Source organism: Brachybacterium sp. AOP24-D1-21 (assembly GCF_052378665.1).
Classification (GTDB): Bacteria; Actinomycetota; Actinomycetes; order Actinomycetales; family Dermabacteraceae; genus Brachybacterium.
In genome coordinates this window covers 2767799-2823126 of record NZ_JBQSXX010000001.1, presented here as the reverse complement: position 1 = coordinate 2823126, position 55328 = coordinate 2767799, and the positions used below count along the sequence as shown (strand labels likewise).

The 55328-nt window shown below is 69.5% G+C and carries 53 protein-coding genes (2 of these 53 running past the window's edge); 23 read left to right on the top strand and 30 right to left on the bottom strand.

Annotation, left to right across the window (positions count from 1 at the left end):
* On the bottom strand, positions 1–445 hold the start of the coding sequence (locus tag ACT3UF_RS12665; RefSeq protein WP_444605755.1) for an adenylosuccinate synthase. It extends 854 nt beyond the left edge of the window; only the first 445 of its 1299 coding nucleotides appear in the window; its start codon is at positions 443–445; the stop codon falls past the left edge of the window.
* 137 nt (positions 446–582) lie between these two features.
* A complete protein-coding gene (locus ACT3UF_RS12660; RefSeq protein WP_299300168.1) occupies positions 583–1008 on the bottom strand; it encodes a DUF3151 domain-containing protein in 426 nt (141 codons plus the stop codon).
* A gap of 54 nt (positions 1009–1062) precedes the next feature.
* On the opposite strand from ACT3UF_RS12660, the gene ACT3UF_RS12655 reads away from it, so the two are divergent.
* Both ACT3UF_RS12655 and dtd read left to right on the top strand, forming a co-directional pair.
* Entirely contained in the window at positions 1063–2994 is a 1932-nt protein-coding gene (locus ACT3UF_RS12655; protein WP_441445810.1) for a phosphotransferase, read from the top strand.
* 97 nt (positions 2995–3091) lie between these two features.
* Positions 3092–3517, top strand: coding sequence for a D-aminoacyl-tRNA deacylase (dtd, locus tag ACT3UF_RS12650; protein WP_441445809.1), 426 nt, complete (start codon positions 3092–3094; stop codon positions 3515–3517).
* 16 nt (positions 3518–3533) lie between these two features.
* Here the strand turns inward: dtd and ACT3UF_RS12645 are convergent, their stop codons facing one another.
* The gene (locus tag ACT3UF_RS12645) at positions 3534–4217 is read right to left on the bottom strand and encodes an HAD hydrolase-like protein (RefSeq protein WP_441445808.1); all 684 of its coding nucleotides are present in this window, start codon (positions 4215–4217) and stop codon (positions 3534–3536) included.
* Between the two features lie 93 nt (positions 4218–4310).
* On the opposite strand from ACT3UF_RS12645, the gene ACT3UF_RS12640 reads away from it, so the two are divergent.
* Positions 4311–5057, top strand: coding sequence for a phosphoglyceromutase (locus tag ACT3UF_RS12640; RefSeq protein WP_441445807.1), 747 nt, complete (start codon positions 4311–4313; stop codon positions 5055–5057).
* Between the two features lie 185 nt (positions 5058–5242).
* Here the strand turns inward: ACT3UF_RS12640 and ACT3UF_RS12635 are convergent, their stop codons facing one another.
* On the bottom strand, positions 5243–6856 hold the full coding sequence (locus tag ACT3UF_RS12635; protein WP_441445788.1) for a helicase HerA-like domain-containing protein: 1614 nt from the start codon (positions 6854–6856) through the stop codon (positions 5243–5245).
* 108 nt (positions 6857–6964) lie between these two features.
* Between ACT3UF_RS12635 and ACT3UF_RS12630 the strand changes: the two genes are divergently transcribed.
* Positions 6965–7969 (top strand): acyltransferase domain-containing protein, encoded by a 1005-nt coding sequence (locus ACT3UF_RS12630; RefSeq protein ID WP_441445787.1) that lies wholly within the window; start codon positions 6965–6967, stop codon positions 7967–7969.
* Positions 7970–8053: 84 nt separating this feature from the next.
* Here ACT3UF_RS12630 and ACT3UF_RS12625 read toward each other — a convergent pair whose 3' ends face one another.
* Complete coding sequence (locus ACT3UF_RS12625) at positions 8054–8662, bottom strand: TetR/AcrR family transcriptional regulator (protein WP_441445786.1); 609 nt, start codon at positions 8660–8662, stop codon at positions 8054–8056.
* A gap of 174 nt (positions 8663–8836) precedes the next feature.
* Here ACT3UF_RS12625 and ACT3UF_RS12620 point away from each other — a divergent pair, with 174 nt between their 5' ends.
* Both ACT3UF_RS12620 and ACT3UF_RS12615 read left to right on the top strand, forming a co-directional pair.
* Positions 8837–10630 carry an MDR family MFS transporter gene (locus tag ACT3UF_RS12620; protein ID WP_441445785.1) on the top strand — a complete coding sequence of 598 codons (1794 nt, stop codon included), beginning with the start codon at positions 8837–8839 and terminating at the stop codon, positions 10628–10630.
* 51 nt (positions 10631–10681) lie between these two features.
* Positions 10682–11776, top strand: coding sequence for a GNAT family N-acetyltransferase (locus ACT3UF_RS12615; RefSeq protein WP_441445784.1), 1095 nt, complete (start codon positions 10682–10684; stop codon positions 11774–11776).
* A gap of 84 nt (positions 11777–11860) precedes the next feature.
* Here ACT3UF_RS12615 and ACT3UF_RS12610 read toward each other — a convergent pair whose 3' ends face one another.
* The 3 genes from ACT3UF_RS12610 to guaA all read right to left on the bottom strand — a co-directional run bounded on the left by ACT3UF_RS12610 (position 11861) and on the right by guaA (position 15725).
* Complete coding sequence (locus ACT3UF_RS12610; RefSeq protein WP_441445783.1) at positions 11861–12058, bottom strand: hypothetical protein; 198 nt, start codon at positions 12056–12058, stop codon at positions 11861–11863.
* A 59-nt stretch (positions 12059–12117) separates the two neighbouring features.
* Positions 12118–13686, bottom strand: a complete 1569-nt coding sequence (locus ACT3UF_RS12605; protein ID WP_442332310.1) for an MFS transporter — start codon at positions 13684–13686, stop codon at positions 12118–12120.
* A 449-nt stretch (positions 13687–14135) separates the two neighbouring features.
* The gene (gene guaA / locus ACT3UF_RS12600) at positions 14136–15725 is read right to left on the bottom strand and encodes a glutamine-hydrolyzing GMP synthase (RefSeq protein WP_441443346.1); all 1590 of its coding nucleotides are present in this window, start codon (positions 15723–15725) and stop codon (positions 14136–14138) included.
* A gap of 392 nt (positions 15726–16117) precedes the next feature.
* Here guaA and ACT3UF_RS12595 point away from each other — a divergent pair, with 392 nt between their 5' ends.
* Both ACT3UF_RS12595 and ACT3UF_RS12590 read left to right on the top strand, forming a co-directional pair.
* Positions 16118–17272 (top strand): hypothetical protein, encoded by a 1155-nt coding sequence (locus ACT3UF_RS12595; protein ID WP_441443347.1) that lies wholly within the window; start codon positions 16118–16120, stop codon positions 17270–17272.
* Positions 17259–17762 (top strand): hypothetical protein, encoded by a 504-nt coding sequence (locus tag ACT3UF_RS12590; RefSeq protein WP_441443348.1) that lies wholly within the window; start codon positions 17259–17261, stop codon positions 17760–17762. The genes ACT3UF_RS12595 and ACT3UF_RS12590 overlap by 14 nt, the downstream gene beginning before the upstream one ends.
* Positions 17763–17790: 28 nt before the next feature.
* Here the strand turns inward: ACT3UF_RS12590 and ACT3UF_RS12585 are convergent, their stop codons facing one another.
* Together ACT3UF_RS12585 and ACT3UF_RS12580 are read right to left on the bottom strand one after the other, a co-directional pair.
* Complete coding sequence (locus tag ACT3UF_RS12585; RefSeq protein ID WP_441443349.1) at positions 17791–18192, bottom strand: DUF3817 domain-containing protein; 402 nt, start codon at positions 18190–18192, stop codon at positions 17791–17793.
* A 3-nt stretch (positions 18193–18195) separates the two neighbouring features.
* Positions 18196–19095, bottom strand: a complete 900-nt coding sequence (locus ACT3UF_RS12580; RefSeq protein ID WP_441443350.1) for an SURF1 family protein — start codon at positions 19093–19095, stop codon at positions 18196–18198.
* A gap of 201 nt (positions 19096–19296) precedes the next feature.
* On the opposite strand from ACT3UF_RS12580, the gene pta reads away from it, so the two are divergent.
* A complete protein-coding gene (gene pta, locus ACT3UF_RS12575; protein WP_441443351.1) occupies positions 19297–21393 on the top strand; it encodes a phosphate acetyltransferase in 2097 nt (698 codons plus the stop codon).
* A 35-nt stretch (positions 21394–21428) separates the two neighbouring features.
* A complete protein-coding gene (locus tag ACT3UF_RS12570; protein ID WP_441443352.1) occupies positions 21429–22652 on the top strand; it encodes an acetate/propionate family kinase in 1224 nt (407 codons plus the stop codon).
* A 38-nt stretch (positions 22653–22690) separates the two neighbouring features.
* Here the strand turns inward: ACT3UF_RS12570 and ACT3UF_RS12565 are convergent, their stop codons facing one another.
* On the bottom strand, positions 22691–23155 hold the full coding sequence (locus tag ACT3UF_RS12565) for a hypothetical protein (protein ID WP_444608367.1): 465 nt from the start codon (positions 23153–23155) through the stop codon (positions 22691–22693).
* 314 nt (positions 23156–23469) lie between these two features.
* On the opposite strand from ACT3UF_RS12565, the gene istA reads away from it, so the two are divergent.
* Both istA and istB read left to right on the top strand, forming a co-directional pair.
* The gene (gene istA / locus ACT3UF_RS12560; protein WP_444607959.1) at positions 23470–25047 is read left to right on the top strand and encodes an IS21 family transposase; all 1578 of its coding nucleotides are present in this window, start codon (positions 23470–23472) and stop codon (positions 25045–25047) included.
* Complete coding sequence (gene istB, locus ACT3UF_RS12555) at positions 25044–25826, top strand: IS21-like element helper ATPase IstB (protein ID WP_193119620.1); 783 nt, start codon at positions 25044–25046, stop codon at positions 25824–25826. Before istA ends, istB begins: the two co-directional genes overlap by 4 nt.
* A 59-nt stretch (positions 25827–25885) precedes the next feature.
* Here the strand turns inward: istB and ACT3UF_RS12550 are convergent, their stop codons facing one another.
* Positions 25886–26110 carry a hypothetical protein gene (locus tag ACT3UF_RS12550; RefSeq protein WP_444608366.1) on the bottom strand — a complete coding sequence of 75 codons (225 nt, stop codon included), beginning with the start codon at positions 26108–26110 and terminating at the stop codon, positions 25886–25888.
* 114 nt (positions 26111–26224) lie between these two features.
* Here ACT3UF_RS12550 and ACT3UF_RS12545 point away from each other — a divergent pair, with 114 nt between their 5' ends.
* Positions 26225–26677, top strand: coding sequence for a hypothetical protein (locus ACT3UF_RS12545; RefSeq protein ID WP_441443354.1), 453 nt, complete (start codon positions 26225–26227; stop codon positions 26675–26677).
* 17 nt (positions 26678–26694) lie between these two features.
* Here the strand turns inward: ACT3UF_RS12545 and ACT3UF_RS12540 are convergent, their stop codons facing one another.
* From ACT3UF_RS12540 to ACT3UF_RS12530, 3 genes are read right to left on the bottom strand one after another with little or no spacing between them, the layout of a single operon-like run.
* The gene (locus tag ACT3UF_RS12540) at positions 26695–27225 is read right to left on the bottom strand and encodes a hypothetical protein (RefSeq protein WP_441443355.1); all 531 of its coding nucleotides are present in this window, start codon (positions 27223–27225) and stop codon (positions 26695–26697) included.
* A complete protein-coding gene (locus tag ACT3UF_RS12535) occupies positions 27222–28076 on the bottom strand; it encodes a hypothetical protein (protein WP_441443356.1) in 855 nt (284 codons plus the stop codon). Before ACT3UF_RS12535 ends, ACT3UF_RS12540 begins: the two co-directional genes overlap by 4 nt.
* Positions 28077–28101: 25 nt before the next feature.
* Positions 28102–29211 carry a GuaB3 family IMP dehydrogenase-related protein gene (locus ACT3UF_RS12530; RefSeq protein ID WP_441443357.1) on the bottom strand — a complete coding sequence of 370 codons (1110 nt, stop codon included), beginning with the start codon at positions 29209–29211 and terminating at the stop codon, positions 28102–28104.
* Between the two features lie 79 nt (positions 29212–29290).
* Here ACT3UF_RS12530 and ACT3UF_RS12525 point away from each other — a divergent pair, with 79 nt between their 5' ends.
* A complete protein-coding gene (locus tag ACT3UF_RS12525) occupies positions 29291–29902 on the top strand; it encodes a hypothetical protein (RefSeq protein ID WP_441443358.1) in 612 nt (203 codons plus the stop codon).
* A 47-nt stretch (positions 29903–29949) separates the two neighbouring features.
* Here ACT3UF_RS12525 and ACT3UF_RS12520 read toward each other — a convergent pair whose 3' ends face one another.
* Entirely contained in the window at positions 29950–30666 is a 717-nt protein-coding gene (locus ACT3UF_RS12520; RefSeq protein ID WP_441443359.1) for an exonuclease domain-containing protein, read from the bottom strand.
* Between the two features lie 248 nt (positions 30667–30914).
* On the opposite strand from ACT3UF_RS12520, the gene ACT3UF_RS12515 reads away from it, so the two are divergent.
* Positions 30915–31349: a VOC family protein gene (locus ACT3UF_RS12515; protein ID WP_441443360.1), complete on the top strand. Its 435-nt coding sequence runs from the start codon at positions 30915–30917 to the stop codon at positions 31347–31349.
* A gap of 103 nt (positions 31350–31452) precedes the next feature.
* Here the strand turns inward: ACT3UF_RS12515 and ACT3UF_RS12510 are convergent, their stop codons facing one another.
* Positions 31453–31860 (bottom strand): hypothetical protein, encoded by a 408-nt coding sequence (locus ACT3UF_RS12510; RefSeq protein ID WP_444591929.1) that lies wholly within the window; start codon positions 31858–31860, stop codon positions 31453–31455.
* Between the two features lie 83 nt (positions 31861–31943).
* The gene (gene guaB / locus ACT3UF_RS12505; RefSeq protein ID WP_441443362.1) at positions 31944–33443 is read right to left on the bottom strand and encodes an IMP dehydrogenase; all 1500 of its coding nucleotides are present in this window, start codon (positions 33441–33443) and stop codon (positions 31944–31946) included.
* A 310-nt stretch (positions 33444–33753) separates the two neighbouring features.
* Here guaB and ACT3UF_RS12500 point away from each other — a divergent pair, with 310 nt between their 5' ends.
* On the top strand, positions 33754–35412 hold the full coding sequence (locus tag ACT3UF_RS12500) for an inorganic phosphate transporter (protein ID WP_441443496.1): 1659 nt from the start codon (positions 33754–33756) through the stop codon (positions 35410–35412).
* 7 nt (positions 35413–35419) lie between these two features.
* Here ACT3UF_RS12500 and ACT3UF_RS12495 read toward each other — a convergent pair whose 3' ends face one another.
* From ACT3UF_RS12495 to ACT3UF_RS12470, 6 genes are all read right to left on the bottom strand, one after another.
* The gene (locus ACT3UF_RS12495) at positions 35420–36196 is read right to left on the bottom strand and encodes a hypothetical protein (protein WP_441443363.1); all 777 of its coding nucleotides are present in this window, start codon (positions 36194–36196) and stop codon (positions 35420–35422) included.
* On the bottom strand, positions 36193–37317 hold the full coding sequence (locus tag ACT3UF_RS12490; protein WP_444502776.1) for a pseudouridine synthase: 1125 nt from the start codon (positions 37315–37317) through the stop codon (positions 36193–36195). The genes ACT3UF_RS12495 and ACT3UF_RS12490 overlap by 4 nt, the downstream gene beginning before the upstream one ends.
* Entirely contained in the window at positions 37314–38015 is a 702-nt protein-coding gene (locus ACT3UF_RS12485) for a hypothetical protein (RefSeq protein WP_441443365.1), read from the bottom strand. Before ACT3UF_RS12485 ends, ACT3UF_RS12490 begins: the two co-directional genes overlap by 4 nt.
* 313 nt (positions 38016–38328) lie before the next feature.
* Complete coding sequence (groL, locus tag ACT3UF_RS12480; RefSeq protein WP_441443366.1) at positions 38329–39915, bottom strand: chaperonin GroEL; 1587 nt, start codon at positions 39913–39915, stop codon at positions 38329–38331.
* Between the two features lie 14 nt (positions 39916–39929).
* A complete protein-coding gene (gene groES / locus ACT3UF_RS12475; protein ID WP_441443367.1) occupies positions 39930–40226 on the bottom strand; it encodes a co-chaperone GroES in 297 nt (98 codons plus the stop codon).
* A 219-nt stretch (positions 40227–40445) separates the two neighbouring features.
* Positions 40446–41903, bottom strand: a complete 1458-nt coding sequence (locus tag ACT3UF_RS12470; RefSeq protein ID WP_441443368.1) for a hypothetical protein — start codon at positions 41901–41903, stop codon at positions 40446–40448.
* A 218-nt stretch (positions 41904–42121) separates the two neighbouring features.
* Here ACT3UF_RS12470 and ACT3UF_RS12465 point away from each other — a divergent pair, with 218 nt between their 5' ends.
* On the top strand, positions 42122–42295 hold the full coding sequence (locus tag ACT3UF_RS12465; RefSeq protein WP_444501755.1) for a hypothetical protein: 174 nt from the start codon (positions 42122–42124) through the stop codon (positions 42293–42295).
* Positions 42296–42463: 168 nt separating this feature from the next.
* On the opposite strand, the gene ACT3UF_RS12460 is transcribed toward ACT3UF_RS12465, so the two are convergent.
* The 5 genes from ACT3UF_RS12460 to ACT3UF_RS12440 form a co-directional block, all read right to left on the bottom strand.
* Entirely contained in the window at positions 42464–43318 is an 855-nt protein-coding gene (locus ACT3UF_RS12460) for a metallophosphoesterase family protein (RefSeq protein WP_441443370.1), read from the bottom strand.
* Positions 43319–43422: 104 nt separating this feature from the next.
* Complete coding sequence (locus ACT3UF_RS12455) at positions 43423–43860, bottom strand: molybdenum cofactor biosynthesis protein MoaE (RefSeq protein WP_441443497.1); 438 nt, start codon at positions 43858–43860, stop codon at positions 43423–43425.
* Between the two features lie 200 nt (positions 43861–44060).
* Complete coding sequence (locus ACT3UF_RS12450) at positions 44061–44612, bottom strand: MogA/MoaB family molybdenum cofactor biosynthesis protein (RefSeq protein ID WP_441443371.1); 552 nt, start codon at positions 44610–44612, stop codon at positions 44061–44063.
* Positions 44612–45190 (bottom strand): cyclic pyranopterin monophosphate synthase MoaC, encoded by a 579-nt coding sequence (moaC, locus tag ACT3UF_RS12445; RefSeq protein WP_441443372.1) that lies wholly within the window; start codon positions 45188–45190, stop codon positions 44612–44614. Before moaC ends, ACT3UF_RS12450 begins: the two co-directional genes overlap by 1 nt.
* Positions 45187–46470 carry a molybdopterin molybdotransferase MoeA gene (locus tag ACT3UF_RS12440; protein WP_441443373.1) on the bottom strand — a complete coding sequence of 428 codons (1284 nt, stop codon included), beginning with the start codon at positions 46468–46470 and terminating at the stop codon, positions 45187–45189. Before ACT3UF_RS12440 ends, moaC begins: the two co-directional genes overlap by 4 nt.
* A gap of 229 nt (positions 46471–46699) precedes the next feature.
* Here ACT3UF_RS12440 and moaA point away from each other — a divergent pair, with 229 nt between their 5' ends.
* Positions 46700–47800, top strand: coding sequence for a GTP 3',8-cyclase MoaA (gene moaA / locus ACT3UF_RS12435; protein WP_441443374.1), 1101 nt, complete (start codon positions 46700–46702; stop codon positions 47798–47800).
* Positions 47801–47811: 11 nt separating this feature from the next.
* The gene (locus tag ACT3UF_RS12430; RefSeq protein ID WP_441443375.1) at positions 47812–48123 is read left to right on the top strand and encodes a MoaD/ThiS family protein; all 312 of its coding nucleotides are present in this window, start codon (positions 47812–47814) and stop codon (positions 48121–48123) included.
* A gap of 53 nt (positions 48124–48176) precedes the next feature.
* On the opposite strand, the gene ACT3UF_RS12425 is transcribed toward ACT3UF_RS12430, so the two are convergent.
* Positions 48177–49265, bottom strand: coding sequence for a ThiF family adenylyltransferase (locus ACT3UF_RS12425; RefSeq protein ID WP_441443376.1), 1089 nt, complete (start codon positions 49263–49265; stop codon positions 48177–48179).
* 486 nt (positions 49266–49751) lie between these two features.
* Here ACT3UF_RS12425 and ACT3UF_RS12420 point away from each other — a divergent pair, with 486 nt between their 5' ends.
* From ACT3UF_RS12420 to ACT3UF_RS12405, 4 genes are all read left to right on the top strand, one after another.
* The gene (locus ACT3UF_RS12420) at positions 49752–50741 is read left to right on the top strand and encodes an ABC transporter permease (RefSeq protein WP_441443377.1); all 990 of its coding nucleotides are present in this window, start codon (positions 49752–49754) and stop codon (positions 50739–50741) included.
* Between the two features lies 1 nt (position 50742).
* Positions 50743–51765: an ABC transporter permease gene (locus tag ACT3UF_RS12415; protein ID WP_441443378.1), complete on the top strand. Its 1023-nt coding sequence runs from the start codon at positions 50743–50745 to the stop codon at positions 51763–51765.
* Positions 51758–53857, top strand: a complete 2100-nt coding sequence (locus ACT3UF_RS12410) for an ABC transporter ATP-binding protein (protein ID WP_441443379.1) — start codon at positions 51758–51760, stop codon at positions 53855–53857. Before ACT3UF_RS12415 ends, ACT3UF_RS12410 begins: the two co-directional genes overlap by 8 nt.
* A 96-nt stretch (positions 53858–53953) precedes the next feature.
* A protein-coding gene (locus tag ACT3UF_RS12405; RefSeq protein WP_441443380.1) for an ABC transporter family substrate-binding protein crosses the window boundary here: on the top strand, positions 53954–55328 show its 5' portion. 353 nt of this gene lie beyond the right edge of the window; only the first 1375 of its 1728 coding nucleotides appear in the window; it begins with the start codon at positions 53954–53956; its stop codon lies beyond the right edge, outside the window.

Below are 55328 nucleotides of genomic sequence, written 5' to 3'. Positions count from 1 at the left end.
CCTGGACACGGATGCCGAGACGGCCGATCTTGTCCATGTACGCAGGACCGATGCCCCGCCCGGTGGTGCCGATGGCGCGCTTGCCCAGGAAGCGCTCGGTGACCTTGTCGAGCGTCTGGTGATAGGGCGCAACGATGTGGGCGTTGGCGCTGATCCGCAGCCGCGAAGCGTCCACGCCGCGCGACTCGAGCATCCCGATCTCCTCGAACAGAGCCTCGAGATTTACCACCACACCATTGCCGATCACGGGCGTGACCTGCGGCGAGAGGATGCCGGCGGGGAGCAGCTTCAGCTCGAACTTCTCGCCGTCCACCACCACGGTGTGCCCGGCGTTGTTGCCTCCGTTGGGCTTGACGACGTAGTCGACCCGCTCACCGAGGAGATCGGTGGCTTTGCCCTTCCCCTCGTCACCCCACTGGGCTCCGACGATCACGACGGCGGGCATGGCGACTCCTGGAGGACGAGGACGGACTGACGGGGGCCTGCGGCGCAGGGAGCGCACAGGACCGCGAGGATCCTACCAAGCAGATCCGGACGGCCCCTGCTGACTGCCGCGTTCTCTGCCGCGCAGGCTCGGGGACATCAGCCCAGCAGCGTCGGATCGGCTTCGCGCAGGAAGGCGGTCACCCGATCCGCCTCGGCCTCGTCGCCGAGCCGACGGGAGGTCTCCCCCAGCATCGCCAGGGCACGCAGGAAGCCGCGGTTGGGCGCGTGCGAGGCCGGGATCGGGCCCTGGCCGCGCCAGCCGGACTTGCGCAGCGCATCCAGACCCCGGTGGTAACCGGTGCGGGCGTAGGCGTAGGCGGCCACGTCATCACCGTCGGAGAGCGCATCCTCGGCCAGGGTCGCCCAGGCGAGCGGCGACTCGAGATGCCGGGCGGCGATGTCCCGGGGCTCACCTTCGACGAGCTCTTCGGCCACCTGCACATCGACGAAGTCGTCGGGCAGTCGGGTCTCGGGAATGCCCAGAAGGTTCCCGCTGGTGAGGTTATCGGTACGATCAGCCATGAAAGCATCGTAGGCGCTGTCGCCTGATGACCTCATGACAAGAATGAATCGCCCATGTCACACACGCAGGACGGCTCCGAGCTCCTCACCGGGCCCGGCGCGGGAGGACTCCTCCGCTCGGCCGTCGGCAACTCCGGCGGAGTGCTGCACAGCTGGCAGCTCGACCACGTCGACCACCGCCCCGGACGCAGCACCAAGGCGCTGTACCGGACGATGGTCTCCTGGCCTGAGCTCGACGGACCGCAGGCTCCTGCACGTGAGGAGTTGTTCGGGGCGAGCGCGCATATCGGCGAGCGCGAGAAGAACCTCTACGTCGCCGAGCAGACCCTGGTGATGACCGACGGGGACATCAACGTTCGCGTATGGCGCTATCCGCACGATCCCTGGCTGCCGATGCTGCCGCAGGTCTGCTACCCCGACATCGTCGGCCGCACCCTGCGCGATCTCGGCGCGCCGATCGGCAGCGACCCGTCGGTGCCGATCGCGATCGACGTGGTGTCCTATCGCCCCGGGCGTCGCGCCGTGCTGCGCGCCTCGCAGGGCGAACGCGCCGTCTTCCTCAAGGTCATGCAGCCGCATCGCAGCGGAGAGATCGTGGACCGCCATCACCGTCTGCTGGCCGCAGGAGTGCCGGTTCCCGAGGTGATCGCCCACCACAACGGGCTCGTGGTCCTCGCCGAGCTCCCCGGCCGTCCGCTGGCCCGTGCGGTGATCGACGAAGGCGTCAGCGCCTGCCGGGCCGAGGACCTCGTGGCCCTCGTCGATCGGCTCCCCGCCTCGATGTACTCCCTCCCGCTGCGCCCGCCGTGGACCGACTCCGTGGAGTTCTACGCCGGGATCGTCAGCTCCGCCGTCCCCGCCCTCGGCCCCCGCTTGGATGCGCTGGTACGAGCGATCCGCGAGGGTCTGACAGCACTCGAGCAGCGCATGGACATGCGCCCGCACGATGTGGTGCACGGCGACTTCTACGAAGCTCAGGTATTCGTCGAGAACGGCAAGGTGGTGGGCCTGCTCGACATCGACACCGTGGGTCCGGGCCGTCGGGCCGACGATCTCGCCTGCCTGCTCGCCCATCTCAGCGTCCTGGCGGACTACGGCAACGCCGGGCGCATCGACCGCGCCATGCAGGAGCGGGTCGAGGAGGCCATCCGCACCTGGCATGAGGTGTTCGCTGAGCGGGTGGATCCGACCGAGGTCGCACTGCGTTCCGCGGGCGTGGTGCTGTCCCTGGCCACCGGCCCGCACCGGCAGCAGGAGGCCGCCTGGGAGGCCGCCACCGAAGCGATCGTGCGCGTCGCCGAGGAGTGGGTCACCGAGGCCCGCCGGGCAGAGCAGCGTCGCAGGGACGCCGCTACCGCTGCGGGAGGACCGGTCGTACAGGGCCCCGGGTCCCCTTCCCAGCCCCAGCAGCCGGTCCCGCCCACCCATGGGCCGACGGGAGTGCGTCAGGCTCCCGCCCCGGACCCCGCCCCGACCGGGCAGCAGCCGGCGCCTCAGCAGGCCCAGCAGCAGTCGCAGCAGCAGGCCCAGGCGCAGGTCCCATCGCGCCCATCCGTCGCTCCGCAGCAGGGCATGTCCGCCTCCGCACAGCAGTCGGCGCCCCCGCAGACCATGCCCACACATTCGGCACCTCAGCAGTCAGCACCGCCGCAGTCCGGGTCGTCGCAGTTCGCGCCTCCACGGTCTGCGCCATCGCACGCCGGGCCGCAGCAACCCGCGTCGCAGCAGCCGGCATCTCAGCAGCCAGCGCCACGTCATGGCGTGCCGCAGAACCCTTCGTCACCGTGGCAGCAGTCTGCCCCGCCGCAGTTCTCCGCCCCGCTCGAGCACACCGGCCCTCCTCCCCCTCGCTCCGCACCCCCGCCCAGGAACCTTCCGGCGACCCAGCCGCTGCCCCCGCTGGACCCCTCCCGCGGTCAGCAGCACGACGGGGATGACGACTCCCCCACCCAGGAGCGCAGGATCGACTCGATCCTTCCCGGCTGACCAGATCCTTCCCGGCTGGCCAGACTTGATCCGTCCGGCTGACCACAGGATCTGGCGCCAGCCTCCGCAACGCGTTCCCCTGTGCGACCATCGGGGCATGCGTGCAGTGCTCCAGAGAGTCGACGGTGCCGAGGTCGAGGTCGAGGGTGAGGTGGTCGGCTCGATCGAGGGCGAAGGCCTCCTCGTGCTGGTCGGGGTCACCCACGAGGACGGGCCCGAGCAGGTGGCCACGATCGCCCGGAAGATCTGCGAGCTGCGCATCCTGGAGGGCGAGCGCTCGGTGCTCGATGCCGGGGCGCAGGTGCTGGTGGTCTCCCAGTTCACGCTCTACGCCGATGTGCGCAAGGGGCGCAGGCCCTCCTGGAGCGGCGCGGCCCCGGGGCCCGTCGCCGAACCGCTCGTCGCACAGGTGGTCGAGGCGATCCGCGAGCGCGGCGTCACCGTCGCGACCGGCCGCTTCGGCGCGATGATGCGCGTGGGCCTCACCAACGACGGCCCCTTCACGATCCTGCTCGAGGCCTGAGCGCCCGCACGAGGGCTCAGCCCATCAGGAGTGCAGACAGCTCGGCGACGGTCGCGACCCGTGGGACGTCGGCCGCCTGCTCGACGGGCCCTCCGTATCCCCAGCCGACCAGCAGCGCGGGCACGCCGTGCTCCGAGGCGCCCTCGGCGTCGTGGATCCGGTCACCGATCATCACGGTCCGCGCCCTGCCCGCCGCCCCGGCCGCGAGACCCAGGCGCTCGAGCACGCTGCCGATCACCGCCGCCTTGTCGCTCCTGCCCGAGGCGCGGTCGGTGCCGCCGATCAGCGCGAAGCGGTCCCCGAGGCCCTGGTGCTCGAGCAAGCGCCGCGCCGTGGTCTCCGGCTTGTTGGTGGCGACCGCGACGGTGCGCCCGGACGCCGCAAGTCCGTCCAGCAGCTCCGGGATCCCCGGATAGGGCAACGCGTCCAGCAGGCCGTGGGACTGGTAGTGCTCGGTATACGCGAGGCGGAGCTGCTCCGCGCGCTCGGCGCTCATCCCGAGCACGCCGCGGAAGGAGGTCGTCAACGGCGGACCGATGAAGGTGCGCAGCACGGCGGGCTCGGGGAGCGGCTCGTCGCAGGCCGCGAAGGCGTGCCCGAGCGCCGCGAAGATGCCGGGTCCGGAGTCCACGATCGTGCCGTCGAGATCGAGCAGGACGACGGGGACGTCGGCGAGGGCGCCGGGAGCAGTGCTGAGCATGGGATCGAGCGTAGCGTCCGCCCCGCGCCCGGCGAGGCGGGCAACCGATGGGCAGGAACTGCGCCCGCTCCCCCGCGCCGTTAGGCTGTGACCATGACCTACACACTCGTGCTGCTCCGCCACGGCGAGAGCGACTGGAATGCGAAGAACCTGTTCACCGGCTGGGTGGACGTAGCCCTCACCGAGAAGGGTGAGGCTGAGGCCGCCAACGGCGGCGTGCTGCTGAAGGAGGCCGGCATCCTCCCCGATGTCGTGCACACCTCGCTGCAGCGCCGGGCGATCATGACCGCGAACCTCTCCCTCGACGCCGCCGACCGCCACTGGATCCCCGTCAAGCGCGACTGGCGCCTGAACGAGCGTCACTACGGTGCGCTCCAGGGCATGAACAAGTCCGAGATCCGTGAGAAGTACGGCGAGGAGAAGTTCATGGCCTGGCGTCGTTCCTACGACACGCCGCCGCCCGAGATCGAGTTCGGCACCGAGTTCAGCCAGGACCAGGACCCGCAGTACGCGGGTCTCGGTGATCAGCTGCCCAAGTCCGAGTGCCTCAAGGATGTCGTCGAGCGCTTCCTGCCGTACTGGGAGGAGGGCATCAAGCCTGACCTCGTCGACGGCAAGACCGTGCTGATCGCCGCCCACGGCAACTCGCTGCGCGCACTGGTGAAGTACCTCGACGGCATCTCCGACGAAGAGATCTCCGGCCTGAACATCCCCACCGGCCAGCCGCTGGTGTACGAGCTGGACGAGGACTTCCAGCCCGTCGAGAAGGGCGGCCGCTACCTTGACCCGGTCGCTGCGAAGGCCGCGGCGGAGGCCGTCGCCAACCAGGGCAAGAAGTGATCTGAACTCCGTCTGATCCCGGTCCTCACAGGACCTGATGCACCGAGTGCCCCCGGCAGATGCCGGGGGCTCTCGTCATCTCCTCTCGTCATCTCCGGGCCTGCTGCGATGGGCCGGTGCTGCGACAGGCCGGTGCCGCGCCGGGACAGGTGCTGCGACAAGCGAGCCTCGGCTGACCCGACTGCTCAGCGGCGGCGCTTCGTACCGAACAGGCTGCGGGTGATCTCTCGGCCCAGCACGGTGCCGGCGGAGCGGAGGAATGACTTCACCGCCGGCTTCTCGAAGAACCCGCCTTCGTCCTTCTTGTTCTGCGCCTTCGGCTGTGACGAGGTCGAACCCGTGGATCCCTTCACCCCCTGCTCAGCGCCGTCATCGGCCCCCTCCTCGAGGGCCTTCGCGTCCTTCTCGGCGCGTGCGGTGAGGATCTCGTACGCGGACTCCCGATCCACCGGGGTCCCGTACTCCGCAGCGAGCGGTGAGGCCTTCACTGCAGCGGAGATGACCTCCGCACCGGCCGGTTCCATCGAGGATTCCGGCGCGCGCACTGCGGTGATCGCGACGGGAGTGGGGGCGCCGTCTTCGCTCATCACGGTCACGATCGCCTCGCCGGTGCCGAGCGCTGGGATCACCTCGACCAGGTCGTGGTCGGAGGTGGGGAAGGTGCTGGCGGTGGCCTTGAGCGCCTTGGCATCGTCGGGCGTGAAGGCGCGCAGCGCATGCTGGACCCGGTTGCCGAGCTGGGCGAGCACATCGCCGGGGACGTCCTTCGGAGTCTGGGTGATGAAGAAGACGCCCACGCCCTTGGAACGGATCAGTCGCACGGTCTGGACGACCTGATCGAGGAACGCCTTGGAGGCGTCCTTGAACAGAAGGTGCGCCTCGTCGAAGAAGAACACGAGCTTGGGCACCTCGAGGTCGCCCACCTCAGGCAGGTCCTGGTACAGCTCGGCGAGCATCCACATCATGAAGGTGGAGAACAGGGCGGGTCGGGTGGCGACGCCCGGCAGCTCGAGGCAGGAGATGATCCCCGTGCCATCCTCGGCCTTGCGCAGCAGCTTCTCCGTGTCGAAGGCGGGTTCGCCGAAGAAGACATCCGCCCCGGAGGCCTCGAAGGCGGTCAGACTGCGCAGGATCACGCCGGCGGTCGCGGTGGAGATCCCTCCGATGCCCTTGAGCTCACCCTTGCCCTCGTCAGAGGTGAGGAACTGGATCAGGGCGCGCAGATCCTTGAGGTCCAGCAGTCCCAGTCCCTGGCTGTCCGCGTAGTGGAAGATCAGGCCCAGCGAGCTCTCCTGGGTCTCGTTCAGCTCGAGCACCTTGGACATCAGCACCGGCCCGAAGGTGCTCACGGTGGTGCGGATCGGCACTCCCTCGCCCTGGCCGCCGAGGCTGAAGAACTCGGTCGGGGCGGCGCGGGAGATCCACTCCTGGCCGCGTGCAGCGGCGCGTGCGGACAGCTTCTCGGACGCCTCCCCCGGCACGGCGATGCCGGAGAGGTCACCCTTCATATCTGCCACGAACACGGAGGCTCCGGCGTGCGCGGCCTGCTCGGCGATCACCTGCAGGGTGCGCGTCTTGCCGGTGCCGGTGGCGCCGGCGATCAGTCCGTGACGGTTCAGCATCCCCACCGACAGGTTCACTGCCACAGCGGGGTTCGGGGTCTCCCCCTCGATCATCGCGCCGAGGTGGATCCGACCGCCTGCGAAGGCGTAGGCGTCACGGATCGCGACGGCCGACGGGCTGAGCTCCGCAGCGGTGCCGCCAGAGGTCTCAGGGGTCTCAGGGGTCTGGGTGCTCATGCTCTGGCTCCTCCTGCGTCGGCGCAGGCCGACGGGTGCGTGGTCTCGACCCTGGAATCGTAGCGGCCCAGCTCACATCCGGTGGGCAGTGAGCGCTACCGTGTGCGCATGACCGATCGCTGTGATGCCCAGTTCGAGGTCCTCGGCGATCCGCCGCGGGCCGTCCGCGCCACCGACGAGCTGCCACCGGCGGCTGTCGCCCAGATGCTGAGCGCTCCCTCGACGCCAGCACTGCTCGAGCGGCTGGGCATCACCGGCCAAGACCATGCCGAGCTCCGTGCTCTGATCGCCCCGGCCATGGCGGATCAGGAGATCCTGACGGAGGTCACCCGCACCGCGAACCTGCTGCGGGCGAGCGCGGGGCTCGAGCCGCCCGCGGCTGATCTCGGCTCTCTGGAGGAACGCCACAACCTCCTGCAGCAGCGTCTCGCCCCCGGGGAGGGCCTGCTCTCGATCCTCGCGCTCGTGGTGAGCACGTCGACGGTGCGAGCCTGGCACCGAGAGCGCGGCCTGAGCGCCGAGCAGTACTGGCACGTGCTCGCGGATCTCGGCCAGCAGATGCGGGTCCATCGCCGCAGCAGCGGAAGGCTGGGACTGCACCAGCTGGCATGGATGGCGCTGAACTGGCGAGGGCGGCTGGTGCACCTGGGCCGCCTCCAGTTCGACCTGCATCGCACCGAGAAGGGAACGACGCACGAGCGCTGGGTCATCGGTGCCCACATCCCCGCCACCGGGCCGCTGGAACCCGCCGCGGTCGACGAGTCCCTCGATCAGGCGACGGCATATTTCACCACCCACTACGCCGATCTCGACACCGCGCGCCCGTCGGACACGGCGCCCTTCGGCCATGAGTTCCTCTGCGACTCCTGGCTGGTGAACCCGCTGCTCACCGAGGAGCTCGGCGCGAACTCGAACCTCGGTGCGTTCGCGGGCCGCTGGGAGCGGCTCTCCTATGAGCGCTCCGACGACGGCGCGGCCTTCTTCGTGTTCGGCGAACGCCCGCCCTATGAGGTCACCGCCCTGCCACGCCGCACACGGCTCGAGCGCCTGGTCGCCGAGCGGCTGGCGGACGGCCGCGGCTGGGAGAGCGGGCACGGGCGCCTGGTGCGGTGAGACCCGGCGCGTGACGCCTCGCGCATGACGCCCGGTGCGTGACGCGTTGATGCGTTGACGCGCGAGACTCGGCTCTCTCCGCGGTCAGAAGGGCCCGTCGGCCGCGTCGTAGCGGTCCAGCACTTCGTCGAAGGCTGTCCCCAGATCGATCCCGCGCGACATCGAGACGGCGAAAGCGGTACGGGTGACGGCGAAGCCGATCTGCACGGCGAGCATCGCCCGCTCCTGGGCGTCCTCCCCCTCGAGGACCGCCGCGAGCGCCTCGACCATCTCGGTCTGCACCAGGTGCAGGTTGCCGGTGGAGAGGGAATGCAGCCGCGGCTCCTTGGCCATGACCTGCTTCTTCAGCTCTCGCAGCCCGGCATCGATGGGCGCGGAGGAGATCGCCTCGCGCATCACCGTGCGCAGCGCCTGCTGCGGCCCCTGCTCCTCGGCCAGATAGCGCAGCCGCTCCGCGATCTCGTCGTCCCCGGCGCTGAGAACCCCGATGATCGCGGATTCCTTCGTGGACCAATGATTGAAGAAGGTCCGGGTGGAGACCCCGGCACGATGGGCGATCGCTTCGACGGTGACCCCGCCGAGCCCGTGCTCGCTCACCAGCTCGAGGGCGGCACGGTGCATGGCGATGCGGGATTGGCGCTTCTTCAGCTCGCGCAGTCCCAGGCCCTGATCGGTATCGGTCAACTCGTTCACCGGACCATCGTAGGTCCGACAGATCACAAAATCTGCACTCAGTGAAATAGTGCATTGACTGCAACAGTTGGATAGGGTGTTCCCGTCGAGGCCCAGTGACGCGCTACGACCATCGGACGCCCGCCGGCGCCCTCTCCATCATTCCGTCAGCACATCACTGTCCCGAGGAGCTCAATGAGCACAGCACCCGCCACCACGCCGCCCTCCGGCCCGAGCACCGCCCCCGTTTTCACGGGCCTGGACCGACAGGGCAAGCTCGTCTTCGTCGGCCTCATGCTCGGCATGTTCGTCGCGTCCCTCTCGCAGACGATCGTCGGCCCCGCGATGCCCCGCATCGTCGGCGAGCTCGGCGGCATCGAGCACTACAGCTGGATCGCGACCGCCGCAATGCTGGTGTCGGCCGTGTCCGTGCCGGTCGTCGGCAAGCTCTCCGACCTCTACGGCCGCCGCTGGTTCTACCTGGGCGGCCTGGCCGTGTTCATGGTCGGCTCGGCCCTCGCCGGCATGGCGGAGGGCTTCTGGTTCCTGGTCTTCGCCCGCGCCGTGCAGGGCCTGGGCATGGGCACCCTGATGCCGCTGAGCCAGACGATCATCGGCGACATCATCCCGCCCCGTCAGCGTGGCAAGTACCAGGGCATCATGGGCGCCGTCTTCGGCGTGACCTCGATCGCGGGGCCGCTCATCGGAGGCGTCGTCACCGACCATCTGGGCTGGCGCTGGCTGTTCTACCTGACCCTCCCGATCGGGATCGCCGCCTTCGTCTTCATCATGAAGTTCCTGCACCTGGAGAAGGCCGATCAGCACGGCAAGATCGACTACTGGGGCATCGTCACCCTCACGCCGGGCCTGGTCATCGCGCTGCTCGCGACCACCTGGGGCGGTGGCGACTTCGCCTGGACCTCCCCCGTGATCCTGGGCATGTATACGATCGCCGCCGCCTTCCTCATCGCCTTCGTGATCATCGAGACGAAGGTCGAGGAGCCGCTGCTGCCGATGCAGCTGCTGCTGCGGCCGATCGTGGCCCTGTCGGTCGCGGCCTCCTTCGCGATCGCCGTGGCGATGTTCGGCGCGATCATCTACATCCCGGTCTATGCACAGGGCGTCATGGGCGTCTCCGCGACCGCCTCCGGCATGATCCTGATCCCCCAGTCCGTCGCGATGATCCTCACCTCGATCATCGTGGGCCTGCTGATCTCGAAGACCGGCCGCTACCGTCCGTTCCTCATCGTCGGCGGCATCATCATGGTGATCGGCTACGTCCTGCTGGTCGCCCTCGAGTACGGCGACACCCAGTGGCACCTCACCCTCGCCATGATCGTGATCGGTCTGGGACTCGGCCTGTCGATGCAGGTGTACACGCTGATCGTGCAGAACGCCGTGGCACGTCGCGAGCTCGGCACCGCCACCGCCGCAATCCAGTTCTTCCGCAACATCGGCTCGACCGTGGGCATCGCGGTGCTGGGCACCGTGATGACCGCCTCCATGTCCACCTCGATCACCGAGCAGATCGCAGCGCTGCCCGCAGAGGACCTCGCCGCCCTGCAGGCCTCCGGCGGCGCGGACGTCTCCGGCCTCGAGAACGCGGCGCTGGATCCCTCCGCGCTCTCGGAGCTGCCCGAGATCCTCGTGGAGCCGATCCGCATGGGCATGGGCGAGGCGATGCACATGGTGTTCCTCACCGCCGTGCCCTTCGCAGTGATAGCGCTGGTGCTCTCACTGTTCATCAAGCACGTGCCGCTGCGCGAGACCGTCGAGTCCGCGGACGAGTTCGCCTCCCAGCCGGGTGCCGACGCGGCCGCCGAGCTCGGCGGCACAGGCACCGAGCCGCAGGACTCGCACCCGCGCACCGGGCCGATCCCCGTGATCGATCCGGAGCAGCTCGAGGCTGCGGACGCGGGCGAGCTTGGCGATGGCGGCGCCGCCTCTTCCGCCCAGGACCGGGAGTCGGTCACGGCCGACGAGCGCTGAGCGAAGCACCGCGCTCCGCGGCCCCAGGCCGAATCGTGAAAAGATGGACGGATGCTGCTGACCGATCACTTCCCGCCCACGATGCCCGCAGCCCTGGAGGGTCGACTGACCACCCGGGTGCCGATCGAGGCCGATGTTCCTGCAGTCGTCGCGCTGGTCACCGCGGACATCCGTCGCCACACCCCGGGTGGGGTGGCCGACGAGGCGGGGATGCGCTCGCGCATGGTGGGGCTGAAGTCCTGGGCGCGCCGCGAGGTCGTGGTGGTGCCCGTCGCCGCTGATGGATCCCCCTCGCTCGATAAGGACCCGCTCGCCTGGGTGGCTCTGGAGGACCGCGCCACCGGCCGCACCAACGTCCAGTTCGTGATCGCCGAGGACGCCCCCGAACGGGACGCCCTGGCCGCCGCGCTGCTGGACTGGGCGGTCGAGGTGGGCGGGTCCTTCGCCCGAGCACGCGGGGTGGAGCGCACACAGCTCGACGCCGACGCGAACGAACTGGACACCGACCGCGGGCGGCTCCTCACCGCTGCGGGCTACTCGATGGTGCGCACCTGGTTGCATATGCGACGCCCCGTGGACCCCGCCGAGCTGCCCGGACTTCCCGCGCCACGAGAGGGCACTCGGGTGAGGAAGGTCCACCGCCACGAATCCGGCCTGCCTGTCGCGCAGGACGTGCGCACCGTGCACCGGATGCTCGAGGAGTCCTTCGCGGACCACTTCAACTCCTACCGGGAGTCCTTCGCCGAGTTCGTCCAGCGACTCATCGAGAACCCCGAGGAGGCGGGATGGGACCACTGGTGGATCGCCGAGATCGACCGCGGCGGGGTCTGGTTGCCTGCTGGCGGCCTGGTCGCCGCTGTGATCCCGGCGACCGAGACCCTGGGCGAGGGCACCTACCTGGAGTACCTGGGAGTGCACCGCTCCGCCCGCGGCCACGGCATCGCGAAAGCACTGCTGAACGCCTCGATCCAGGACGCCGTCGAGCGTGGACGCACCCACGTGGACCTCGAGGTCGACGACGACTCCCCCACCGGCGCCGACGGCCTCTACGTCGCGATGGGCTGGGAGACCTACGAGCGCACCCAGTCCTGGCACTCCTCCGCGCCCGCTCATCCTTCCCGCCTGCTCGAGCCGCCGACGGCCTGAGAGGGACGCCGATGATCAGTCTGAGGCGGACGCCGACTGACTGAGGCGGATTCCGACAATCGGTCTACGTCGGACGCCGACGATTCAGCCCTCGGGCCCGCCCCGGCGGCGCAGCCATTGCCAGATCCGCAGCGGGAACATGCCGAGCAGGGGGGCGTTCTTCCCGAGCCCGTCGTCGCCGCGCCGGTCGAAGGCCGCCGCAAACCGCTCCGCCTCCGCCGCGGTGGAGTAGGTCTTCTCGCCGCCACCCTCCGCGCAGCCGCGCTCGCACTCCCAACGCATGGTGCGCCCCTCGGCGCGGAACGCTGGGCGATGGCCGAAGACCAGGCACCCCACCGGCATCAGGTGCGCTCCCGGCCCGGGCCCGGGCCGGAGGAGCCGCCGGTGTCATCGCCGTTTACACCATCGCCCTGCGCACTATCGGCCTGCGCGCCATCGCCCTCCGCGCCGGGGGCCTCCGCATCGTCGGCGTCCTGGACGGTGAGCGGGGTGGCGAGGTCCTCGAGCTTCTGGCCCTCGGCCTTGACCCCGAAGAGCAGCTCGGCAACGCCGCCCAGTGCCATCACCACCGCGGCGACGAGGAAGCCGATCGCCACGGGCGCACGCTCTCCGGTCGCGATGAGGGTGCCGAAGAGCAGCGGACCGGCGATGCCACCGACCGCGGTGCCGACTGCATAGAAGAAGGCGATCGCGAGCGCCCGCGTCTCCATCGGGAAGATCTCGCTCACCGTCAGATAGGCAGCGCTGGCCCCGGAAGACGCCAGGAAGAAGGTGATCACCAACAGGATCATGAACGCGGTGAGCCCGCCGGCCTCGCTGAGGAACACCCAGGCCAGCGGCAGCGTCACCAGGGCGCTGCCGAGATAGGCCAGGGTGATCATGGGCTTGCGGCCCACGGAGTCGAAGAAGTGGCCCAGGATCACCGGACCGGCGAAGTTCGACAGCGCCCAGAAGATGATGAACAGCGGGGCGAGGGCCGCCCCGACGCCGTAGAAGGAGGAGAGCAGAACGCCCAGGTTGAAGGTGATGCCGTTGTAGAGGAACGCCTGCCCGACGAACAGGGCCAGGCAGAGCACCGAGCGCTTCGGGTACTTCCGGAACGCGACGGCGGCGATCTCCCGGAACGGGATGCTGGTGCGCTGGCGGATGGTGAGGGAGTCCTCTGCCGGGGGCAGCTCGGTGCCCTTCTCCTCCTCGATCGACTCCTCGATCCCGCGGACGATCCGCTCGGCCTCACCCTCCTGGCCGTGGATGAACAGCCAGCGAGGGCTCTCCGGCACGTGACGGCGCACCATGAGCACGGCGATGCCGAGCACGGCGCCGAAGCCGAAGGCCAGACGCCAGCCCAGATCCATGGGGAAGAACGCTGTGCTCAGCAGCACGAGCGCCAGCGCAGAGCCCGCTGCCGAGCCCAGCCAGTAGCTGCCGTTGATGATCAGATCGACCCGCCCGCGCACCCGGGCAGGGATCAGCTCATCGATAGCGGAGTTGATGGCCGCGTACTCGCCGCCGATGCCGGCGCCGGTGAGGAAGCGGCAGAGGAAGAAGAACCAGGGTGAGAAGGAGAACGCCGTGGCGACAGTCGCGACGAGGTAGAGCACGAGCGTCCAGAGGAAGAGCTTCTTGCGGCCCAGCCGATCGGTGAGCTGGCCGAAGAAGAGCGCACCGAGGCACGCACCGACGATGTAGATGGCGCCCGCGATACCGATCTGGGCGGCGGAGATGTCCAGCCCGCTGCCGTCCTCGGTGAGTCGGGCGGCGACATTGCCGACCATCGTCACCTCGAGACCGTCGAGGATCCAGACGCTGCCCAGGCCGATCACCACTCGCCAGTGGAAGCGGGACCAGGGCAGTCGGTCGAGTCGCGAAGGCACCCGCGTCGTGATGGTGCCGGTCTCGGCGTTCGACATCGGTCCCCCTCCTCCCCCTCAAGACGCCACGGAAGCCGACGAGTGCAGCCCCTCAGCGACGTGTGGGGGAATTTAACCCCTCTCCACCCGGCGCGGCAAGGAACCTCCCCGCCGATCGGTCGGGAACCGGAGTTCACTCCTCCCGGGTCAGTCAGTGCTCTGGGTCGGCGCCTTCTGCGCACAGTCCGGCTTCTGCACCTCGGTCTCCGCAGCGGTGCCATGCTTCCGGCTGCAGAATCGGTGATTTCCACAGCGCGCCGCTGCGTCACGCACGATCGAGTCGTGAGTTCCGCGCACCATGACGCTTCTTACGGCGCACTTCTCACGACTCGATGGGCAGAACTCACGTTGAGACCCAGCAGCACCCGTGCCCGGGCAGAGCAGCGCCCCGCGGCGCGGTCCGGGAGGACGCGCGGCGGGGCGCTGCTGCGGCTGCTGTCAGCGGGAGCTCACTCCCACTCGATGGTGCCCGGGGGCTTGGAGGTGATGTCGAGGGTGACGCGGTTGATCTCGCTGACCTCGTTGGTGATGCGGCTGGAGATCCGCGAGAGCACCTCGTAAGGGACCTTGGCCCAGTCGGCCGTCATCGCGTCGTCGCTGGTGACGGGGCGCAGCACGACCGGGTGGCCGTAGGTGCGGCCGTCGCCCTGGACGCCCACGGAGCGCACGTCCGCCAGCAGCACCACGGGGCACTGCCAGATGGTGCGGTCCAGGCCCGCGGCGGTCAGCTCGGCGCGGGCGATCGCGTCGGCCTTGCGCAGGATGTCGAGCCGCTCCTTGGTGACCTCGCCGATGATGCGGATCCCCAGCCCCGGTCCGGGGAAGGGCTGGCGCCAGACGATCTCGTCGGGCAGGCCCAGCTCAGAGCCGACGGCGCGCACCTCGTCCTTGAACAGGGCGCGCAGCGGCTCGACCAGTTCGAAGGAGAGGTCCTCGGGGAGGCCGCCCACGTTGTGGTGGCTCTTGATGTTCGCCGCGCCCTCTCCGCCGCCGGATTCGACGACGTCCGGGTAGAGCGTGCCCTGGACGAGGAACGCAGTGGCTTCGGCGTGGTCACCCTCGACGACGCCCTGCTCGCGCAGGATGTCCGCCTGGGCCTGCTCGAAGGTGCGGATGAATTCGCGGCCGATGATCTTGCGCTTGGTCTCGGGGTCGGTGACCCCGGCGAGGGCGGTGAGGAACTGCTCCTCGGCGTCGACCATGACGAGCTTCGCACCGCCGGTGGAGTCACCGAAGGCCTGCTCGATCTGCTCGGACTCGTCCTGGCGCATGAGGCCGTGGTTCACGTACACGCAGGTGAGGCGATCACCGATGGCGCGCTGCACCAGCGCTGCAGCCACGGCGGAGTCCACGCCGCCGGAGAGTCCGCAGATCGCGGAGCCCTCGCCCACCTGGGCGCGGATCCGTTCGAGCTGCTCCTCGATCACGTTCCCGGTGGTCCAGGCCGGCTCGATGCCAGCGCCGCGGTGCAGGAAGTTCTCGAGCACCTCCTGGCCGCGGTCGGAGTGGCCCACTTCGGGGTGCCACTGCACGCCGTAGAGCTGCTTCTCGGTGTTCTCGAAGGCGGCGACGGGGCTGCCGGAGGAGGTCGCGACGACCTCGAAGCCAGATGGGGCGGCAGTGACGGAGTCGCCGTGGCTCATCCACACGTTCTGCTCGAGGTCCTGGGAGCTGAGCAGCTGCGACGTGCCGTCGATGCTCTCCAGGCGGGTCGCGCCGTACTCCCGCACGCCCGTCGGCGCGACGGTCCCGTCGAGCGCCGCGGCCATGGACTGAAAGCCGTAGCAGAGCCCGAGCACGGGCACGCCAGCTTCGAGCAGAGCCGGGTCCAGGCGCGGGGCGCCCTCGGCGTAGACGGAGCTGGGCCCGCCGGAGAGGATGATCGCGCGGGGCTGCTTGGCGAGGATCTTCTCGGTGGGCATCGAATGCGGGACCACCTCGGAGTAGACCCGGGCCTCGCGCACGCGGCGGGCGATGAGCTGTGCGTACTGGGCGCCGAAGTCGACGACGAGGACGGGGCGCTGGTCGGTGTCGTTCACCCGGCCGAGTCTACGGGGCGTGTCCCATCGTGGCACCTTCTGGGCCGCGCAGTGGGGAGGATCCTCATCACGCCCAGCCTTCAGCTCACGCCCGCTTCACAGCTCACGCCCAGTCCTCGGATCACGCCCAGTCCTCAGTCCCCCGTCGGCCACTGCCGGACCCCGCGACCCCGGTGGGGCGTCGGACGCCCTGCGACACGCCGTGGTACGGCCGGACCCGCCGACGAATTCAGCAGATTTGACAGGGTGAATAGGCTCTGGACTCGTCCTCTCCCCTTTACGCCGAGTCGTATGCACTCCTCAGAGCCTAAGAACGGGGCCGCGCCCCGCCGAAGGCTCGAAGAGCACCGCAATCGGACCATAGCCGCTGGTCGGCCTTCTAAAGTGAGGGCATGACATCCCTCCCTCTCTTCGCTGCGGCCGCGCCGCCGCCGAGGCCGCGTGCCGGGGGCACGACGGTCTCCCGCTGGGGCGATGAGCTCTCACGGCATCATCGGCTGAGCCTCGCGGCCGGCGCAGCGCTCACCCTCACCGTCCTCGCCGTGGCACTGTCGATGACGGTCGAGGGAATCACGCACCTGAGCTCGCTGCTGCAGCTGCTGGCCGTGTCCGTGCTCCTCGTGATCAGCCAGGCCGGGGCCCTCGCCGCCACACTGCCGCGCTCCCTGGCGCTGCGGGCGCTCGGCACCGTGGCGGGCGTCGTCGTGCTCCTGCTGATGAACGCGATCGGTTTCGGCGGGCTGTGGATCGTGCCGGTCGCCACTGCGGTGGTGCTCCTGCTGCGCAGCTCGCCGGCGTCCTGGCGCCGCCTCCTCGCCGCCGGGACGACACCGTTCGCCGCCGCTGCGATCGCGATGTGGGCGAACGGCCTCGCCGCCTCCGCGCTGGTGCGCACCCCGATCCTGCTCACCTCGTTGCTGGCGCTGGCCGCCGGGACGCTGCTGCTGGTGAACTACCTCGCCGGGCGAGACACGTGGGGAGCGATCCTGCTCGCCTCTGCCGCCACGCTCGGCATGGGCGGGCTGCTGAGCTTCATGGGATCGACCCTCGAGGCCGCCGCCGCCGACGAGGACTCGCTGACCTCCATGATCTACAGCCTCGGGATGCTCGGCATGAAGAAGCTGGATCTCCTCCTGCCGATCCTCGTGGTGCCGGTGATCGCGATCATCGCGCTGATCCGTCTGCGGGGCGGCTCCAGCGGCGAGACCGGCTGGGCGCCCGAAGAGGCCTCCCCTGCCGTCTCTGCGGCGGCGCTCGGCCTCGCGGTCCTGACGCTGCTGCCCGCCCTCGTGGGCGTGCTCAGCGACGATGCCAGCGCCCTGCTGGGCCTCCTCATCGACACCGTCTACATGATCGGCTGGGTGCTGTGCCTAGTGCTGTGGTTCAGTCTGCATCGCGACGTGGTGGGCCGACGGCTGCCGCTGACGGCGCTGTCGCTGGATCACGCCCTTGTGATCAGCTTGATCGTCCTGTCACCGCTGCTCAGGGGCGTCCTGACCTGGCTGGGTCTCATGATCGAAGGAGCGCCGCTGTATGAGAGTCTCTGAGATGCCGCGGATGCCGCGCGCGCAGGCGCGGACCGCACTGCGCTGGCCGGTGCGGATCACCGCCGCGGTGTACGCGCTGGTGATCGTGCTGGGTTTCGTGTGGTTCTGGCAGGACCTCATCTTCTCCGACCGCCAGAACGCGGTCGGCACCCACACCAACCCGAGCGCGCTCGAGGTGGGTGAAGGCCTCACCGTCAACAAGATGAAGTACCACGAGGGCTGGTCCCTCGCCGAGGATCCCGACCAGGGAAAGCCCACCATCGTGGATCTCGAGGTCACCAACCAGCATGGCCCGGGGCTGCTGATGCCCGGGGACCGTGAGGTACTGGTGGACATCTTCTTCTACCGCGGAGACACCGTGGTGTACGAGGTGCTGTGCTCCTCCGACGGGGAGATCGCCCCCGGGCAGACAGTCACTCTGGACTGCGGACCCTACCTGTACGACTGGACCGAGGACTTCGACCGGATCGAATTCGTCCAGTCGAGCTGACTGGCCGCTTAACCGGCCGCGCGGCAGGTCAGGGCCGCTCGAGGTCGGACAGGGTGGGGCGGCGCGCGAGGTCGGACTCGACCTTCTGGTGGGTCCAGCGCTCACCGAAGAAGGACAGCACCGGGATGATGCCGAAGAACATCAGCAGCAGCATCCGCGGCATGCCCCAGCGCATCTTCATCCACAGGTCGAAGCCGAGGACCACGTAGATCATGTAGATCAGGCCATGGATCGGGGACCACACGGAGGAGACCTGGTCCCAGAACGGAGAGACCGAGGTGAAGAGGCCGTCGCCGCCGTAGACCCCGTAGCGCATCGACATGATCGCGACCAGCACCAGCAGGGCGATGCCCTCCACGATGGAGGCCACGCGGAAGCGGGCGAAGGAGGTCCTGGCGGCGACTTCGTCGAGGGGGCGGGGAGCGGGCACGGGTCACACGTCCTTGTCAGGGGTCGGGGTGGGGGTCGGGATGGGGGCCGGGGTGGGGGTCGGGGTGGTCGTCGAGCCGACGGCCGAAGCGGAGGAGAGCTCGGGGGTCGAGCGCTCGATCGAGGCGTTCTCGGCGAGGATCTGCTCCATGGCCTCACGGCGATCTGCGATCTCGTCGAGATGGGCGGCTCTCACCGAGCGCCACCACAGGTAGAGGAAGAAGACACCGAACATGACCCACTGGAGTGAGTAGCCCAGGTTCTGCCAGTCCAGGCCGCGGGAGAACTCGGACTCTGCGGCAGGGACGGGGCGCAGTCCTCCCGCAGGTTCATCGAGCGAGACGTAGCCGGCGAACATCGGCGAGCCCCATTCGTTGACCAGCAGCGGGGTCGCGATCTCACTGGCCACTCCGTCGACCACTCCACCGGAGGCGGCTTCGCTGGCTTCGAGCCGGCCAGAGATCTCGACCTCGCCCTGCGGGGCTGCGGGAGCGAGCGACGGATCGATCTGGCCATCCTCAGCGGTGAGCTCCGCGGCGGGGATCCAGCCGCGCAGCACCGGGAGCCGCCCCTGGCTGCCGTCCTCGAGCTCGATGAGCAGCGAGGTGACCACGAGCACCGCCTCGGTACCGCCGATGTTCCGGCCCGGGACGATCACCTGCTCCCCCGGCGCATAGGTGCCGACAGCGGTGACGGTGTCTCCCACGATCGAGTTGGTGACTGCTTCGCCCACCCCGACCACGCCGCGGATGTCACCGAGCTGCTCGGAGCCGGCGGCCTTATCGGTGATCGCCTGATGCGCGCGGTCCCATTGCCAGGTCGCCAGCAGACCGCACACCACGGTCGCCACCACCATCAGGGCGAGCAGCCCCAGGAAGCGGGGGCGGAGGGCGACACGGAGCATGAGGTCCATGGTACGAGCCGCCGCCCGGACGGACCCTGGGCAGCGACGCCTCTCACACCGCGTCGTGCAGGGCGCCCTCCCCCGCCCGTCTGCGGACTTCGCGCCCCACCCGTCTGCGGACTTCCAGGTCCGTGCCCTTACCCCGTGCCCGGGCCCGGAACAGGTACCACCAGTCCCGCACTCTGCGGAGGTGCCGCGCCTATGCTGGGGAGCGTGTCCCAGAGTGTCTATATCGCCAGCCCGGAGGGGATGACCGGCAAGTCGATGGTGGCTTTCGGTCTTCTAGAAGCCCTCGCCTCCCGTTCCGACCGCGTCGGGGTGTTCCGTCCCGTCGTCAAGGCCGACCGCACGCGCGACTACGCCGTCGACCTCCTCACCAGCCATCCCGCCGTCGAGCAGAGCTATGAGGATGCGATCGGGGTGGATCACCAACTGGTGATCTCCGATCCCGATCTCGCGCATGAGCGGATCCTCGCCCGCCACCGCGAGCTCGCCGAGCGCTTCTCGGTGCTGGTGGTCCTCGGCTCCGACTATGACGACCTCGCCAATCCCACCGAGCTCGCCTTCAACGCCGAGGTCGCCGCCAATATGGGCGCGCCCGTGGTGGTCGTGCTGTCCGGGCTGGACCGCAGCCCTGACCAGATCGCGGCGCTGGCGGCGGTGTCCGTCAGCGAGTTCGGCGGCCATCACGCGCTGCCGATCGCCGTGGTCGTCAACCGCGCGGAGGTCGATTCCCTGGATGCGATCCATCAGGCGGTCACGGCGAAGGTCCCAGACGCCCTGGTCGCAGCGATCCCGGAGAACCCGGTGATCATGGCCGTCACGGTGCAGGAGCTGAAGGATGCCATCAACGGCACCCTCCTGCAGGGCAATCCGGAGTGGCTGGACCGCGTCGCGATCGGCACCGTGATCGCAGCGATGAGCCTTCCGAACGTGCTCTCCCGCCTCACCGAGAACTGCACCGTGATCGCTCCCGGCGACCGCTACGACCTTCTCCCGGGCCTAGTGATGGCGCAGCAGTCCGGCACCTTCCCGGCCCTCTCCTCGATCGTGCTGACCGGTGGCTATGACGTCCCCGAGGAGGTGGGACGGCTGATCTCCGGCGTGCAGCAGGACCTCCCGATCATCGCCACCGACCTGTCCACCTTCGACACTGCGGTGGCGGTCGCGAAGTCGCGCGGCAGGCTCGACGTCCACAGCCCGCAGAAGATGGATGCGGCACGTCGCGCGGTCGCCGAACACCTGCCGATCCCCGAGCTGCTCAACTCCCTCGAGGTGACCAGGAGCGAGGTCGTCACCCCGATGATGTTCGAGTTCGAGCTGCTCGCCCGCGCCCGCGGGGAGAAGAAGACGATCGTGCTTCCCGAGGGTGATGAGCCCAGGATCATCGCCGCCGCCGAGGCGCTGCTCGCCCGGGGCGTCGCCGACCTGATCCTGCTGGGCGATGAGAACACGATCCGCGCGAAGTCCGCGCAGCTCGGCCATGACATCTCCGAGGCCCGGATCGTCTCCCCTCACGACCATGAGCACGTCGAGAGGTACGCCGCGGAGTACGCGCGACTGCGCGCCAAGAAGGGCGTCACCCTGGAGCAGGCTCGCGAGAAGGTCCAGGACGTCTCCTACTTCGGCACCATGATGGTGCAGATGGGTGAGGCCGACGGGATGGTCTCCGGCGCCGCCCATTCCACGGCCCACACCATCCGGCCCTCCTTCGAGATCATCAAGACCAAGCCCGGGGCGAAGATCGTCTCCTCGGTGTTCCTGATGGCGCTCGAGGACCGTGTGCTCGTCTACGGCGACTGCGCTGTGAACCCCGACCCCACTGCGGAGCAGCTGGCGGATATCGCCGTGCAGTCCGCCGCGACCGCCGAGCAGTTCGGGGTGGAGCCGCGGATCGCGATGCTCTCCTACTCCACCGGCACCTCGGGCACCGGCGCCGATGTCGACAAGGTGCGCGAGGCCACCACCCTGGTGCGCGACAGCAACCCGGAGCTCGATGTCGAGGGACCGATCCAGTACGACGCGGCCGTCGATGCCTCTGTCGCCAAGACCAAGCTCCCGGATTCCTCGGTGGCGGGGCGGGCGACGGTGTTCGTTTTCCCCGACCTCAACACCGGCAACAACACCTACAAGGCGGTGCAGCGCTCCGCCGGGGCGATCGCGATCGGCCCGGTCCTGCAGGGCCTGAACAAGCCGGTCAACGACCTCTCCCGCGGGGCACTGGTGGACGACATCATCAACACCGTCGTGATCACCGCGATCCAGGCGCAGGCCGACTCCGCCGCCCCCGTGCACTGACCTCCCACCCTCCAGCGATCAGGAGCTCCTCTGCCATGGCAGCACCCACGGACCCACGCGTCCTCGTCATCAATTCCGGCTCGTCGTCCCTGAAGTTCCAGCTGCTGTCCCCCGCCGACGGCACGGTCGATGCGACCGGCATCGTCGAGCGGGTCGGGCAGGAGCAGGGCAATGCGACGATCACCGCGGGCGAGCGGGAATCCACCTTCGAGGGACCCGTGCCGGACCACAAGCAGGCGATGAAGATCGTCCAGCACCTCTTCGAGGACGTGGGTCTGTCGCTCTCCGATGACCGGATCCGCGCCGTCGGCCACCGGGTGGTCCAGGGCGGTGCCCGCTACTCCGAGCCGGTCCTGATCGACGAGCACGTGCGCTGGGACATCCACGATCTCGGGAAGCTCGCACCCTTGCACAACTACGCGGCTGTCGACGGGATCGACGGGGCCCAGGCCCTGCTGCCGGAGGTGCCGCACGTGGCCGTCTTCGACACCGCGTTCTTCACCGCGCTGCCCGCCGCGGCGGCGAACTACGCGCTGAACCGTGAGCTGGCCACGCAGTACCGGGTGCGGCGCTATGGCGCGCACGGGACCAGCCACCAGTACGTCGCCGAGACCGTCGCCTCCGATCTGGCCGCGCAGGGGCATGACGTCTCTGAGCTGCGTCAGGTCGTGCTGCACCTGGGCAACGGCGCCTCGGCCTCCGCGGTGCGGGGCGGCGCGGCGGTGGAGACCTCTATGGGGCTCACCCCGCTCGAGGGCCTGGTGATGGGGACCCGCACCGGTGATATCGATCCGTCGATCTACATCCACCTGCATCGTCAGGCCGGGCTCAGCGCGGAGGAGATCGACGACATCCTCAACAAGCGCTCCGGGATGATGGGCATGTGCGGGATGAGCGACTTCCGTGACATCACGGCGGCGGTCGACGCGGGCGACGAGGCCGCGACCCTCGCGATGGACGTGTACGTGCATCGCCTGCGCAAGTACCTCGGCTCGTACTCCTTCGTGCTGGGCGGGCTCGATATCATCGCCTTCACCGCCGGGATCGGCGAGAACGTGCCGATGGTCCGCGAACGGCTGCTCACCGGGCTCGAGAGCTTCGGCATCGAGCTGGATCTCGAGGCGAACGCTGCCCGCAGCAAGGAGATGCGCGTGATCTCGACACCGAACTCGAAGGTCACAGTGATGATCGTGCCGACCGACGAGGAGCTGTCGATCGCACGTCAGTCGGCAGAGGTGGCGCGCGCCCTGCAGGGCTGAACCCCGGGTTCGCGCGGCGGTTCCACGCGACAACCGCGTCAGGAGCGCTGGCCCTCCTCGGGCCCCGGCTCCTGCGCGTCCTCGTCCGGGTCCGTCTCCGGCTCCTCCCGCTGCGGGTCTACCTGCTTCGCGCCGCCCAGGATCGACGTCCCGCTGGTGTACAGCGAGGTCGGGGTGTAGCCGGTGTAGACCGAGGTCGGGGTGTAGACGGAGGCGGAGTACGCCGGCGTGAACGGCTCCGCGGCGCGGCGTGGCTCAGCGACGTCGGACCCGACGGGCTCGGCGCTGAGGGGTTCGGCACTGAAAGGCTCGACACCGAAAGACTCGGCAGCGAAAGACTCGGCCTCTGCAGGCTCGATCCCTGCAGGCCCGACCCCGTCCGGCTCGATCCCCGCGCGCCCGGTTTCGGAGCGACCGGTCTCGACCTCCGCGTCCGTTCCCCGGTCCGGAGCGCTATCGGGCTCATGCGAGGCGTTCGGCTCCGTCCGTGACATCTCGGTCATCACCGGCACGTCGTCGGGCGCTGACGCAGAGCCATCCGTGGGAGCCGCCAGCGTGTCGTCATCGTCGTACTCGAGGCCCGCGTACCGGATCGTGGGCGGCGCCTGGCGGTCCTGCGACAGTCGCAGCGCCTCGTCGAGGTGCTAGCGGACATGCCAATCTCCCTGTAGGCGGACACGGATTTCCCTGCTGACGGACAGTTGATCTCCCTGTCTGTGGTCCTGGGATCGGGCCGTGTCGGTCCCGAAATGCGCGTCCCTCCGGGGTTTGCTCGAGGTCTTCTACCACCACGAGCAGGTACCCACCGGAGGGACGCATGAAGAAGTCTGACAGGGAGATCATGGAAATTCTGGAGGCGTTCGACGCCACGGGGTCCGCGCATTCGGCGGCGGGGCTGGCGGGGGTGGATGCGAAGACGGTGCGGCGTTACGTCGCTGCCCGGGATGCGGGGGCGCCGGTGATGGGGCCGGGCCGGCGGCCGCGGATGCTGGATGGGTTCTTGCCGAAGATCGAGGAGTGGGTCGAGCGCAGTAGCGGCAAGGTCCGCGCGGACGTGGTCCATGAACGGCTGGTCGCGCAGGGGTTCACGGGGACGGAGCGAACTACTCGGCGGGCGGTCGCACGAGCCAAGGCGGCGTGGCGGGCCGGGCACCGGCGCACTTACCGGCCGTGGATCACCGAGCCGGGGCTGTGGCTGCAGTTCGACTGGGGTGAGGGTCCGAAGGTGCCCGGCCCGGACGGGACGCCGCGGCGGACGTGGCTGTTCTGCGCGTGGCTGGCCTTCTCGAGGTTCCGGGTGGTGATCCCGGTCTGGGACCAGACCCTGCCCACGCTGATCACGTGCCTGGATGCGACGCTGCACCGCCTGGGCGGGGTCCCGACCTATGTCCTGACCGACAACCCGAGGACCGTCAGCATCGATCACGTGGCCGGGGTCCCGGTGCGGCATCCGCAGATCGTCGAGGTCGGCCGGCACTACGGCATGCAGGTCCATACCTGCGTCCCTTTCGATCCGGAGTCCAAGGGCGGGACCGAGGCGACGGTGAAGATCGCGAAGGCGGATCTGGTGCCCACCGACGCGAACCTCCGCGCCGACTACGCCTCGTTCGCCGAGCTCGAGACCGCCTGCGAGACGTTCACCCACAAGGTCAACGCCCGCAGGCATCGAGAGTCCGCACGGATCCCGGCCGAGGCCCTGGCCGAGGAACGTGCCCGCCTGCACGTGCTGCCGGCGGCTCCTCACACGATGGCGCTGGGCCAGACCCGGTCGGTGGGCACCGATCAGACGGTGCGGTTCGGATCGGTGCGCTACTCCACGCCGCCGGGCCTGGTCGGGGCCGAGGTCTGGGTCCGCGCCGCGGGGATGGAGCTGGTGATCATCGCCGACCTCGACGCCCTACCCACCCTCCCGGACTGGGCCGGGGACCGACGCGGGCTGGTCGAGGTCGCCCGCCATCGCCTCTCCACCCCGGGCACTCCCCGGATCGACCTGGCCCACTATCCCGACCATCCCCAGGACCCGACCGGCGCTCCCCGCGTTCCGCGGCCCCGGGCCCGCACCAGCGCCGAGCGGGACTTCCTCGCCCTGGGAGATGGGGCGAGGGCCTGGCTGATCGAGGCCTCTGCCGCCGGGACAGTGCGGATCCGGGCGAAGATGACCGCCGCGCTCGAGCTGGCCGCCCTGGTCGGCACCGATCAGGTTGATGCCGGACTCGGGATCGCCGCGACCGCCGGACGCTTCGCCGAGGGTGACCTGGCCACCATCGTCGACCACCACTTAAGCGGTGCCGCGGTCGCAGACCTGGTCATCGCTGATGAGACCCACTCCGCCCAGCCCGGCACCACCAGCTGGGCCGGATTCACCACCACCACGAGCATGGAGACCACCCGATGACCGTCACCACGACGATGACTGCCCCGCCGCTGCCCGAGGACCTGACCACGGTCCTGAAGCGCATGCGCATGCCCTACCTCCGTGCTGCCGCCCCGGACGTGCTGGCCACCGCGAAAGCGCAGCGATGGGACCCCACCGAGGTCCTCCGCGTCCTTCTGGCTGAAGAGGTCCGGGGGCGGGACGCGGCCACCAAGGCGATGCGCCGCAAGAGCGCCGGCCTGCCAGCCGGGAAGACCTTCCAGACCTGGCAGGAGACCGCCTCCTCCATCCCCGCCCCGACCCAGTCGGCGCTGGCGACCCTGGAATGGATCCACCGCGCTGAGAACCTCGCCATCAGCGGGCCCTCCGGCACCGGGAAGACCCACTTCGTCGAGGCGATCGCCCACCAGGTGATCGACGCCGACATGCGCGTTGCCTGGTTCACCCTGGAATCGCTGACCACCGCGATCGGACGGGCCAGCGTCGATGGGTCGATCAACAAGGTCATCGCCCGGATCACCCGCGCCGACCTGATCGTCGTTGACGACATCGGCATGCTCCCGGCAGGGCAGGCCGCCGCCGAAGCGTTCTACCGCCTCGTCGACGCTACCTACGAACGGCGGAGCCTGGCCGTGACCAGCAACCTCCACCCCGCCGGGTTCGACACCTTCATGCCCAAGACCCTCGCCACCGCGACCGTCGACCGGCTCCTCCACCACGCCCACGTCCTCACCACCGAGGGCACCTCGATGCGACTGGCCGAGGCCACCGCCGGACGCGGTGTCGTCCCCCTGACCTAACCCCGCAGGGAGATCAACTGACCGCCGACAGGGAGATGAACTGTCCGCGAACAGGGAGATCAAACGTCCGCCCACAGGGAGATCCCGATGTCCCTTGACACGAGGCTCTTGGGCTGCGGTGCCTGCGGGCGCGGACGCATCCGGGGGCGCGACGACGTCCTCGCGTCATCCCCGCCTCCCCACAGCGACGATCCCGACGAGTCGTCCTTGCCTCGCTGCTTCATGGCGAACTGCACCACGAAGATCACGCCGATCACGATGATGAACAGGAACTCCATGGCCATGCCCCTTCCCCGGGTACCCCTGCAGACCGCCATTGTGCCAGGCGCCGCCATCGCCGCAGCCACTCCCTCAGAGGCCCGCGCCTCACGTATCTTGATCGCGAGCGGCCACGGATCATGAGCGGCTACGTCGCGGCCCTCGTCGCCGTCGGCGTTGCCCCGCTGACCGCCGCGCCCGTATCCTTCGGCGCGACGACGGGCACGATCCAGGCATCGTCGTCATTCCGCTATTACGTGTACGTCCCGTCCTTTGATGCAGCCTCCTCCGCCGCCTGCACCGTCACCGGTGGGGACGGAGTGACCTGGACGGCGGAGCAGATCGACCTGCCGGCGAAGATCGTCGACACCGAGTACACCCAGATCGGCACCGTCTCCGTCACCGCAGATCAGCAGGTCACGCTGAGCTGCACAGGAGTCGCCGACGTCGCCGTGGCGGCTCTGGGGATGCGGGGAACGGTGCTCGCATTCAGCATCCTGCTCGTGAGCGCGCTGGCCCTGCTGGGCGGGGGCATCGTCGCTCGAAGACGGTCCCGCGGCCCGGAAAGGTCCTCGCGCCACGAGTGGTTCTGACCTCACCCGCGCCGCAGTCAGCTGAACGGTCGCTCGGCCCTTCGCTGCGCCGCCTCGAGGCAGGCGATCGCCCAGCTCTGGTGGTCATGGATCAGCTCGTCACGCCATGGGATGTCGAGCGCCTCGGCCAGCTCCCAACGATGTTCGGTCCCCATCTGCCGAAAGCTCATGGCCGGGATCTCGAGCTGATCGTCCCCGACACCCCGCTGCTCCTCCCGCGCGGAGGGCGAGGAGGTCTTCGCAGGGTCGTCACCGGGAGGGGTTGCGGAAGGCCGCCGGGTACCGCCGGTCAGCGATCTCAGCACGACCGGAACCCAGATGAGGATCAGCAGCACCAGGGCCAGTGGGAGCACCCCGGTGGAGGGGGCGAGCATCCAGGGCAGCAGGAACTCCAGCTGTGACCAGCTCAGGCTCCACGGCGACATCGGCCAGTAGATCACCAGGGCAATCACGACCGCGGCCAGGAGCGTCACCGGGATATCGCGGGCCCGGTGCCCGCGACGGCGCGGGCCTCCCCGCTGCTGGTCCTGCTCAGAGGGAAGCGTCATCCCTGCCCCTCCTCATCGAGATCCTCTTCTGCGTCTCCGTCCCACGTCGACGAGCGGTACAGCGTGGTGGGGGTGTACACGGAGCCGGGGCTGCTCGAAGACTCCTCGGCCGACGGTCGTTCCGCAGTGCCGGCAGCGGAGGCGACCGCAGTGTCAGAGGTGTCTGCAGCCACGAAAGCCGCGACAGTCGTGTCAGCAGGTTCAACGGCGGTATCCGGACTGGAGGCTCCGACCCTCGCGTCCTCGGCGCGGTGAACGCCGACCGGGCCGGTGCCCAGTGCACGCAGCACCTCGAGGAACGCGCGCGCTCCTCCGCTGGTCTCGTAGTCGGTGCGCCACGGGATCCTGGCCGCGCGAGCCATCGCGCGCAGGTCCGAGACGCTGCGCTCGATCATCACGGCATCGGGATCCTCCGGATCCTGGATGCTGCCGTCATCGGAGAAGGTGAGGGAGGTGCTCCGCTCGGTGATGCTGACGCGGGCTGCCCCCGCGTCGCTGCGGGGCCCCGCATCGCGATGGTGCTCACCGGACGCTCCTGCGGTCCCGCCGCGCCGGCGCTCCCGTGCCGCGCCCCAGGGCAGCAGCATGAGGATCATGCCGAGCACGACGGTGGTGGAGAGGAAGAACCAGTTCCACAGCAGGTCGGAGAGGATGCGCGGACCTCTGCCGTCCAGCAGCATCAGCAATCGGTGTCTGATCGCCTCCCCCGGCGTTCCGGTGTACGGGTAGAACGGTCCGAACAGGAGCAGCAGGCAGATGCCCGTGGCGAGCGCACCACAGAGGAGGACGGCCCACGGAGGGAGACCGCGGCGCGCCCCGGCATCGCGACGTCTGCCCGTGCTCTCGCTCATCGCAGCATCGCTGCCGCCGCCTGACTCACGCGGTGGTCACGACCTCGACCCGCTGGAACTCTTTGAGCTCGAGGTAGCCCGTGGTGGCCATGGCGTGGCGCAGGGCGCCCACGAGGTTCGTGCTGCCGTCGGCGGCGGTCGAGGGACCGAAGAGGATCTGTTCGAGCGGGGCTGCGGTGCCCACCGGGACCCGGTGCCCGCGGGTGAGCGTCGGGTGATGCGCCTCGCTGCCCCAGTGGTGGCCGCGTCCCGGAGCCTCCTCGGCGCGCGCGAGCGCGGCACCGACCATCAGCCCGTCGGCGCCGCAGGCGATCGCCTTGACCAGGTCGCCGGAACGTCCCAGGCCGCCGTCGGCGATCACGTGCACATACCGGCCACCGGACTCATCCATGTAGTCCCGGCGGGCTGCGGCGACGTCGGCCACCGCGCTCGCGAGCGGCACCGTGATGCCGAGGGTCTCCTGGGTGGTCTGGGACGCGCCGCCGCCGAACCCGACCAGCACTCCGGCCGCGCCCGTGCGCATGAGATGCAGGGCTGCCGTGTACGTGGCGCAACCGCCCACGATCACCGGGACGTCGAGCTCGTAGATGAAGCGCTTGAGGTTCAGCGGCTCACGATCGGAGGAGACGTGCTCCGCAGAGACGGTGGTGCCGCGGATGAAGAAGATGTCCACGCCCGCATCGACGACGGTCTTCCAGTGCTCCTGGGTGCGCTGCGGCGACAGCGCGCCGGCGGCGGTCACTCCCGCGTCGCGCAGCTGCTGGATGCGGTCCCGGATCAGCTCGGGCTTGACGGGCTCGGAGTAGACCGAGCGCATCTCCGCGACGACGTCCTCGTCCGCGGCGGTGGCGATGCGGTCGAACTGCGCGGTGGGGTCCTCGTAGCGGGTCCACAGACCCTCGAGGTCGAGCACGCCCAGACCGCCGAGCCTGCCCAGCTCGATCGCGGTCTCGGGGGACATCAAGGAGTCCATGGGGGCGGCGAAGATGGGGATGTCGAAGTGGTAGGCATCCACCTGCCAGGACGTGGAGACGTCCTCCGGGTCACGGGTTCGACGGGACGGGACCACCGCCACGTCGTCGAAGCTGTAGCTGCGGCGTCCCCGCTTGTTGCGGCCGATCTCGATCTCGCTCATCACATCGGGGAGTCTACCGTCGGGACGCACCACCGCTGTCCTCAGGGCGCGCGGGCGGGTCGCGGGCTACCGTGGCCGGATGAGCTCCGAGCACCGTCCCGGCCTCGATCCCGAGCACGGGGATGCCGGATCCCCTCCCTCTTTCCCACGGCTGGATGCCGAGGGAATGCTCGCCCGGTCCGATGCGGCGGATGCCGACGACTCCGCCCGGCGCGACAAGGGACCGTCGCTGCTGCTGCCGGGCCTGGTCACGCTGCTCGGTCTCGCTCTTCTCTCCCAGCAGCTGGTGGAGCTGATCCGGATGGCTCCTGCCGAGGGGCAGGTGAGGCCGATGAACGGCCCGGTGCTGGCCGCCGCTCTCGCCCTGGTCGGCTTCTCTCTGACCCGTCTGCTGCAGCTGCTGGGCTTCATCACCGTCCGACGCCGCCGCGAAGCGGCGGGTGGGACGCTGCGCGAAGTGCCCTGGCAGCTGGAGGATGCGCACTCGCTGCACGCGGTGTGGGTGATCGGGGTGGGAGCATCGATCGCGCTGATGGGACTGCTCGGACTGTGGTCCCTGCTGGACGGCCGCCCCTCAGGTCTCGAACCCGGGTGGCCGCTGCTGCTCGCCGGCGGCGCGGTCGCTCTCGTCGGCCGCGTGGCCTGGCTGCGCACCACCGCCGGCTGGGCGGAATCCGCCGAGGAGTCATGACCATGACGCTTCGGCGCTGAAGATGTCGAGGCCGTCGAGTCCCGCTGTCAGAGGGGCCAGACGGTGTTGACGTCCGGGGTCTTGCCCTTCTTGGTCAGCCATTCGTTCATGCCCTCCGCCCAGCGGCGGTGCCAGCCCATCTGCTCCCGGTGCAGCTCCTCGAGCGAGGAGGCGCCGAGCTTCGGGTACTTGCCCGTGAGGGCCCGCAGCACGTCCAGGGTGGCGGAGACGTCGACGTCGGCCGTGTGGAGGCGGCCGTCCTGCTCGAGCCCGTAGAGCGCGAGCACGTCGGTGAGCGTGCGCTTGCCCTTGCGGTAGCGGTCCACGCCGCGATCCAGGACGAGCGCATCGAGCACCGGGGCGATGTCATGCCCGAGTCGCTGGCTGAGCGTGGGCAGGCCCAGACGGGTCAGCTCGTTCTCGAGGATCGCGAGGTCGAAGCTGATGTTGAAGGCGACCAGCGGCACGTCCCGGCGCAGCGCGTCGGCGATCATCTCGGCGACCTCGTCGAGCGCCTCCGCGGCCTTCATGCCATGGGCGCGAGCGTGCTCGGTGCTGATCCCGTGCACCCGCTGCGCGGGCTCGGGAATGTCCATCTCAGGATCGATCAGCCAGGTCGCGACGGTCTCGTTCTCCCGGCCCGGACCCACGGAGTGCACCAGGGCGACGGTGACGATCCTGTCGGTCGCCACATTCGTGCCGGTGGTCTCGGTGTCGAAACCCAGCAGGGGTCGGTCCGTCCAGGTCAGGGTGCTCGCGCTCATGCACACAGCCTAGGCATCGGCGCAGACATCCGTTAACCACGGCTGTGGATGACTTCACCTTGGGGAGGGACGGTGAGTGCCGCACGAGGACGGCGGAGACCGCAAGGCGATGGTCGGGACGGCACGGCGATGGCGGGGCCCGCTCGGCGACGGCCCGCAGCACGATGGACCGCAGCGCGCCCAGGCGTCTACCCTCGTCCCCACAGCGATCCCGGACCCGATCCGGTCGCGTGACCGAGGGGACCCTCATGCCCGCACCGGCTCTGTACCTCCACCTGCCCGGCACCGCGCAGGGCGCACTGGACTTCTACCACGCGGTCTTCGGCGGCGAGATCGAGGTGCACACCTTCGCGCAGTTCGAACGCACGGACGGTCCGGCTGCGTCGATCGCCCACGGTGTGCTGCGCGGGCCGGTGGACCTGTATGTCTCCGATACCGGAGAGCAGGACCGGCCGTTCCACGCCGAAGGGCTGATGGTCGCGCTGCTCGGCCATGCCGAGCCGACCACCCTGCGCACCTGGTTCGCCGCCCTCGCCGAGGGCGGGGAGGTCGTCGATCCGCTCCAGCGCCGTCCTTGGGGAGCCTCCGACGGGCAGGTCCGGGACCGCTTCGGGGTGCTGTGGCTGATCGGCTATGAGCACGCGAGCGATCCGTCGGCCCAGGCGGCGACCACCCAGGAGTGAGTCGGCGCCGAACGCCGGCGCAGGCCAGCACAGACCAGCACACCAGCTCACCAGCTCACCAGCTCACCAGCTCACCAGCTCACCAGCTCACCAGCTCACCAGCTCAGAGCAGCACGATCCCCGCTCCCATGGCCGCGAGCAGAACGGCGAGGGTGAGGACCGGTGCGAGGACCGCGAGGACGATCGCAGAGATCGCCCGCGCCCGTCCGCTCCCGGCGCGGAGGCCGAGCACGGCCAGCACGACCCCGGCGAGCCCCGCGACGGTCCAGATCAGCAGAGAGGCGAAGCCCACGAGGACCGCGACCTGATACCAGAGGGGCGTGTCGGTGAAGTAGTAGCCGGACGCCGCTTCCATGGGCGCCACCGAGGCCCCGACCGCACCCATCGCAACGATGCCTCCGATCAGGGCGAGGAGCGAGAGCCCGAGCGCCCAGGATGACGCCCGGGCCGATTTCTCGGGAGCGTCGGAGGACGGTACAGCGGGGAATGCGGGGATGTTGTACGAGGTCATGCCCACAATCCTAGGAACCGTCCCCCGCGCTCTGCCACGGTGACCTCCTCCGGCCGCGCAGGGGGATACCCCCCTGCCCCGGCTCAGCGTGAGCTGTAGTTCGGCGCCTCGATGATCGCGGCCATGTCGTGCGGGTGGGATTCCTTGAGCCCGGCGGCGGTGATGCGCACGAACTGGCCGCGCTCCTTGAGCTCGGGCACGGTGTTCGCGCCGACGTAGAACATCGACTGGTGCAGGCCGCCGGTGAGCTGGTGCACGACGGAGCCGAGCTGGCCCTTGTAGGAGACCCGACCCTCGATGCCCTCGGGCACGATCTTGTCGTCGCTGGGGACGTCGGCCTGGAAGTAGCGATCCTTGGAGAAGGACTTCTTGCCGCGCGAGGACATCGCGCCCAGCGAACCCATGCCGCGGTAGGCCTTGTACTGCTTGCCGCCCACCAGCACCACTTCGCCCGGGGACTCCTCGGTGCCGGCCAGCAGCGAGCCGACCATCACGGTGTCCGCGCCGGCGACCAGGGCCTTGGCGATGTCTCCGGAGTACTGCAGGCCGCCGTCGCCGATCAGCGGGACGCCGGCGGGGCCGCAGGCCTTGGAGGCCTCATAGATCGCCGTGACCTGCGGGACGCCGACACCGGCGACGACGCGGGTGGTGCAGATGGAGCCCGGGCCCACGCCGACCTTGACCGCGTCGGCACCGGCGTCGACCAGAGCCTGTGCCCCGGCGCGGGTGGCGACGTTGCCGCCGATCACCTGGACGTCGGCGAAGTACGGGTCGTTCTTGATGGTGCGGATCATCTCCAGCGCCAGGCGGGCGTGTCCGTTGGCGGTGTCGACGACGAGGACGTCCACCCCGGCCTCGCGCAGCGCACCGGCGCGCTCGAGGGAGTCACCGAAGAAGCCCACGCCCGCGCCGACCAGGAGCCGGCCCTGGCCGTCCTTGGAAGCGTCGGGGAACTGCTCGGACTTCACGAAGTCCTTCACGGTGATCAGGCCCGTGAGACGGCCGTCGGCATCGACCAGAGGCAGCCGCTCGCGCTTGTTCTTGCGCAGCATGGCGGTGGCCTGCTCCGGGGTGACGTCCTCGGGCGCGGTGAAGAGCTCGGTGGTCATGACGTCGCCGACCTTGGTGGCGGCCCACTCGGCGACGGGGATGAAGCGCAGGTCGCGGTTGGTGCAGATGCCCAGCAGGCGCAGGTCCGCATCCACCACGGGCAGGCCGGAGACCCGGAACTGCCCGCACACCGCGTCGAAGTCCTCGAGGGTGGCGTCGGGGCCGATGGTGACCGGGTTGGTGATGCGGCCGGTCTGGGTGCGCTTGACCAGATCCACCTGATGGGCCTGGTCCTCGATGGAGAGGTTGCGGTGGAGGATGCCGATGCCGCCGTGGCGGGCCATCGCGATCGCCATCCGGGACTCGGTGACGGTGTCCATCGCCGCACTCGCCAAGGGGATCTTCAGGGAGATCTCCCGCGTGAGGCGACTGGAGGTGTCCGCCTCCGAGGGGATCACATCCGTCTCCCCCGGGAGAAGCAGAACGTCGTCGTAGGTGAGTCCGATGAAACCGAAGGGATCCGCGCTCGTCATGCCCCGATGGTAGCGGCGCGGGCGCCCGTCGCGCTGTCTCGCCCACCACAGGCAGGACCAACATCTCGCTCCTTGACCTGCGCCGATGTTGGCGGTGGGCGGGATCACGCAGGCAGGAGCAGGAGCGAGCGATCGATCACCTCCCGAGGTCCCGGCTCTGTGATCTCGGGCGAGCTGGTCTCGTGATGTTCGACGGATGTTCACCCCGGAGCCCTTGACGGCCTACAGTGGCGGCGGCCCTGTCGGGGAGTCCGAGCGCCAGCACGTGCGCGGCCCCTCCCCCATCCTCCTCATCCCCGGGAACTCGACGATGCCTGGCACGCCCGCTCAGAAGACCACTGATGCCCCTCCCTCCACGGGCTTCCTCGGCCCCGACCGCAACTGGCACCTCGGCGCCGGTCTGATGACGGCGGCGACCGTTGTCGCCTTCACCATCTGGGCATTCGCCCACACCGGCACCGGGACCAACGCCTTCCTGCTGATCCTGGCGGTCGCCTTCGGACTGTTCATGGCGTTCAACATCGGCGGCAACGACGTCGCCAACTCCTTCGGCACCAGCGTCGGGGCGGGCACGCTCACGATGAAGCAGGCGCTCGTGGTCGCCGCCGTCTTCGAGGTCTCCGGCGCGGTCCTCGCGGGCGGCTCGGTCACCGAGACCGTGCGCAGCGGCATCGTCGACATCAGCGCCATGCACATGGACCCGCTGTCCTTCGCCTTCATCATGATGGCCGCCCTGCTGGGCGCGGCCGTGTGGCTGCTGCTCGCCACCAGGATGGGCTGGCCGGTCTCGACCACCCACGCGATCATCGGCGGCATCGTGGGCGCCGCCGTCACCACCGGCATCGTCACCGGCACCGGCGGCTTCGAGATGGTGCAGTGGAGCGAGATCGGGAAGATCGCCATCTCCTGGATCCTCTCGCCGCTGCTCGGCGGCGTGTCTGCGTACCTGTTGTTCGGAGCGATCAAGCGCCACATCCTGGCGCCCGCCGCGCGAGCCATCGCCCTGGGATCACGCGGGTTCGACGACGCCGAGGACGACGACGACGAGGACGACGACGACGAGGACGACGAGGACTCGGAGGACGGTCCCAGCCGCCACGTGCCCGGCTACGAGCGAGTCTCCGAACTCCAGCAGAGCGCCTTCGCCGAGTCCGCAGCGTTGGATCTCACCCCCGGCGGGCCGGGCGCGGAGCTCGCTGAGCACGCCTCGCATCTGTCCAAGAAGGAGCGCAAGGCGGCCCGCAAGGTCGAGCGACGCGCTGCCTACCACGCACTGGAGAAGCGGGTCCCCCCACTCGCAGCGGCTGCCGCTGTGCTGCTCGCGGCGATGCTCGTGTTCAAGGGTCTGAAGAACGTGGGCCTGGACATCTCGGCCGGCAGCGGGGTGCTGCTGCTCGTGATGCTCGCCCTGGGCGTCTGGATGGCCACGACCGTCTTCGCCCGCGCTCTGAAGAAGCAGTCGATCTCGCGGGCGACCTTCATCATGTTCAGCTGGATGCAGGTCTTCACCGCGTGCGCCTTCGCCTTCAGCCACGGCGCCAACGACATCGCCAACGCCATCGGCCCCTTCGTGGCCGTCCTCGACGTGCTGCGCACCGGGGTGATCTCGCAGGAGGCCGCGGTCCCCACAGCGGCGCTGATCGCCTTCGGCATCGCCCTGGTCTCCGGGCTCTGGTTCGTGGGACGCAAGGTGATCCACACCGTAGGCACCGGGCTCACCGCGATGCACCCCTCCTCAGGATTCGCCGCCGAGCTCGCCGCAGCCACCGTGGTGCTCTTGGCCTCGGTGCTGGGCTTGCCTGTCTCCTCCACGCACATCCTGATCGGCGCCGTGCTCGGCGTCGGGATGGTGAACCACGCGGCCAACTGGAAGCTGATGCGGCCGATCTTCCTGGCCTGGATCATCACCCTTCCGGCCGCCGCCGGCATCGGCGCCGTGGTGGTCCTGCTCCTGCGCGCGATCTTCTGAGCGAGGCTCAGGGCCTCGGGTCCGCGTCGCGGGCCTGCTCCTTGCCGCCGAGCACCCGGCGCACCCGATCGAACTCGGCCTGGAATGCGGCATCGTCGTGCTCGTATTCCTCGCGCCAGGGCATGCCGAGGCGGTCCGCGAGCTCGCGGTGAGAGCGGGCCCGACGTACCCGACGGTTCTCCCGCACCAGCTCGGCCCTGGGCGGGGCGGGCCGCAGGCCGGCCGCCGCCTGCAGGACGCGCAGACCGTCGAACGAGGCGGCGTCCCAGCCCACTTCGGGGATCACCCACTGCTGCACGGGCTGACCTACTCCGCCCGGTGTGCGGATCCCGATCAGGGCCATTCCGCCGCGTTCCGCCTCCCCCACCGCATGATCGACCTGTGAGACCGGTGCCCGCTGGATGATGCGCAGGCCCTTGCGCAGGGCGACGCTCCCCTGGTCCTCGTCCAGCAGCACCACACGCTGCGTCAGCAGCAGCGGCACCAGTGCCCACAGCGCGAACAGCACCCACAGCATCGCGGCGCCGAGCAGCAGCTGCACCCAGGCAGGGGCGAGGAGCTGTTCGAGCAGGCCATCCTGCCCGTCGCGCAGCCGGGAGTAGCGCCATTGCTGGATCCCGGCCCCCGCGAAGGGACTCAGCAGCAGCGAGACCAGCGGCAGGCCGATGAGGGCACCCGGCGTATAGCGTGCCCGCACAGTCGGACCGACGATCACTGCACCTGCCCGGGTGCGCCGCGGTGAAGGATCCGGATCGGCGGGCTCGGGGAAGCGGGGGACGGTCACTGCCCCAGGGTACGAGACCCCGCCGGAAGCACCTGGGAGCTGTGGAAGTCCCGCTGCGCGCCGGTGAACGGATCGAGGAAGCGGAGGCGGCGCGCCAGCAGCTGCAAGGGCAGCTGCTCAGGCCAGACCTGTGAGGACGGCTGAGGCCTCTGGGCTGGCCAGTAGAGGTCCTCCCCAAGGATCGGTGCACCGCGCGAGGCGAGCTGGATGCGCAGCTGATGGGTGCGTCCGGTGCGCGGCCGCAGGAGCACCCTCAGCACTCCGTCGGCCTCCCCTGTCTCTGCGCCGAGCACCTCGACGTCGCTCTCAGCATTGATCTCACCAGGCAGAACCTGCGCGGTCAGCTCGCCGCGTCGCTTGACCAGATGATCCTGCAGCCGGCAGCTCTCCCCGGGCAGGATCGGCAGGGACGACGAGATCGAGGGAAGGATCCGCGCTTCGTACTCCTTGTCCACCTCCGTGCGGGCGAACAGCTGCTGATATCCGGCGCGTTCCTCAGGGCGGATCCCGAAGGCGAGCACCCCGGCCGTGCGCCGGTCCAGCCGGTGAAGCGGAACCAGCGTCTCGATACCGGTCTGGCGGCGCAGCCTCACCAGCGCACTGGCCAGGATGTGCGCGCCGCGGGGCATGGTGGCCATGTCGTGGGGTTTGTCGAGGACCAGCAGGTGCGCATCCTGGTGCAGGATCTTCACCTCGATCGGGGGGACCTGCTCGGGGCGCAGCTCGCGATGGAACCACAGCTCGTCCCCGGGGCTGAGGGCGTCCTGCGGACCCCATGCCCTGCCCTCGGAGTCGACGATCTCTCCGGCGGCGAACCGAGCGGGAAGCGGGGTAGCCTCCGGATCGCCGAGCGCCGGGAATCGTCTGCTGAGCGCCTCGAGAGCGGGACCAGCTGAGGTCCCGTCCTGTGGCACCCGCCAGCGCACGGCGTCCAGGCCCTCGCGCTGCGGGAGCGGAGGCGGGCGTCGACGGGCGCGCCTCCGTGCCGCGCGCCCGGGCCGGACAGCAGCCTCAGCCGGCGCTCCAGTACTGAGGTCGTGGCCGGAGCCGGATCCGGCGTCGGCTCCGGAGCCGGTTCCAGAACTGGCTCCCGGGCCTGGCCCTTCGGAGACTGCGTTCACAGCCCCCACACGATGAAGGTCAGCACGTTGTGGCCGATGTAGAACAGCAGCAGCGCCAGGAGCAGCGGGTTGGGATGGCGATCCACGAAGGTCATCGCCTGCGGCGCCTGGCGTATCAGCTCAGCGGGGGTGATGGCGTCGATGTGCACGATGTCCACTCCAGCCTCCCGCGCACGGTGGAGCGTCATCGCCTGGGCCCGCTGACCGAACAAGCGGCTTGTGACCGCAAGGATCCGGCGCCCCTGCGGATCCAGGATGTAGACACCGTCGTAGGCGGTCTCGGGCGCATCGAGCGCTTCCGCTGCGCTCGCACCGCGATCGATGTCACGCGCCGCGATGACCTGCCCGACCTCGTCCCAGCTGGTCTTCCGCGTACGCCGGAACAGGCTCCGCAGCTCGAAGCCGTCCTCATCGATCTGCAGCCAGGAGGTGATCACCCGCAGCACCGCCACGGTCACCGTCACGGCGATCAGCACCCAGATCAGCAGCGGCAGGGTGAACACGAGATCGTGCATCAGCTCAGGGTGGTTCCAGAGCCTCTGGCCGACGAAGCTGATGATGACCAGGAACTCGAGCACCACCAGGAACACGAAGCCCACCACGAGGGAACCGATCACCACAGAGGCGGGGGGCCCGTAGGTGCGGGTGGGGAGGTCTCCATCCTGCGCCGGGATCGCGACATCCGGTGTACTGATCACCACTTCTCCTCCGACCGTCGCCCTGGTTGTGATTCAGCCCATCTTACGTCCAGGAGACATGGTTCAGACGCGGCTCGCCACACCTCGGACGCGCCGCAGTCCCCGTACCTCACCAGCAACGATGACCCATCCCAACATTCACATGCGGGGGCGGTCGCCGCGATGGAGGTCTTCCGATCTCGGCCGATGTCACGCGGCCCGGCATGCAGAACGGGCCCGGCATGCAGAACGGGCGGGTGGCCCGGGTCTCCCCGGATCACCCGCCCGTTCGGTGCGAGCTGATCAGCTGATCAGTCGATGCTCTGTCGAGCGGTCACTCGTCCTCGTCGTCGCGCTTGTCGATGATGAGGGTTTCGGTGGTCAGCACCATGGCCGCGATCGAGGCGGCGTTCCGCAGGGCGGAGCGCGTGACCTTGACGGGGTCGATGATGCCGGCTGCCACCAGGTCGACGTACTCGCCGGTCGCGGCGTTCAGGCCGGTGCCGAGAGCGGCCTCCCGGACCTTCTCGACCACGACGTAGCCCTCGAGGCCGGCGTTCTCGGCGATCCAGCGCAGCGGCTCGACGACGGCGCGGGCGACGGCGCGCACGCCGACAGCCTCATCGCCCTCGAGGCCGAGGCCGTCCTCAAGGATGGAGGACGCCTGGACGATGGCGCTTCCGCCACCGGAGACGATGCCCTCCTCGATCGCAGCGCGGGTCGCGGAGACCGCGTCCTCGATGCGCATCTTCTTCTCCTTGAGCTCCACCTCGGTGTGAGCCCCGACCTTGATCACGGCGACACCGCCAGCCAGCTTCGCGAGACGCTCCTGGAGCTTCTCACGATCCCAGTCGGAGTCGGTGTTCTCGATCTCGGCGCGGATCTGCGCGACCCGATCGGCGACGGCCTGGTCATCGCCAGCGCCGCCCACGATGGTGGTCGAATCCTTGGTGACGACGATGCGGCCGGCCTGGCCGAGCACCTCGGTGCCGACGGTCTTGAGATCCAGACCGAGGTCAGAGGTGACCACCTGGGCGCCGGTGAGCACCGCGATGTCCTGCAGCATCGCCTTGCGGCGATCGCCGAACGCGGGAGCCTTGACCGCTGCACCCTTGAAGGTGCCACGGATCTTGTTGACGACCAGCGTGGACAGGGCCTCGCCGTCGACGTCCTCCGCGATGATGAACAGCGGCTTGCCACCCTCGACGACCTTCTCCAGCAGCGGCAGGATGTCCGCCACGGCCGAGATCTTGCCCTGGTGCAGCAGCACCTGGGCGTCCTCGAGGACGGTCTCCTGGCGGTCTGCGTCGGTGACGAAGTGCGGGGAGATGTAGCCCTTGTCGAACTGCATGCCCTCGGTGAAGTCGAGCTCCATCGCCGTGGTGGAGGACTCCTCCACGGTGATGACGCCGTCCTTGCCGACCTTGTCGAACGCCTCGGCGAGCAGGTCGCCGATCTCGGTGTCCTGGCTCGAGACGGAGGCGACGGAGGCGATCTGGGCCTTCCCGTCGACCGGCGTGGCGATCTCGCCGAGCTTCTCGGAGAGCGCCTCGACGGCCTTCTCGATGCCGCGCTTCAGCGCTGCCGGGGCAGCGCCGGAGGTGACGTTGCGCAGACCTTCGTGCACGATGGCCTGGGCGAGGACGGTGGCGGTGGTGGTGCCGTCGCCGGCCACGTCGTTGGTCTTGGTCGCGACCTCCTTGGTGAGCTGAGCGCCGAGGTTCTCGTAGGGATCCTCGAGCTCGATCTCACGGGCGATGGTCACGCCGTCGTTCGTGATGGTGGGTGCGCCCCACTTCTTGTCGAGGACGACGTTGCGGCCGCGGGGGCCGAGCGTCACCTTGACGGTGTTGGCGAGCTTGTCGACGCCACGCTCGAGGGCGCGCCGGGCGTCCTCGTTGTAGATAATCTCCTTGGCCATAAAGCTCAGTCCGCTCAGTTCTCGATGATTGCGAGGATGTCGCGGGCGCCGAGGACGAGGAACTCCTCGCCGCCGTACTTCAGCTCGGTGCCGCCGTACTTGGAGAAGACGACCTTGTCGCCGACCTTGACGTCCATCGGGACGCGCTGACCGTTATCGTCGAAGCGGCCGGCGCCGATGGCGACGACCTCGCCCTCCTGGGGCTTCTCCTTCGCGGTGTCCGGGATGACCAGGCCGGAGGCGGTGGTCTGCTCCGCCTCGAGCGGCTTGACGACGACGCGATCCTCGAGGGGCTTGATGGAGACCGACATGCGGCTCACTCCTTCATGAAGAGATGACTCTGCTTGAGTTCTGGGTGGTGGGGATCCGTTCCCGATCGTCGTCGCGGTGCCGACCGGGGGAAGATCCCTCTGCGGCAGTCTCTGGCACTCTCGGCCGTCGACTGCCAACGAGCCCCACTGTAGAACCCTCGCTGGCACTCATGCAAGACGAGTGCTAGAACGATGTCGTCCCGCGGCCCGGTTTCGGCTCTATCCCAGCTTCGGCCGCAGGGTCCTTGCCCGCGCCTCACCCCGGACCGAGCCGGCGATTCCGCCGAGGATCGTGGCCGCCGCAGGCAGGGCCAGCGCCCACACGGCCCACCACCCGACGTCCAGCTTCTCGTTCCGCCATGGGCCGAAGGCGTCCCACGGGAAGGTGTCCTTCGGATCGATCAGGAGTGCCACCAGGAACGGCAGGAAGAACAGCAGGCTGGAGATCACCGAGCCGAAGCGCGCTGCCGTCACCCGAGTCCGGCGAGCGGGCGTGGCGTCGGCGACGGTGCGCATCCCCGGCTGCACCAGTTCGGACTGATCGATCGGGGCGAGCCATCCGGTCCAGTACGACAGCGGCAGGACGGCGATCAGCACCAGCACCGTCGGCCCCGGCCAGAGCGGCGGGAGCTCCGCGGACCGACCGAGGATTCCCGGCAGGTCGACCCCACCGGCTCCGAGGAACCACAGCAGGAGCCAGCCGAGGACCACCAGGCTCAGCGCCCACAGGATCGCCGTGGACCCCATCAGCGCCCGTCGCGCGCCGGGACGCGCATCCCGCTCATCGATCTCTCGGAAGAACGTCGAGTGGGCCCGTCGCCAGCGGCGCTGGTAGTCCTGATGGCGGGCCACCTCCGCGTCCTCGACGGGATCAGGCCGCTCCCCCGGAGGAACCCAGTCTTGCCGGAGCAGCTTGAGCCCCTTGGTGATCGCAGCGGTCAGCACGACCCGGGAGGAGAGCACGCGCAGGGGCAGCAGGCGATCGAGGGTCTCGCGCGGGATCGACCGGATCACTCCGACCAGGCGCCCCATCTCGCCGAGGCCCGGTGCGCGAGGTCTGGTCTCGAGCTCCGAGGCGGCGAAGAGGCCCTCCCCCTCGTGCGTTTCGAGACTCTTCGCCAGGGCCGCATATCCCTCAGCAGCAGCCGTGTCGAGATCGGAACGGGCGAGGACTTCACGCAGCGCCACGATCCAGGAGCGGGCGGCACGATGGTCGATGCCGATCAGCTCGGTGCGGATCCTGAGGGTCCGCAGCCGACCCAGCGTCTCCTCGAGGAGGTCGAGCACGACAGTGCCCGCCTCGCGGGCCCAGCGCACGGCGTGCGGGGCCGGCAGGATGGCACTGAGCTCCTCCTCGGTGAATTCCCGGGACTCGAAGCGGCTCATCGCGTCCTCGAGGCGTTCCAGGTCCCGATCGGTCTCGATGCCTTCGAGGCGCGGGATCACGTATCCGGCCTTCCCGAAGACCTCCCGGGCCTCGTCGAGGGTCGCCTGGACCACGGCGAGCCGGCGCACGCTCGAGCGACGCACTCCCAGGGCGAGGAGCAGCTGTCCGAGCGCCACCCAGAGGAAGGTCTCGTCCAGGAGCGCGCGGACCCAGCGGGGCAGCCGTCCGCCGCCGCCGGGCCCCCGCTCCGAGAGCCGAGCCAGGAACCGCTCCAGCAGCCAGTCGCGCATGGGTGGGGCCCTCTCCTGTCAGCGGGTCATGTCGGCGGGTCGTGTCGGCAGGACGAGCACCAGGTCACACACTTTTTGTGAGGCTGGCAACTTGTGCGGTCGGAGTGAATGCGGAGCCGCCCGGCCGCGCGTTATAACAGAAGTATCGATGACGTCGAGGCACCTGCGATCCAGGGCCCGGCCGATCACCTCACTCCGAACCGAAGGGGACCCCGATCATGACTTTCCTCCGCTCTCTCAGCTCCGCACTGAGCCGACTCTCCGAACGCATGCAGGGACAGGACGTCGAGCGCCACAACGCCGTGCCGAACAACCGCCTCGGCGGGGACTACGCCGCAGTGGCACGCGCTCGCTCCAGCCAGGGCATCAGCCCTCTCGGCATGGGTCGCTGACGCCACCCGAGCATCTTCACGAAGCCCCTGCAGAACTCGTCTGCAGGGGCTTTTTCGTGTCCGGATGCTGGTTCATCCCCGGGGCCGATGCTGACTCCGCTCCCGGGTCAGGTCGGGTCCGTCCGGATGCTCCGCCTCAGCGCCCTGCAGCCTCAGCGCCCTGTAGCCTCAGCGCCCTGCAGCCTCCACGATCTGCGCGACCTGCTCGGGACTGAAGCGGTAGACGGGGACCTCGGCGTCTTCTGCGGTATCCCCCAGGTTCGGGAACACAGAGCTGAACACCCGCGGCGCACCCTGGCCGAGCTCGACCACGCTCGCGCCGGACAGCGCCAGCGCCTTCTCGCTGGCAGCTGCGGTGACGGGGTCCACCACATTGGTGATCCCCGGGGCAACGTGGACCGGGATCCCGGCGATCGCCCCGTTCATCTCGTGGTGGTAGTGGCCGGAGAGCACGATGCGCACGTCCGTCCCCTCGAGCACGGCGGCGAGCTCGTCGAGCCCGTCGAGGTCCAGTCCGCGCAGCAGGGTGGTCGCTCCCACGAGCGGGGGATGATGGATCGCGAGCACCGTCCCGGCGGCGACGGGCTCGGCCAGCACGTCCCGCAGCCACTGGAGCTGTGCCGGCTCGAGGTGTCCGTAGCCGGCCCCGGGGACGCTCGAATCCAGCACCACCACGCGGCCGCCCCCGCCCACCTGCACCACCCGGTCCTGGCGGGAGGCGAGGTGCTGACCGGGGTCGATCTCCTCGCTGTAGACGCTGGAGACGTCATGGTTGCCCATCACGACGACCAGCGGCGCCCCGAGCGACGCCGCGAAAGGATCGAGGATCTCGTGCAGCAGGCGGTAGCTCTCCGCGGTGCCGTCCTCGGAGGCGTCCCCGGTGTGGACCACCACATCGATGTCGCGCAAGCCCTCGAGGCGGGTCAGCACGCCGGCCAGGGCGGCGGTGGTGTCGATGCGGTCGTAATGGCGGGCCGACGGATCGCCGTAGAGATGGGTGTCGGTCAGGTGCAGGATGCGCATGGGAGCACCGTAGCCATCGCGGGTGTCCGGCAGGTGAAGCCCGCGAAGTGCGCCGACGGGCGCCTCCTGCTGGCCGAACTCAGCCCAGGGCCTGCTGGCCGGACTCAGCCCAGCGCGCCGACCCATTCGCTCTCGCCGTCGTCGAAGACCTGGTGCTTCCAGATCGGGACCCGCTGCTTGACGGTGTCGACCAGCTCGTCGCAGGCGACAAAGGCCTGCTTGCGATGCGGTGCGGCGACGGCGCAGACGAGCGCGGAGTCGCCGATCTCGAGCGGACCGAACCGGTGGGCGACGGCGATGAGAATATCGGGATAACGCTCTGCGATCTCCCGGGCGACCTGGGCGATCACCTCCCCGGCGGTGGGATGGGCGGAGTACTCCAAGCGCTCGACGCCCCGCCCGCCGTCGTGGTCGCGCACCACTCCATCGAAGGTGACCACGGCGCCGCAGCGTGGATCGGTCACCGCCTGGATCATCTGAGCCACCGTGATCTCGTCCCGGCGGACCTCGGCGAGCCGGGCCCGTTCTGCGCCGTCGCCCATCGCGGGATCCCCAGCGATGCGGAGCTGCTCCGCCGCAATGCCGGAAGGCGCGGCGCCGAAGGGCGCAGTGCCAAAGGGTGTGGTGCCGGAGGGTGCGGCTCCGGAGGATGCAGTGCCGAAGGGCGTGGTGCCACGGGTCGGGTCCGCGGTGGTTCCGGTAGGTCCAGTGCTTCCAGTGGTCCCGGTAGGTCCAGTGCCGTTCATGCGTGGTCGCCTCCGTCGCGCTGTTCCAGCAGATGGTCGAGTATCGGGTCGAGCACCTCGATTCCGTCGCGCACTCCCCCGCGGGAACCGGGAAGGTTCACCACGAAGCTGCGCCCGGCCATGCCGGCCAGTCCGCGGCTGAGCAGCGCGGTCGGGATCTTCCGGGCTCCGAGCCGGCGCACCGCCTCGAGGATGCCGGGCATCTCGCGCTCGATCAGCGGGGCGGTCTGCTCGGGGGTGACGTCGGTAGGGCTGATGCCGGTGCCGCCGGAGGTGACGACGATGTCGATCCCCTCCGCGATCGCCTCGGCGAGGGCGGCTCCGACCTCGGGTCCGTCGCTGACGATGCGCGCTTGGACCTGCTGGAGGCCTCGCTCGCTGAGCCATTGCACCAGCAGCGGGCCGGTGCGGTCCTCATAGGTGCCGTCGGCTGCCCGGGTGGACGCGATGATCACCCGGGCGCTGCCCTTCAGCAGCGGCGCGGGCGCCGAATCCTCGCGCACGGTGCAGTCCTCATCGGTGCGACGGGCCGGGATGTGCTTCACCATCAGCGGTCCGCCCCCGGTCCCGCAGGCAGCCCCGGGCGTCCTGCCGTCCCGTCCTGCCCCGCGGGTTCCGGGCGCGCCGCCGACTCACGCGTCCAGTCACCGCTCTTGCCGCCGGACTTCGCGAGCACCTGGATGCCCTCGATGGTCGCGAGATGGTCCACGGCCTTGATCATGTCGTAGACGGTCAGCGCGGCCACCGTGGCAGCGGTCAGCGCCTCCATCTCGACCCCGGTGACGCCCTTGGTGCGCACCCGCGCGGTGATCTCCACCCGGTCCTCGCGAGGCACCAGGTCCAGCTCCACTCCGGACAGCGGCAGCGGATGGCACAGCGGGATCAGCTCCGGGGTGCGCTTGGCGCCCATGATCCCGGCGATCCGAGCCGTGGCCAGGGCCTCGCCCTTGGGCAGGTTCCCCTCGGCGATGCGGGCGACCACGTCGGGCCGAGTGCGCAGCACGGCTCGGGCGCTCGCCTCTCGGGAGGTGACAGCCTTGTCGGTCACGTCGACCATGTGGGCGGAGCCGTCCGCACGCACATGGGACAGGTCACCGGTGGTGCCGTCGGCAGCGACGTCGTTCATGAGTCTCCTCCAGGGATCAGCAGGGTCTCGAGCTGGTCGCCGTCACGCACGGTCTTGGTACCGCGCGGGACCAGCACCAACGCATCAGCAGCCGCATAGCCGCCGATCAGGTGGGAGGAGGCACCGCCCACCAGGCGCACCCGGCCCGAAGGCAGCACCCGGGCCCGACGGTACTGATCCACCGCAGGCGGCGAGGACTCCTCGGCCTCGAGCTGCACCGCCAGCTGCAGCCGACGACGAGCGGGTGCGCCGAGGGCCGGCCGGGCGATCAGCTCGCAGCTCAGCAGCGCGGAGACGGGATTGCCGGGGAAGGCCAGCCAGGGGACCCGGCGCCCGTCCACGTCCAGGAAGCCGATGCCCTGGGGGCCGCCCGGCTGCAGGGCGACCTTCGGGAAGGCGAGGGTGACGCCGTCGCGCCCGGCCGCGTGGCGGACCACCTCGAAGGCGCCCATGCTCACCCCGCCGCTGGTGACCACGAGATCGATGTTCAGTGCCCGGATCTCCCGGCGCAGATGCGTGAGCAGGGCGTCGGCATCGTCGGGCACCGCACCGACGTGCACCACCTCGGCTCCCGCGTCGGTGAGGGCGGCTGCCAGCCCGGGACCGTTGGCGTCGAAGACGCCGCCGGGGGCGGGCGCTCCGCTGTTCCGGGGGTCCCGGGACTGCACCTCGGTGCCGGTCGAGAGCACCATCGTGCGCAGCGGGACGTCGACCTCGACGTCCCCCACCCCGCAGGCGGCGAGGTGGGCGATCCGGGCCGGGGTGAGCAGGCGGCCCTCGCGCAGCACGGTGTCCCCGCGGCGGGTGTCGGAGCCGCGACGGCGCACGAACCGGCCGGTCATGATGGAGGAGGGGGTGAGCGTGATCGTCGCGGCCGGGTTCTGAGCAGGCACACTCTCGGCAGCTGCGAAGCGCCCCTCGGCGCTCTCCTCGACGGGGATCACCAGCTCCGCGCCCGCCGGGATGGGTGCACCGGTCATGATCGCTCGCGCGGTGCCGGGTGCGAGCACGGCGGGCTCGTCCCCAGCGGCGATCGTCGGCCCCAGCGGGAGCGTCACGCGCACGCCAGGCCCCTCGAGGTCACCCGCTGCAAGGGCGAAGCCATCCATCTGAGAATTGTCGTGACCGGGGACGTCCACCAGCGCACGTCGCTCCGAGACGGCGACCCGCCCCACCGCGCGGCCGTCCAGAGGGATCACCTCGGTGGTGCGGATGCTGCCGAGCAGGGCGACGGCATCGGCCACATGATCGGCCAGGGGGATCCGTTGGGCACCGGACATCTGCACTCGCTCCCGTCTGCACGTTCGGGCGTCTCCGTGACGCCTCACCAGTATGGCGCGCCGGGTCCAGCCCCGGCGCCGCGGAGGTCGCCACGGCGCCCGTGCCGACCGGACCGCACCGCCCCTGCGACCGGTGTGCGTCCGAGGTCCCTGCCCCCCGCGCCGGTGCGCCCCCTATCCTGGAGCGACATCCCGGCGTCGCCGGGCCCGGACGGAAAGGGGTGAGCAGATGGCATCGCGCCGCATCTCGCTGGGGATGCCGACACCACGCAGGACCGACGAGACCGCGTCCGAGCTGCCCGACACCTCGGACCGTCCTGACACGCCTGCTCTCGCCGACCGGTTCGGCCGGGAGGCGACGGACCTCCGCCTCTCGCTCACGGATTTCTGCAACCTGCGCTGCACCTACTGCATGCCCGCGTCCGGGATGACGTTCCTGAAGAAGGATCAGCTGCTGAGCGTGGACGAGGTGGTGCGCCTGGTGCGGATCGGGGTGGAGCGCCTGGGCATCGACCAGGTGCGCTTCACCGGCGGCGAGCCGCTGACCCGCCCCGATCTCGAGCAGATCATCGCGGGCGTCGCCGCGCTCCCCCAGCGCCCGGACATCTCGCTGACCACCAATGCGATCGGCCTGGACCATCGCGCCGCACCACTGCGCGAAGCGGGGCTGGACCGGATCAACGTCTCCCTCGACTCCGTGGTGTCCGAGACCTTCGAGCGGCTGACCCGACGCCCGCTGCTGCACCGGGTGCTGGACGGGATCGAGGGTGCCCGGCAGGCCGGGCTCGACCCGATCAAGGTCAATGCTGTCCTCCTGCCCGGCGTCAACGACCATGAGCTGCCTGATCTGCTGGACTGGTGCCTGGACCGGGATCTGCAGCTGCGCGTGATCGAGCAGATGCCGCTGGATGCGGACCACATCTGGGACCGCAGCTCGATGCTCACCGCCGGCGACATGCAGGCACTGCTGGCCCCCCGCTACGTCCTCACCCCGGTGGCCGAGGCCCGGAACGGTGCACCGGCGGAGCTGTTCGAGGTCGAGGACCGCGCCACCGGTCGCCATCGCGGACGGGTCGGCATCATCGCCTCGGTCACCCGGCCCTTCTGCGCCGACTGCCGACGCACCCGCCTCACCGCCGAGGGCCGGGTACGCACCTGCCTGTTCTCCCGTGAGGAGACGGATCTGCGCGGCGCGCTGCGCTCCGGGGCCGAGGACGAGACCATCGCCGAGATCTGGCGCGCCGCCCAGTGGGGCAAGAAGGCCGGTCACGGCATGGACCGCGAGGACTTCGTGCAGCCGGAGCGCCCGATGAGCGCGATCGGCGGCTGAGAGAGGACGAGATGACCAGCATCGACATCACCACCGAGGGAACCACCGGCGGGACCACCGAGGGCTCCCCCGCCACCGCACCGCGCATCGCCGTGCGGCTGTTCGCGGGGGCCGCCGCCGAATACGGGGCCGACGCCACGACCGTCCGGGCGGCGACCGTGCAGGACGCCGTGGACGCGCTGCTGGCAGATGCCTCCGCGGAGGCTGCCCGCGTGATCGGCCGCTCGAGCTTCCTGATCAACGCCGTGGCCTGCACGGACCGCACCCAGGTTCTCGCTGGCGGCGACCGGATGGATGTGCTCCCGCCCTTCGCCGGAGGGTGAACCCTCTCGCGGCGCACTCCGAGCGCGACCTTGCAGTCACTCTGGCGGCGCAGTCACTCCGGCAGCGTCACCGCGATCCCGCTGCCCTCCACTGCGCCGAAGCCGCCGCGCAGCGAGCGCACGGAGATGCCCCTCCCCGCCAGCACCTGCTGCGCGCTCGCCGAACGTGAGCCGGCCGCGCAGTAGAGCACGGTGCCCTCAAGCGCCGCTGACGCGCTCGACGAGTCCGTCGGTCCGTGCTGCGCGAGCAGCTCGGCCATCGGCACGTGCTCGGCGCCGCGCACCATCCCGCCGGCCAGTTCATGAGCCTCCCGGATGTCGATCACCCGCACCCCGGCGGCCAGCAGCGCCGGCAGCTCGGCGACGGTGAGCTCATCGGTCGCGGGCCCCGTCGGCCCCGGCAGCCCGCAGGTCACCATCACGTCCTCGACCTCGCTCACCGCGAGGCGCTGCGGGTCCCGGGCCAGCGGCAGCTCGTCCCAGCGGGCGCGGAGCGCGTCATAGAGGGCGAGGCGGCCGAAGAGCACGTCCCCGAGGCCGGCCAGGACCTTGACCGCCTCCATCGCCATGGTCGCGCCGATCACCCCGCACAGCATCCCGAGCACTCCGGCCTCGGAGCAGCTGGGGACCTCCCCGGGCCGGGGCGGGACCGGGTGCACGTCGCGGTATGTCACCCCGCGGCCGCTCGCTCCCCAGAACACGCTGACCTGTCCGGAGAACGCCAGGATCGATCCCCACACCAGGGGGAGGTCGAGGATCTCGCACGCGTCGGAGGCCATATAGCGGGTGGGGAAGTTATCGGTGCCATCGAGCACGAGATGGTGGCCGGAGAGCTTCTCGAGCGCATTGGCGGGGGTGACCGTCTCGACCTCCGCCCGCACGGAGATCTCCGGGTTCAGCGCCTGCAGCCGTTCTGCCGCGGCGATCGCCTTGGAGCGGCCCACGTCCGCATCGCCGAAGAGCACCTGCCGGTGCAGGTTGGTCGTGTCAACGGTATCCGGATCGAACACCGTGATCTCCCCGATCCCGGCCGCGGCCAGATAGGAGAGCACCGGCGCTCCGAGGCCGCCGGCGCCAATCACCGCGACCCGTGAGGCGGCAAGCCGCCGCTGCCCGAGGGCGCCCAGCTGCGGCAGGCGCATCTGGCGGAGGTAGCGCTCCGGGAGCCCCGCCGCCACCTCCGCAGCCGGTGCGATCGCGAGGTCGCCGATGTCCGGCAGCCCGCGTCCACGTCCGGACTCCGGTCGCCGTGCCGCCCCGGGCGAAGGCCGCTCCCCTGTGCCGGGCGAAGTGACCGCTCGGGAACCTTCGATATGCACAGACCTCTCGAAATCTCCATGTCTTTCCACCATGTGAGGTAGTCTCCCCCACGGCCACGCACTGTGGCAGGTGGATAACGATTCGGCCATGGAGCCGATCCCGGCGCGAAGATGCGTGTCCGAGTGACCTACAGTGCAGAAACCTGCTCAGAGGACCCGCGCGGTTGCGGACCGAGCACCGATCATGTGAGGAATTCTGACGATGCGATCACCTTCGTCTGCCTGGAGTCGTCTGAGCTGCCGTGAGGGCGCCCGGATGCTCGGCGTCCCCGGTGCGATGATCCCGAATCTCATCTCGGGAGTCCGTGCATGACCAAGTACATCCTGCGGCGGTTCGTCAACTACCTGATCCTCACGGTGATCGCGACCGTGTTCTCGTACATCGCCGCGAGCCTCTTCTTCTACCCGCGCCGGCGCTACCTCGGGGTCAACCCTCCGATCCCCGAGGAGTCGGTCGACGGCATCCTCAGCGCCTACGGCGTCAACGACAAGGACCCGGTGCTGCTGCGCACCTGGTGGTGGATCGAACGCGTCCTGTTCGAGCCGCTCTCGCAGAAGCTGGGTCAGGACCTCCAGGGGAACTGGGTCATCAACGAGATCGTCGGACGCGCCGGGACCAGCCTCCGCCTGCTCCTGCTGGGCGCTCTGCTGGCTGCGCTCCTCGGCGTCACCCTCGGCGTCTGGGGCGCGGTGCGGCAGTACAAGGCATCCGACCAGATCGTCTCCTACGCCTCCTTCATCCTGATCTCGACCCCGACCTTCGTCGGCGGCGTGATCCTGATGATCCTGGCGACGAACTTCAACCAGCTGCTGGGCTTCCAGGTGATCCGCTTCACCGGGTCCTACACGCCTGGCATCACAGGGTTCTTCCCCCAGCTATGGGACGGGTTCGTGCATCTGCTGCTGCCCACGATCGCGCTGATGCTGTTCGGCGCGGCCGGCTACTCCCGCTATCAGCGCTCGCTGATGCTGGACGTGCTGGGCAGCGACTTCATCCGCACTGCCCGGGCGAAGGGCGCCACCCGCAACCATGCCTTGGTCAAGCACGGGGTGCGCGTCGCGCTGATCCCGATGTCGACCTATTTCGCCTACAGCTTCGGCACCCTGGTCGCGGGCTCGGCGTTCCTCGAGATCATCTTCTCGTGGGAGGGCATGGGGAAATACGGCATCGTCGCCGTCCAGACCTCCGACGTCAATGCGCTGGCCGGCAACGTCTGCTTCACCGCGATCCTGCTGCTGTTCAGCTCCACCCTGTCCGAAGTGCTGTACGCGGCGCTCGACCCGAGAGTGAGGGTCTGACATGTCGATGAACGCACAGCAGCCCGCTGACCACAGCGCCGATCTCGCCGAGGACATCGAGCCCACGGCGAGCCTGATCGCCGATTCGGCCGGTGGCTCACCCGCCTCGCCGCAGCAGGCGCACCGCCCGATCTCTCGTGGCCGCCTGGTATGGCGCCGTCTGAAGAGCAAGCCGAACTTCTACATCGGCGGCGCGATCGTGGCCGCGATCGTGGCCTTCGCCCTCTTCGGCGACTTCTTCAACATCTACACCCAGGGTCAGCAGGACTCGTTCAACTTCAACTCCCCGCCGAGCGCGCAGCACTTCTTCGGCACGGATGCGATCGGGGTGGATCTGTACGCCTCGATGACCTCGGCGCTGCGCACCTCGCTGCTGATCGGCTTCCTCGCGGCCCCCACCGCCACGCTGGTCGCGGCGGTCATGGGGTCGTTGGCCGGCTATCTCGGCGGGCCGTTCGAGATGTTCACGAACTGGCTGATCAACCTGCTGCTGGTGCTGCCGGTCTTCTACGTCCTGATGATCGTCTCCCCCGCGATCGCTGATCCGAGCAACCTGCCCGGCGCGATCCAGTGGCTCGGCTTCATGCCCGCCTGGGGCCTGCTGGTCATCGCGATCGGCCTGTTCAGCTGGATGATCATGGCCCAGATCGTGAAGAACCAGACCAAGTCGCTCAAGGAGCGCGAGTACGTCAAGGCCGCCCGCTACATGGGCGTGAGCACCCCGACCATCCTGCGCCGCCACATCATCCCCAACGTCGCCTCGCTGCTGATCATCGACGGCGCCCTCGGCGTCGCCGGCGCGATCCTGGCCGAGACCTCGCTGTCCTTCTTCGGCCTGGGGATCCAGGCTCCAGACGTCTCCCTGGGAACCCTGCTGCAGGACGGCACCGGCGCTGCGGTCTCCCGGCCCTGGCTGTTCATCATCCCCGCATCGTTCCTGATCGCCCTGCTGACCGGAGTCGCGCTCGTGGGCGACGCCCTGCGCGATGCCATCGACCCCACCAGTGAGGTGAACCGTGCTTGAGCCACTGCTGCAGGTCAAGGACCTGACCGTCACCTTCCCGAACGCGAAGGGCGGCGTCCGCGCCGTGCGCGGCGTCGACTACACCGTGGACGAGGGCGAGTTCCTCGGCATCGTCGGCGAATCCGGCTCCGGGAAGTCTGTCTCCTCCCTCGCGGTGATGGGACTGCTCCCGTCCTCCGCGAAGATCACCGGCGACATCACCTTCCGCGGTGAGTCGCTGCTGGGGATGAGCGACCGTGCGCTGTCGAAGCTGCGCGGCCGCGAGATGGCGATGATCTTCCAGGATCCGCTCTCTGCGCTGACGCCCGTCTACACCGTGGGCCAGCAGATCGTGGAGGCGCTGACCCTCCACGACAAGAGCATCCCTCAGCGCAGCGCGGAGAAGCGCGCCGTCGAGCTGCTGAAGATCGTCGGGATCCCCGCGGCGGAGCGTCGTGTCAAAGCCTTCCCCCACGAATTCTCCGGCGGTATGCGCCAGCGCGCGATGATCGCGATCGCGATCGCCAACGACCCGGCGCTGATCGTCGCGGACGAGCCCACCACCGCGCTGGATGTGACCATCCAGGCGCAGATCCTCGAGGTCCTGCAGAAGGCCAAGGAGGTCACCGGCGCAGCCGTCGTGCTGATCACCCACGACCTCGGCGTGGTCGCCGGCAATGTGGACCGCGTCGCCGTGATGTACGCGGGCAAGCTCGTCGAGAAGGGCCCCGTCGAGGAAGTCTTCCACTCCCCGCGGATGCCGTACACGATGGGCCTGCTGCGCTCGGTGCCGAACATGCTCACCGCTGGCAAGGAGAGGCTGGTGCCTCTCGAGGGGCGACCGCCGAACCTCGCGAACCTGCCCGTGGGCTGCCCGTTCGCGGATCGCTGCCCGGCGGTCCAGGATCGTTGCCGCACCACCGAGCCGGAGCTCCTCGCGGAGCTCGGCGACGGCCGCGAGGTCGCCTGCCACCGGTCCGACGAGATCGCTGCGGGCACTCTGAAGCCCTCGGACATCTTCCCGCGCCCCCCGCACGAGGAGCGTGCGGTCAAGGACTCCACCGGCCTGGAGCCGGTGGTCCGGGCAGAGGATCTGATCCGTCACTTCCCGCTGTACAAGGGGTCGGTGTTCCGCCGCGTGGTCGGCAAGGTCAAGGCCGTCGACGGAGTGGACTTCGAAGTCCTGCCGGGCGAGACCCTGGGCCTGGTGGGCGAGTCCGGTTCGGGCAAGTCCACCACCGCGCTCGAGATCATGGAGCTGGTCAGCCCGCAGCGCGGCAGCCTCGAGGTGACGGGCAAGGACGTCAGCACGCTCTCCCGGAGCGAACGGCTGGCGATGCGCCAGGACGTGCAGATCGTCTTCCAGGACCCGATGGCGGCGGTGGACCCGCGCATGCCCGTCGGCGACATCGTCGCGGAGCCGCTGACGGTCCATAAGGTCCCCCGCGCCGAACGCGACCGCCGCGTGGTGGAGATGCTCGAGCTGGTGGGCCTGGACCCGGAGATGACCGACCGCTACCCGCACGAGTTCTCGGGCGGTCAGCGCCAGCGCATCGGCATCGCCCGCTCGCTGATCACCAACCCCAAGGTGCTGGTGCTCGACGAGCCGGTCTCCGCCCTCGACGTCTCGGTCCAGGCCGGCGTCGTCAACCTGCTCGAGGATCTGCGCGACCGGATGGGACTGTCCTATCTGTTCGTCGCGCATGACCTCGCGATCGTCCGGGAGATCGCCGACAAGATCGCGGTGATGTACCTGGGCAGGATCGTCGAGTACGGCCCGGTGCAGGAGGTGTACGAGACCCCTCGTCACCCCTACACCCGTGCGCTCATGAGCGCGGTGCCGGTGCCGGATCCGACGATCGAGCGTGAACGCCGACGGATCCTGCTCACGGGAGACCTCCCCAGCCCCACCGAGGACATCCCCGGCTGCAACTTCGCCTCGCGCTGCCCGTTGTTCCGGATGCTCGACGAGACCCGCCAGGCGCAGTGCCTCGGCGATGATCCGGCAGCGATCGTGCACGGGAAGTCCAAGGTGGCCTGCCATCACGTCGAGGAGATCCATCGGCTCGATGATGTGGACATCTCCGCCCTGTCCCCCACCCCCGGCGACTGACGCGCCGCGTCCAGCGCCCCCAGAACCGCAGTACCCACCCCACGACCCCGAGACCCCGTGCCGAGCAGCACATCTCACCCAGGAAGAGAGAAACCCATGAAGATCACGAGCACTCGTCGTCTTTTCCTCGCCGGAACCGGCGTGGTCGGCTCCGCCGCCGCCCTCGCCGCGTGCGGCGGCCAGGCCACCGAGGAGGAGCAGCAGTCGCAGGCTGCTGAGGAGAACGACAAGGCTGCGGAGGAACAGGGGGAGCTGCCTTCGACCGCCTGGGAGCGCATGGAGTACGACCAGGTCCCCGACGGTGGATCCCTGCGCAAGGCCATCCTCACCTTCCCGGCCAACTGGAACCGCAGCCAGGTCGACGGCAACAACGCCGACACCTCCGACATCGCCGACCCCTGCGGAGGTGGCGGCGAGCTCATCCTCTCCGAGACCGGTGAGAAGTCGCTGAACCCCGACTACATCGAGTCCGCAGAGATGACCTCCGAGGACCCGCAGACCATCGCCGTCAAGTTCAACCCGAACGGGAAGTGGGACGACGGCACCCCGATCGTGGTCGAGGACCTCATCGCGCAGTGGAAGGCGCTGAACGGCACCAACGAGGAGTTCCTCGTCGTCTCCACCGTGGGCTGGGACCAGATCGAGTCGATCACCCAGACCGATGACGAGTACTCCGCAGAGATCGTATTCTCCAGCCCGTTCATCGACTGGATCACCGTGCTCCACCCCGTGTCCCCGGCGTCGGTGTACGCCGACCCGGAGACCTTCAACACCGGCTTCGCCGATGGCCCGACCCCGGGCAAGGGCCCCTTCAAGGTCGGGACCATGGACCAGGGCGGCGGCGTGGTCACCCTCGAGCGCAACGAGCACTGGTGGGGTCGTGCGCCGAAGCTGGAGACCGTCATCTTCCAGGTCGTCGACCAGACCACCCAGCCCCAGTCCTTCGCCAACGGCGAGATCGACTGGCTCGAAGTCGGCACCGGCGACGTGCTCAGCCAGGCGAAGACCCGTTCGGATGCAACCATCCAGGCCACCAACGGCCTGACCTGGACGCACCTGACGATCAACGTCAATGGCGGCGACGGCCTCCTCGAGGACGTCAAGGTCCGCGAGGCGATGGCTCGTGGCATCGACCGCGACGCCATCGGCCGCGCCGTGGTGGGCCCGCTCGAGGCCCCGATCGTGCTGGTCGACAACTTCGTCTACATGCCCGGCCAGGACGGCTACCAGGACTCCTACGAGTCCATGGGCAGCCTCACCTTCGACCCCGAGGCTGCGGGCAAGATCCTCGACGAGGCCGGTTGGGCGCTCGAGGGCGACAAGCGCACCAAGGACGGCAAGGGGCTGGACCTCAGTGTCATCATTCCCGCGGACACCAAGTCGAACTCCGACCGTGCCCGTCAGGTGCAGACGAACCTCAACGCGATCGGCTTCAACGTCGAGCTGCAGACGGTGCCGTCCGACGGCTACT

Bases quoted from the DNA above. Each gene is read 5' to 3' on its own strand.
- istB (WP_193119620.1), top strand. From the start codon at position 25,044: ATGACCGTCACCACGACGATGACTGCCCCGCCGCTGCCCGAGGACCTG.
- ACT3UF_RS12655 (WP_441445810.1), top strand. From the start codon at position 1,063: ATGTCACACACGCAGGACGGCTCCGAGCTCCTCACCGGGCCCGGCGCG.
- ACT3UF_RS12440 (WP_441443373.1), bottom strand. From the start codon at position 46,470: ATGTCCGGTGCCCAACGGATCCCCCTGGCCGATCATGTGGCCGATGCC.
- ACT3UF_RS12605 (WP_442332310.1), bottom strand. From the start codon at position 13,686: ATGTCGAACGCCGAGACCGGCACCATCACGACGCGGGTGCCTTCGCGA.
- pta (WP_441443351.1), top strand. From the start codon at position 19,297: ATGCTGGGGAGCGTGTCCCAGAGTGTCTATATCGCCAGCCCGGAGGGG.
- ACT3UF_RS12660 (WP_299300168.1), bottom strand. From the start codon at position 1,008: ATGGCTGATCGTACCGATAACCTCACCAGCGGGAACCTTCTGGGCATT.
- ACT3UF_RS12450 (WP_441443371.1), bottom strand. From the start codon at position 44,612: ATGGTGAAGCACATCCCGGCCCGTCGCACCGATGAGGACTGCACCGTG.
- ACT3UF_RS12460 (WP_441443370.1), bottom strand. From the start codon at position 43,318: ATGCGCATCCTGCACCTGACCGACACCCATCTCTACGGCGATCCGTCG.
- ACT3UF_RS12620 (WP_441445785.1), top strand. From the start codon at position 8,837: ATGAGCACAGCACCCGCCACCACGCCGCCCTCCGGCCCGAGCACCGCC.
- ACT3UF_RS12455 (WP_441443497.1), bottom strand. From the start codon at position 43,860: ATGGGCGACGGCGCAGAACGGGCCCGGCTCGCCGAGGTCCGCCGGGAC.
- ACT3UF_RS12615 (WP_441445784.1), top strand. From the start codon at position 10,682: ATGCTGCTGACCGATCACTTCCCGCCCACGATGCCCGCAGCCCTGGAG.
- ACT3UF_RS12565 (WP_444608367.1), bottom strand. From the start codon at position 23,155: ATGACCGAGATGTCACGGACGGAGCCGAACGCCTCGCATGAGCCCGAT.
- groES (WP_441443367.1), bottom strand. From the start codon at position 40,226: ATGTCGGTCTCCATCAAGCCCCTCGAGGATCGCGTCGTCGTCAAGCCG.
- ACT3UF_RS12630 (WP_441445787.1), top strand. From the start codon at position 6,965: ATGACCGATCGCTGTGATGCCCAGTTCGAGGTCCTCGGCGATCCGCCG.
- guaB (WP_441443362.1), bottom strand. From the start codon at position 33,443: ATGACGAGCGCGGATCCCTTCGGTTTCATCGGACTCACCTACGACGAC.
- ACT3UF_RS12540 (WP_441443355.1), bottom strand. From the start codon at position 27,225: ATGACGCTTCCCTCTGAGCAGGACCAGCAGCGGGGAGGCCCGCGCCGT.
- ACT3UF_RS12545 (WP_441443354.1), top strand. From the start codon at position 26,225: ATGAGCGGCTACGTCGCGGCCCTCGTCGCCGTCGGCGTTGCCCCGCTG.
- ACT3UF_RS12430 (WP_441443375.1), top strand. From the start codon at position 47,812: ATGACCAGCATCGACATCACCACCGAGGGAACCACCGGCGGGACCACC.
- ACT3UF_RS12500 (WP_441443496.1), top strand. From the start codon at position 33,754: ATGCCTGGCACGCCCGCTCAGAAGACCACTGATGCCCCTCCCTCCACG.
- groL (WP_441443366.1), bottom strand. From the start codon at position 39,915: ATGGCCAAGGAGATTATCTACAACGAGGACGCCCGGCGCGCCCTCGAG.
- ACT3UF_RS12595 (WP_441443347.1), top strand. From the start codon at position 16,118: ATGACATCCCTCCCTCTCTTCGCTGCGGCCGCGCCGCCGCCGAGGCCG.
- dtd (WP_441445809.1), top strand. From the start codon at position 3,092: ATGCGTGCAGTGCTCCAGAGAGTCGACGGTGCCGAGGTCGAGGTCGAG.
- ACT3UF_RS12640 (WP_441445807.1), top strand. From the start codon at position 4,311: ATGACCTACACACTCGTGCTGCTCCGCCACGGCGAGAGCGACTGGAAT.
- ACT3UF_RS12525 (WP_441443358.1), top strand. From the start codon at position 29,291: ATGAGCTCCGAGCACCGTCCCGGCCTCGATCCCGAGCACGGGGATGCC.
- moaC (WP_441443372.1), bottom strand. From the start codon at position 45,190: ATGAACGACGTCGCTGCCGACGGCACCACCGGTGACCTGTCCCATGTG.
- ACT3UF_RS12465 (WP_444501755.1), top strand. From the start codon at position 42,122: ATGACTTTCCTCCGCTCTCTCAGCTCCGCACTGAGCCGACTCTCCGAA.
- ACT3UF_RS12415 (WP_441443378.1), top strand. From the start codon at position 50,743: ATGTCGATGAACGCACAGCAGCCCGCTGACCACAGCGCCGATCTCGCC.
- ACT3UF_RS12515 (WP_441443360.1), top strand. From the start codon at position 30,915: ATGCCCGCACCGGCTCTGTACCTCCACCTGCCCGGCACCGCGCAGGGC.
- ACT3UF_RS12520 (WP_441443359.1), bottom strand. From the start codon at position 30,666: ATGAGCGCGAGCACCCTGACCTGGACGGACCGACCCCTGCTGGGTTTC.
- ACT3UF_RS12610 (WP_441445783.1), bottom strand. From the start codon at position 12,058: ATGCGTTGGGAGTGCGAGCGCGGCTGCGCGGAGGGTGGCGGCGAGAAG.
- istA (WP_444607959.1), top strand. From the start codon at position 23,470: ATGAAGAAGTCTGACAGGGAGATCATGGAAATTCTGGAGGCGTTCGAC.
- ACT3UF_RS12580 (WP_441443350.1), bottom strand. From the start codon at position 19,095: ATGCTCCGTGTCGCCCTCCGCCCCCGCTTCCTGGGGCTGCTCGCCCTG.
- ACT3UF_RS12590 (WP_441443348.1), top strand. From the start codon at position 17,259: ATGAGAGTCTCTGAGATGCCGCGGATGCCGCGCGCGCAGGCGCGGACC.
- ACT3UF_RS12635 (WP_441445788.1), bottom strand. From the start codon at position 6,856: ATGAGCACCCAGACCCCTGAGACCCCTGAGACCTCTGGCGGCACCGCT.
- ACT3UF_RS12535 (WP_441443356.1), bottom strand. From the start codon at position 28,076: ATGAGCGAGAGCACGGGCAGACGTCGCGATGCCGGGGCGCGCCGCGGT.
- ACT3UF_RS12530 (WP_441443357.1), bottom strand. From the start codon at position 29,211: ATGAGCGAGATCGAGATCGGCCGCAACAAGCGGGGACGCCGCAGCTAC.
- ACT3UF_RS12645 (WP_441445808.1), bottom strand. From the start codon at position 4,217: ATGCTCAGCACTGCTCCCGGCGCCCTCGCCGACGTCCCCGTCGTCCTG.
- moaA (WP_441443374.1), top strand. From the start codon at position 46,700: ATGGCATCGCGCCGCATCTCGCTGGGGATGCCGACACCACGCAGGACC.
- ACT3UF_RS12420 (WP_441443377.1), top strand. From the start codon at position 49,752: ATGACCAAGTACATCCTGCGGCGGTTCGTCAACTACCTGATCCTCACG.
- ACT3UF_RS12470 (WP_441443368.1), bottom strand. From the start codon at position 41,903: ATGCGCGACTGGCTGCTGGAGCGGTTCCTGGCTCGGCTCTCGGAGCGG.
- ACT3UF_RS12570 (WP_441443352.1), top strand. From the start codon at position 21,429: ATGGCAGCACCCACGGACCCACGCGTCCTCGTCATCAATTCCGGCTCG.
- ACT3UF_RS12550 (WP_444608366.1), bottom strand. From the start codon at position 26,110: ATGGCCATGGAGTTCCTGTTCATCATCGTGATCGGCGTGATCTTCGTG.
- ACT3UF_RS12510 (WP_444591929.1), bottom strand. From the start codon at position 31,860: ATGACCTCGTACAACATCCCCGCATTCCCCGCTGTACCGTCCTCCGAC.
- ACT3UF_RS12425 (WP_441443376.1), bottom strand. From the start codon at position 49,265: ATGCGCCTGCCGCAGCTGGGCGCCCTCGGGCAGCGGCGGCTTGCCGCC.